Here is a 40,705-nt window from a genome sequence, read left to right as displayed (position 1 = left end):
GGCCGGCACCGCCGCCCTGCTCCGGGCGGACGAGGCCGTCCTCACCGCCCAGGCCCAGGCGCTGGCGGACCGGGCGCTCCCTCAGGAGGGGGGATTGGCCATCGACGCGGCGTTGCTGGCCGCCGCTCCAGACCCCATCGCCAGCCGGACCCTCCGGCTGCTGCTGGGACAGCTGTGGGGGGGAGACCAGAACTGTTCCGCCGTCCACCTGAACGGCCTGCTGAGGCTGTGCAGGAGCCCGGACCCCTCCGGCGAGATTTACCTGCCCCACCATACGAACGCCCGCCGGGTCTATGACAAGCTGCTCCTGGTCCCCCGCCTGGGCCCCATCCCTCTGGAGGAGGGTCCCCTGCCCCTGCCCGGAGCGCTGGACTGCGGCCCCTGGCACATCTCCTGCGGAGAGGAGACCTACAGCGGTCAGCCCCAGACCCCCTGGGACTTCTGGTTGGACAAGGCGTCCGTCCCCGCGCTGAGGATCCGTCCCCGCCGCACCGGCGACCGGCTCACCCCCCCGGGGCGGCTGGGTAAGACGGTGAAAAAGTGGATGATTGAGGAGAAGCTGCCCCGGTTCCAGCGGGAGGTCCTGCCCATCCTCGACCGGGGAGGGCAGACCGCCGCCGCCGCCGGCCTGGGACCCGACCGGGCCTTCGCCGCCCGGGAGGGGCAGGCGGCGTGGCATATTACAATTATTTCTATGGAATGACAGGTTCCTTCGTAGGGCGGGACGACCCGGCCCGCCGCTATGTCATTTCCTTAAAACGGCGCGCCGAGGTCGTCGCGCCCTACATATTTTAAAATCTGCGATTGGGAAAGGAAGAAAATTTCCATGTTAGACAACGATATTCAGGAGATATTATTTACAGAAGATCAGCTGAAAAACCGGGTGCGGGAGATTGCCCGTCAGATTGAGGCGGACTACGCCGGGCAAGAGATCATGCTCATCAGCGTACTCCGGGGCTCCTTCGTTTTTATGGCCGACCTGTGCCGGGCCATCAGCCTGCCCTGCACGCTGGACTTCATGTCGGTCTCCTCCTACGGCACCGGCACCTCCTCCAGCGGCCAGGTGCAGATCACCAAGGACCTGTCGGAGGACATCACCGGACGCAACCTGATTGTTGTGGAGGACATCCTGGACAGCGGAAACACCCTGAGCTATCTGCTGAATATCCTGGAGCACCGGCACCCCGCCTCGGTCCGGCTGTGCGCCCTGCTGGACAAGCCGGAGCGCCGGACCAAGCCGGTGGACCTGCACTACTGCGGCTTTACCATTCCCGACGCCTTCGTGGTGGGCTACGGCCTGGACTACGCGGAAAAATACCGCAATCTGCCCTACATCGGCATTCTAAAGCCGGAGGTCTACGGCGGCTGATTGATTTGGAAAGGACTTTATGCCTATGAGACGCTTTGGTCTGCGGGACATAATACTGTACCTGCTGCTGGGTCTGATGATTCTGTTCGCCTTCACCACCCTGCGGCAGATGGAGCAGCGGGACGCCCCCACCTACAGCCAGGTCCGCACCTGGTTCCTCCAGGAGCGGGTGGAGTACTTCACCCTGGAGGACAAGACCCTCACCCTGACCCTCCGGAGCGCCGACGGGGGCGAGTCCCTCCGGCTGGCCTATCAGGTGGCCGACCCCGCCCTGTTTTATAACGACATGCGGGAGATCATCAACGAGCAGCTGGCCTCCGGCGTGCTGACGGGCTATGACTATCCCCCCGGCGTGGAGGGCTCCTGGTGGTACAGCCTGATTCCCTATCTGGTGGCGGCGGCGGTGCTGTGCCTGTTCTGGTTCCTGCTCATGCGCCAGCGGGGGGCGGCGGGGGGCGGCGGGACCGCGGGTCCGGCCGCCCGGTTCAGCCATGCCCGTACCCGAACCCTGTCCGACCAGGGGAAAAAGGTCACCTTCCAGGATGTGGCGGGGGCGGAGGAGGAGAAGGAGGAGCTCCAGGAGATTGTGGAGTTCCTCCGGGACCCCCAGAAATTCACCAATTTAGGGGCCCGCATCCCCAAGGGCGTGCTGCTGGTGGGCCCTCCGGGCACCGGCAAGACCCTAATTGCCAAGGCGGTGGCCGGAGAGGCCGGAGTGCACTTTCTGTCCATCTCAGGCTCCGACTTTGTGGAGCTCTATGTGGGCGTGGGCGCGTCCCGGGTCCGGGACCTCTTTGACCAGGCCAAGAAGGACGCCCCCGCCATCGTGTTCATCGACGAGATCGACGCCGTGGGCCGTCAGCGCGGCACCGGCCTGGGGGGCGGTCACGACGAGCGGGAGCAGACACTGAATCAGCTGCTGGTGGAGATGGACGGCTTCGCCTCCGGCGATGGGGTGATCGTCCTGGCGGCCACCAACCGGCAGGACATCCTGGACCCCGCCCTTCTGCGGCCCGGCCGGTTCGACCGGCAGATCTATGTGGGCCTGCCCGACATCAAGGGGCGGGAGGATATTTTGAAGGTCCACGCCAAAGACAAGCCTCTGGCGGAGGACGTGGTCCTCAAGGACGTGGCCCGGGCCACCTCCGGCTTCACCGGGGCCGACCTGGAGAACCTGCTCAATGAGGCGGCCCTGCTGGCCGCCCGGGCGGACCGGCGCTTCCTCAACCGGCACGATCTCCACAATGCCATGCTCAAGGTCATTGCCGGCCCGGAGAAGCGCAGCCGGGTGGTCACGGAGCAGACGCGCCGGCTCACCGCCTACCACGAGGCGGGTCACGCCGTGGTCATCCACGAGCTGCCCACCGCCGACCCGGTCCACCAGATCACCATTGTCCCCCGGGGACAGGCGGGGGGCATGACCATCTCCCTGCCCCAGGAGGACGCAGCCTATCAGTCCAAAAGAGAGCTCACCGAGCAGATTGCCCGCTGTCTGGGCGGCCGGGCCGCCGAGCAGCTGGTGCTGGGGGACATCTCCACCGGCGCGGGCAGCGATATTCAGCGGGCCTCCGCCATCGCCCGAAGCATGGTTATGCGCTACGGCATGAGCGATAAGCTGGGCAGCGTCACCTTCGAGACGGGCCACGACGAGGTCTTTATCGGCCGGTCCATGGCTCAGGCCAAGAGCTACTCCGAGGAGACTGCAAACCTCATTGACCAGGAGGTCAGCGCCCTCATCGCGACGGCTTACGCCGAGTGCGAGCGTATTTTGAAGCTCCGCCGCCACGAGTTGGAGGTCACCGCCCGGTATCTTCTGGATCATGAGACCATGGAGGCTGATACCTTTTCCAAGGTCTTTGACGACCCGGACGCCGAGGAGCTTGCCCCCTATCGGGACGTTCAGCCCTGAGCTTTTGGATTTTTGCCCCAAAATAGGAATTTACCTCTTTACAAAAAGGCTCAAAGGTGCTATACTACATAGCGTCTTTGAGATGTGCGTCCGTAGTTCAATTGGATAGAGCGTCAGATTCCGGTTCTGAATGTTGGGGGTTCGAGTCCCTTCGGGCGTGCCAATGAAAAACCCGCCGAAAGCCTTGTGTTTCAAGGACTTTCGGCGGTTTTTTGTTGCGTTCAGTTTGTGCCGAACAGGGCAAAAATAAGTACTTTTCGGCACTTGGGTGCTGGTACTGCTGCTGGTACTAATCTGAGCCAAACGGGTGCGCTAATCTCTGTTAGGAGTGCGACCCGTTATTTATTTTGCTTGATGCTGTTGATCTGCTCCAGGGTTTGCTTCAGTTTATCAAAACCAAACATAGCTGCATAGGCCACGAACACGCCCAGTATGATAGCGGCCACCACCATGTACCAAATCACGGCCACGCCCATGATTTGGCAGGCGGCAAAGAACACCAGCAGCGTCACCACCATGGCCACAGCAAAGGCCAAGACATTTGTGGGCAGCTTCCCCCAGGTCAGCTTTTTCAGCACCTCCACGATGATGTTAGTTACCACCATCAAGACCAGCACTACCGGCAGCACCAGCGCCGCCGCCACAGGAATGTTTTGAATCAGATTTTCCATAGATATTTCCTCCTAAATTTTTTTGCAGTAGTCCAGGGACACCCAGCCGAGACCGGATTTCAGCTTACCCCAGAGGGTGGCACCCTTGCCGGTGGCCTCACTGACGATGGTGTAGACGCCGGGGGCGATGGCCTTCTGGACAATGGTGGCGTCGGTGTTGGGGCCCTGGCGGATGCGCAGGCCGGTGGCGGTGATACGGACCTTGTACGGGACCTTGCTCACTGGGGCATCAGGTGCCAGGGACGTACCAGAGACCCCCAGCTTGGCGTTCACCTTGGCAGCGATGTCGCCGAGCCGCTGGTAGATGTAATCCCCGGGACAGGCTTTGTTTGCGAACCAGCGATGGACGGTGAGGTTCTGCTGGTCCACTTTGCCTACCAACTTCTTATCACCCTTCCACAACAGTTTCTTGATGCCGTTCCGCCGGCAGATGTCGGCGCATAGCTCAATCAGAGCCGCCATAGCCTTATCGGTGATGGCGTAGGGGTGTTTGTTGTCGCTTGCCACCTCGATGGTGACAGCCTGATAGTCGTTGGACTTGCCCGATATGCCGTTCACCCGGATTGGGTTGCCCTTCTTGTCATACCCCCCGGAGCACCAGGATCGGTCCTTCTCCTCCACGCACAGGCCGATTCTACCATCGCAGCCAATGACGTAGTTGCAGGACGCCTGCCGCTCCTTTTTGGCGAAACCATTCAGGCCCCGCTCGACGGTCACCTGGCCAACATAGCAGTGGATGGTGATAGTATCAATGACGTGGTTCCGGTTTACGGTCCTGTTGGGAGAGATCAGTGTCACCGCCGCCAGCGGGCTGTTGGAAAATCCCATATTGCTGTCGCTTCCTTTTCTTGTATATTTGTCAAAGTATTCCTGTCCCAGTTTGGCCCGGCGCTCGCAGTTCTGCACGCTCTGGTCTGCGGGCCGCTCAAACTTCAAGAGCATGGCGTCCGACGCCTCCCTCACGGTCTTTGCCGTTTTCAGCACGGCCAGTACCGCCGGAAAACTTTCCCGCAGTTCTTTCAGGAAAAAGCCCAACTGCATTTCCGCGTCCCCGATGCTCTTACCTGCATGTTTGGCGAAAAGACGCAGGTTCTTCTTTCGCGCCGGATAGGTCCACTGGCACAGCCCATACCCGGCCCGGTCGGTGTCAAACCCCGTGTAAGTCCCGCTGTCCACCGCCGCCGTGTAGGCGGCGTCCGTATACCCCAGCTTCTTTTCATAGGAGTTCTGGAGGTTGTTGGCAATCGCGCCGCTTTCCGCCTGGATATTCCCCAGTGCCCCGCAGGCCCCGGTGGGCGTCATTCCCGCTTTCACCAGGTAATCGTACATTTCCCTTTCTGTCATTTGTAAAGCTCCTTCCGCTATCCCATACCCGGCGGTTCCGCGTCCTCCGGATCCGCTTCTGGTGTGTCTCCCTTGTCCGGCCAGCGGTTATTTTTGCTCAAATTCTCCAGCACGGACTTACCGGCGTATACCGCCACCGGCACAATGATTTCAGCAAGGGCAACCTTCGACAGCTCTTCCGCGATTTGCACCTTGTCCAGCGCGGCCAGGATGTAGCTGCACCATACCCAGGCAAAGCCGTTTATGACGCAGGCCCAAACATACCGCTTCATCGTCTCCGGCCTATCTGGTGGCAGGCCCTCCCTGATGATTTCCCGCAGTTCCTTCACCCGGCGGCGCAGGCGCCGGATCGTCACCGTACTGTATGTGATACCCAGAACGACGCCCGCCACCAGCGACCCGACGGCAATCAAGATGGTCGTCATGGCGTAAGCCTCCCTTTTCATAAATTATCTTTCTGTCATGTTTCCTCGTCATGTGCAGCCTGATTGAGGTGCTTTTCCATCTTGTTCATAGCCTCGGTGACCGGACCGTTGCAGCCCTGCTCCTTTAAGCCCTTTAGACAGGCCAGTAACCCATAGCAGATTAGGGTCTGCTCTTTGCGGATGGCTTTCAGCTCCTGATCCTGCCGTTTGTCCCGTTCGATGAATTTAATCCACCAGACGATTACACCTCCGAGGCTGGTAAAGGCGGCCAGCAGCGACGCTAAAGTAATCAGCGTGTCCGTATTAATAGTCACTTCCATGGTCAGGCCTCCTCTCCGGTGTCCAACTTGGACACCGCCTCCCGAAGCGGCTCTGGAACATCCTCAAGGGTCCTGGTGCCCCGCTGAATGCTCCGCCAGTAGCTCTTTACAACCGCCATGTTCATGCGCTCACCTCCCCGTCGTCTGGGTTGTCCTGAACATCCCGGCTGAGGCTCTGCGCCTCATACAGGGCAATTAGAGCCTCGTCCGCCTCCTCCAGCTGGCCCTCCAGCGCCTGGATGGTCTCAGCCTGGGTCTGAATGGTCTGTTCCTGCTCCTGGATCGTGGTGACCTGGCTGGTCACGTCGGCGGTCAGCTCGTCCACCTGGGCCTGGAAACCGGCCACATCCCCCAGGAACTGCTCCGCCACCTTCAGGGAGACGGTATAGCTCCGGGTGTTGGAGCTGTAGGAGATGTCCTGCGCCGTGAAGCCGTAGCCAACAGGCAGGAGACAGCTCCCCTCAATGATTGGTTGGGCCCAGTTGATGGCCTCGATCTCCTCCAGGCTGGCCCGCTCCCGCTCGAACACGGCCTCATAGTAGCCATTGGCAGAGCCCCGCAGCACCATGGCACAGGGCACTCCGCAGATATGGGCCTCGATTCCATACATACTCATGATGAATGACTCCTCTCTTTCCGGGCCGGATGGCCCTTTCTTTATTCCTGTGCAGCCCCCGGTTTGTTGCATGGGGGCGTGCAACTAAGGAACGACATAAGCCCCAGAGGCCGCACCTTGCCGGCTTTCCGGTAGCCCCGGCGGGCGGCCTCCTGTGTCCTGGCCGCTTTGACCTTTCTGGCCCTCTCTGCGGCCTCCTGGTCCTCATCAGGGCAGAGGGGACCACCTCCACCAGACCGCCCTCCTTGTCCACCACAGGGCGCAGAAGAGGGTAATAGCGCCTAACTTTCCGGGCCAGAGCTCCCTGGGACGGAATTTCCCACCAGGCCTCCGGGTCCTCCACATCGGAGAGGGCCGCCGGCCGGTCTACCGGGATTTGAGTACCGTCCGGACCTCTGGCGTACTGCCCTTCCCAAATCCTGTCCAGCACCCCCATAGTGGCCTTATGTACCAGCACAGCCCGTCACCAGCCTTTGCAGCTTCACATAGGTCTCCGGGTCCAGCCGGGCCCCGATACTGCCGTCTTTGGGGGCGGGAATGTGCCCAACTTGGACACATTGCCGTTTGAGGCGGCTGTAGGCGGACCGGACCGTCTTGGGCTTCAGGCCCAGCTCCCTGGCCACCTCCTCCGGGGAGACGCCGGCCTCCCGCCGGCGGGACAGCTCATAGTTGTACCGGCTCACGCCGCCCACCTGTTGGCCCCGGAAGCAGAAGCGGTAGTAAAAATACAGCGGCATCCCGGTCTGGAGCGCCAGGGAGAACTTGTCCGCCTGGTCCCACTCCCGAATTTCCGGCCGGGAGAGGGGCGGGCCGCCCCGGACGTCCAGCCGGCGGATGGTGTGTCCCGCCCGGGCCAGCGTCCGGCAGACTGTGCTTTTCTGGATTTCCAGCTTGTCCGCCAGCTCCGCCTGACTTTTGGGGAATTGGGAGAGGACCAACAGCATGAGCTGCCGCTGACGGTCGGTGAGGACGGGGACTTGGTCCAAATACCGCTTCCAGTCAAAGCCGCCCTTGCCGTCGGCGCAGGTGGAGATCAGCTTCTTGGCCTCCACCCACTCCTGCATCCTGGTCATGCCGTTTTTAATCACCCGGGCCACGGTGGAGTTGTCCACCCCCTGCTCCTGGGCAATCAGTTCCAGAGAGAACCCCCGGTTGTAGTAGGCGTCTATGTAGAGCCGCTGCCGGTCGGTGAGGCGCTGGGCCCCCTCGGCCAGCCAGCTTTGAAGCCGGTCCATACCTGTGCCCAACTCCACAAAGTCTCCGGCCTCCACCTGCTGCCAGCTGTGGCCTTCGATATCGCTCCAGCAGGCGCCGGACCTCTCGAAAAAGTCGAAGTTCAGAGCCCCGATGTCCAGACGCTTCCGCTGCTCCCTCCTGGCCCTGCGGGCCGCCGGCGGGTCCAGGTGGTCGATCTGCACCTGCACATCCCGGATGGCCGCCCGATAGCCGGAGATTTTCGCCTTCAGTGCCGCCCGCCGCTGAGAATCTGTCTCCGCCTTCAGCTGTACCTGGTACTCCTTCATCCGGGCCTGGAGCTTGGCCAGCTGGGCCCGGTTCTCTTCCAGGGCGCTCATCCCACCACCATCAGCTCGCCGGCGAAGGGTGCGCTTCCCTCCAGTACCAACGCCTTTGCCTCCAGGTCCCAGTGAATCCGGCTCTCCATCGCCGCCCAGGTGTTGGCGACCATAGCGCCGTCCAGGTCATACCTGGTCACAGTCCCCACGCCGGTGGCTTTTCTCCGCAGGCGCAGCCCTTGAAGGACGGCGGCCGTACACAGGTTGTCCATCCCCGTTGTAGCCCCGCCTAGGGCGGGCAGGTAGGCAGCAGTGAGTACTGCGTCCAGAGTGGCCGTCTCCGGGGCCCCCGTGGTATCCCTGTCCTGCCAGTTGAAGCCCTTTTCACTGGCCTTGGAAGCGGCGGCCTCAGCCGCAAGCAGCGTCCCCTCCAGGATGTAGCACTGTACCTGGTTCCAGGTCAGCTGAACATGGCCGTCCTCCGCCGTAGGGTAAGTGCCGGGCGCGGAGCTGTTGGCGTTCAGGGCGGCCTTGACCGCATTGGTAATGGCAGTGCGGCCCTGGGCGGCAGTCTGCTCCAGGTAGTCCAGGGCGGTCCGGTCTACCCGCTGGTGCAGGGTGCCGATGCACGCGCTCTGCCTGGGTTGGATACCGTGGACTGTCTGGGGGACACGCAAGGCCCCATTTGCCCATTCCTCCGGTTCGAAAATACGGCTGTAGAAGTGTCCATCGAATACACCGGCCTCCTCTTTTGGTACAGTAGTGGGGATGTCCAGCGTGATGGAATAGCGTCCGCCGTTCTCTGCGGCCTCTACGGTCCCCCGGGCGGCGCGGCCGTCCAACTCGGCGGTGACGGTGTAGGCCCCCGCGGCGGGCAGCGTCAGGGAGACGAAGCCAGATTCTCCGGCAGTACCGCTGATACTCTGACCTCCGCAAACAGCTACGACTTCAGCGTCTGGACTGGTCGTAACATCCAGGGTGGCGGAGAAGGGGAGCAGCGAAGCGGTGTACTGCCCGAAGTAGGGCCCGGTGACCACGGCGGAAGAATATTCCTCGCCCTCCGCATCGGTGCAGCGGATGGTGTAGGTCGTGCCGCACTGCTTCAGCTTAACCTGTACAACCAGCCCCTCGGGGACGGTCCCGGTGTAGCTCTCCCCGCCACTGGAGACGGTATAGGTCTGCCCGGCGAACACCTCCGCGAAGGTGATCCGCAGGGCGCAGCCGCCCGAATTGTTCTCCGCCGCCTGTACCGCGCTGTCCGCCGTCTGCTGGGCCTTTGCCGCTGCGGACGCCGCGTCGTCCGCTGTCTGCTGGGCCTCCTCAATCTGCTTCCGCAGGTCGGGGTGGGCGTCCTCCGTCAGATTGTGGTTGACGATCTGTTTTTGAGAGGCGGTGAGAAGCTGGGGCAGAAGGGTGGAGATACAGTAATCCTTGATGTCGTCAATGGTCATCACCACGCCGGGCAGAGTGTCATCCAGCTCCACCTTTACCGACGGGGCCAGACGGATGGAGATCGGGTAGCGGCGCACATCCAGATACCCCTCCTCCCAGGGGGCGATATACTGGGGGTAGTCGGCCAGGCAGCCGTAGTAGATGGCGGTCTTCTCCTCCCCGTCCCAGGCCTGGATCAGAAACTCCCGAATGGTCATGCCGTCGGGCAGGTCCTTGTTCAGGTCGGACCGGACCTCCACCGTCATGTTGACCGTGGCCCCGTTTCGGATCGGCTCGCTGCACGTCCCGACGCCCACCGGCTCCACCAGCTGCGTCATGTCCCCGATATACACGTCATCCGAAACGATACCGGAGCCGACCAGCACACCGGCAATGCGCAGATGGTCCTCGGTGAGGGCCAGCTTGGTAAACAGCTCCAGGCCCTGCTTGGTGGGAGCACCGCCGTACTTGCGGGGCTTTTCCGCTTCCAGTGGGGTCAATCCAGTTTGATTTTCATTCATTGCGATTCCTCCCTGTTCAGTTCCGGCAGTGCTGTTATGGTCAGGCTGCTTTTCAGCAGGCCCCGGGCCGCCAGGGGCCGCTCATGGAATGCCGGCGGCCGCTCCGGGGGCCGGATGATGGAGATAAGGCCCTGTATTCCGGAGGAGACCGGAACCACAGTGTCCTGATACAGCGGGTCCCGGACCGGCAGCTCCGTACTGGAGAGGCACAGGCCCAGCCCGGCCCCCACCAGGATCGGGTCCGTGTCCAGCTCAGTGACGGTTATGGTGCCGTCCCACCAGCTGGACAGGCGCTTCACACCGGCCAGTATCCTGCGAAAGCTGACCAGGCTCTCCTGCGTGACCGGCCGGCCGGTCATCTCTATATAGGCCCGGAAGTGGTGGGGCTCCCCGCCGTATTCATACCACTCCTCAATGCGGCCCTCGGAAAAGATGATCTCCAGAATCCGGTCCGCCGCCGCAGGAGTCCCCAGGCTGGTATAGAAGGCCATTGTCCCCTCAATCAGCGCCCGCTTTACCTCGACCGGAAAGCTCTGGTCGTAGGCAGGAGTACGCAGCTCCAGAGCCAGCACGTCCAGAATCTCCTCCGAAAGCTCACTCACAGCGGCATAGACCCTTGTTCGATCCGCCCAGGCGCACAGCCGCTCCACCTGCCGCCCCAAGGCGTAGGCGAAGGCCTGTGTCTCCAGCTGGTTGGAGAGATTTTCGGGCAGGATGTCGGAAACCGGCTGCCTCGCAGATCAATCATCCTCCAGCCCTCCATAGCGGACCTGGGAATCTCCCTCCAGGCTGGCCACTCCGGTCCGGGCAACCGGGGTAAAGGCGGGGGCAGAGAGCTCCACACGCTTGGCCCCCGCCGCCATGACCCGCTCCGCCAGCTTGGACGGGTTGATGTCCCGGCCTATGGACCTCTGCCAGGTAATGTAGGCGTCCACAGCGGCATTGACCGCCCTCTGGATGGCCACTGCCCGGTTACTGTCGCTGCGGTTGATGTAGTAGACCAGGTCGATGGAGTACGGCACATCCGCCGGCGCAGAAACCGTCACCAGGTCGGTCATGGGCCGAATCTGACGGTCCCTCAAATAATTCTGGAGCCCTGTCACCATCTCGGGCCCGGGCGCGGAGCCGTCGTCCAGCAGGAAATACACCTCCACAGAGCCTGCGGCCTGGTCGCTGGTCACCACCACATCACCCACATTGGCGTTGTAGGTCTTGGCGTGATAGAGATAGCCGGCCTCCGGGCCCGCCGTGGAATAGGACCCGGGGAACAGATAGATCCGCTCCACCAGCTCCTGGTCGCTCTCCGTATCCGCGCCGCCCTCTGAAGCTGTGATGTTGGACACGTTGGCGACATAGGGCAGCGGGTCTACAATTTCAGCCAAAGCTCCCACAGCGAGATCGTTCCCGGTCGAGCCCGGCACAACGCAGACCGCCGGCACGTCCACACTGCGCTCCCCGGCAGGAATTTCAGCATACTGTGTGGTCTGGAAATACAGCAGCTCCCGGGTGGCGGCACGTGTGCCGCTGGGGATCCCGATAGTGGTATCACGGACGGCGGAAGCGGTAAATCGGAGCGTGGTCACGGCGGAGGCGGCTGGCCGGCGGGTCAGGCCCTTAAAAGCGGCCAGGTGGTCCAGAAATTCACCATAGCTGTATTTCAAGAGATTCTGCTTGCCCGCCCGGTCGATATACTGCATCGCCTGGTAGAGCTGGGCGGCGGCGGCATAGAGCTCCATACGGTGGGGGCTGGCCTGGGCCAGGCTCACCGTGTTTCCGGTGGCCTGGGTCATGTACCGCTCATAATCCGCCACCATCTCCTTGCAAAGAGCATCGACACTCAGTCCGTCGATAAAGCTGACCTCGGGCAGCTGGTCCATCTGAAGGTTGTCAGGCACGGGTAATCACCACCTTTGGCTTGAAATGTCCCTGCCCGGCCGGGAGCCATATCACTTCCTGGACCCGTACCTGGGGGATGAACTCGGAAATCTTTTTGGCTGCCTCTGCGGTATAGAGGCTTTTTACCACTCCCGGAGGCTTATCCACAAAATCCTGCATGATTCCAAGCCCGCGCTCCAGCGGCATGGTCCCCTATATGGTGGACAGCAGCAGGGTGATCTGCCGGTCCAGGTCGGCCAGCCAATTATCGGAAAAGGTAAACTCTAATTGAAAATCAAAAAACAGGGAGTTTGTCATGTGTACTCCTCCAGTGTGAGGGTCAGGTTGGCCCGGGCCAGCTCGCCTCCGTTGTAGAGCGTATTCCATGCCTCGCTGGATCCGGTGATGCGGAAGGGATTCTTGCTCACCGGCTTGCAGTCGATAATCAGGTACTCCACCTGGCCCCGCTCTACCATATTGGCCACCCGTTCCAGCATCTGTCTGGGCCGGACCCCCAGGGATGAAGACAGGGTGATGGTGAGGGAGACCGTCTGGTTTCCAGGCCCCAAAAATTCCGGCTTGGGCTTGACGCCCATTACCTCGTGGTCAGTCCAGCGGCTGGAGACCTCCCGGGTCATCCCGCTAAAGGTCAGCACCCGGTTGTCGCTGACCTCGAAAACCAGTACGGTTCCAAATGTACCAATCAAGTCAGCTCAACCTCCTATCCGCACATCCGGGCTTCCGCCGGTGATCGCTCCGCTCCCGCTGTGGGGCGCAAGGGCATCACCAAGGCGTGTGGTGGGCAGCCCATTGATTCGGACCGACCTGCTTCCCGCGGCCACGGCGCCCGAGCTGGAGCCACAACAGGAATCCCGCTCCGTGGTATAGTCAACACACTTGAAAATCGGTAAAGTTCGGCGGCCAAAATGGCACAGGGCGGCGTTGTCGTCTTTGGCGGGCGTCAGCCCGCCTGCATCCTCCGCCTTGCCCCGCGCCATTTTTCCTCCCCTCCTTTTTACCTCTTCTCAAGTGCGTCGACTATAACGCTGGTCACAATGGCGGCGGACCGGCCGTTGGTCCGTACATTGGAAGAACAGCCCCCGCTGATCTCCCCGGAAAAGGGCAGCGGCGGGTGCGGAGAGACATGTCCTGAATGCTCCCCTGCGGTTGTGCCGTCCACTGTATCCAGGAGCCGCGCCGCGTTTGGCATAAGACCGCCCTCCTTAATTCAGATCAATGGTTTTTCCGTTGATGACGATGGCGCTGCCGGCGGTGATGTTTATGGAGCCGTCACAGTGCAGCGTCAGTTCCTTGGCCTTGCCGTCGTAACGGAGCATGGCCGCCCCAGGTGTACGGTCCATGTCCAGGCGGTACAGCTTTTCCGCACCCTCCGGGGGCCTGTTCTTCTCGCTCCAGGGACGGCCCAGGACTACCCCCGCAGCCATGCCGTTGGACAGGTGGAGGACCAATACCTGGTCCCCCACCTCGGGCGCTGTATAGGCCCCAGTGAATGCGGTGGACAGGAGGGGGATCATCTGGGTCACCGCGTCGTCCTGGTCTGGATAGACAACCCGCACCAGACCTGTGGAATGGTCAACATCTGATATTTTTCCAACCCGGGTATCGTTACGCATGTTCTCCTCCTCACTCCACCCGGGACAGCTCCAGGTCCATCGTGTAGCCGCCGCCGATGTGATGAATAATGCTGTCAATGAAATATTTACCGCCCAGCCAACCCAGCTCCTCCACCATGACGCACTGAGAGGCCACCAGGCTGGCAGTGCCCCGCATGGACAGGGAGAGCTTCGTTGACCCATGATTGGCCTGGTGGATGGCCGCCCACAGCTTCCGCTCCGCGTCCGCCCGGCTGTCCACCCGTCCGGACTTCTTCAGAATGCGTGGGCCGCTGCCCACCTGCACCTTGACCTCTTTCTCTGTAGAGGGGTCTGTGTAAGCGTATTCCCCGCCAGTGTAGGTCCCTGTGAGTTGGGACGACCAACTCCAGGACAGGAGCATGTCGGGGGTCAGCGTGGCCACTGGGGGCCGGGCCTTGTACGCTTCCCGGTCATAGACCACGATCTTCTGCGCGTACACCTTCATGGCCAGGCCATATGTCTCACACAGCCCCATGTAAAAATCGCAGTCCGTTTTCTCTGACTGTTCCTCGCTCTTGATGATGATGGGGCCTCCGTCCACATCCCAGGCCAGGGAGATTCCCGCCCGGGCGGCGATCTCTTTGCCAATCTCCTCCACGGTGATGTTCTCCCAGGTTCGGGTCCGCTGGGTCTCCCGGAAGGCGCTGTCCGCAGGGACAGATACCCCGGCAATGTTCCCTGTCACCGGCCAGCCGGAGAAATCGAACTTGTCCAGCACGAAGGAGCCGCAGGGGAGGGAGCGGTTATCTCCCGCCCGGTCCCAGTCGGTCAGGCAGATTACGGCGGACAGGGTGTCCCCCACCTGGGGGAGCCACGGCCCGATCCACTGCCGGTCCCGGTCATGGAGGGAGAGGTCAAAGCTGTCAGCCTCCCCGCTGGCCGGGTCGGTGTAGGTTGCTGAAGTCTGATACTGACCCAGCGTCCCGGCGGCGGCCGCCCCGTTCCAGGCGATTTCTACAGCTGCTTTTCTCGTGTTCATGTGGTTTCCTCCAGGCGGGCACATCAGGACCGGAGACATCCTCCGGCGGTTCCGGCGTCTGGAGCACCACGCCTGCCCGGAACACAAAAGTGTCAAGATGGGGGTGGTTGTGCTCCATCAGCCAGCCGGCGTACTTCACGTCTCCATAGACCCGATGGGCAATGGCGTCCCAGGCGTCCCCCTGCCGGGTGGTGTAGGTGTCAGGCATGGTCCGCCCCTCCTCAAAAATTTTTATGTTTTTTCAATTTCACCTTGACTGTCGTACGCATTATGCGTATAATAAAAGCATAGGGAGGAAACATTATGACAGCACAGGAAATAGAAAAGGAAGTCAAGGCAGACGGCTGGTACTATCACAAAACAAAAGGCTCACACAAGCATTTCAAACATCCGACAAAACCCGGAAAAGTCACAATTCCACAACACAAAGGTGATATTCACCCGAAAACGATTGAAACGATTCGGAAACAGGCGGGGCTGAAATAAGCCCCGCCCTCCGAGGCAATATAGATTGATTGGAGGTATTTCTGTGAAACTTGTATATCCTGCTATCTTTTCCCCTTGGGATGATGGTGACGGCTACACCGTAGAGGTCCCTGATCTTCCCGGCTGCGTCACAGAGGGGACCACCCTGGCCGACGCCATTCTAATGGCCCAGGACGCCGCCAGCGGATGGGTTCTTGACGAACTGGAGGAAGGACGGCCCGCACCGGCGGCCAGCGCCATGGCAGATATTCATGCAGGTGCCGGCGGACTTGTCAGCCTCGTTTCCCTGGATATGGACGCCTATGCCGAAAAATATGGTGATACCGCTGTGCGTAAAAACTGCACGATTCCCGCATGGCTGAATACTTTTGCAGAGGCGCAGCACATCAATTTTTCCAAAGTGCTTACCGATGGATTGACCGCCCTTTATCAGGCCACCACCTAAATCTCCTCCCTGCGCCGCCCCGTGACAGGGGCGGTACTTTTTTTACCGTGTAGCCACGCTCAGATTCTTGCGGCGCTCCTCCGCCTTCAGCTGGTCATACAGGCGCTTGAACTCCGCAAAACTCAGCCGCCCGGCCTCCACGGCCTCCTCCCGGGTCGTCGGACCATAGAAATTGAATACCGGGGCAAAGGTGATGACGTCACTGCCGGCAGTGGGCGGGTTTTGACCGCCTGCCGGGGGCGGTGCATCGTTTGCTGCGGGGTGCGGCGGCTCTGGGAGGGGCCAGCCGCCGCCGCCCCGGCCCGGTCCATGCGGGTCCGGTTTGTTGTTCCTGATCCAGTCTTCCACCAGCTTGGCCAGCTGGGCCAGGGGTGCTTCCTCCAGGCTGCTCTCCAGGCTGTTCTCCTGGTTCCCCATGGGCGAACTCTCCGGTGTGTTGGCCACGCCCTGGAGCAGGGCGGCCAGCTTGGACAGCGGGAGAATCGCTTCCGGCTCCCCGCCCTCGCCCGCCTCCAGGATGGTGGGGGCGGTAACAATACCGCCAGTGGCCAGCATGGGAATCTCGGGCAGATTGATGGAAAAACTCTTGCCGCCCACCACGGGCACCCAGTCCGGGATAGTGAAGCCGCAGGAGTTGATGGCCCCAATCACGGAGTTAACCGCGCCGATCACGGCGTTGATGGGCACTTTCGCGATATTGGCCAGACCTCCGAACAGATTTCCGAATATATCGCATACGCCCTGCCAGGCAAGTTCCCAATTCCCGGTGAATACGCCGGTAATAAAATTGAGCAGCCCGGTAAATATGCCGATGACATTTTCTATGATGGGCGCCGCGATTTGTACGGCGCTTTCCAGGCCGTTGATCAGCGCCAGACCCGTAACCTGAAAAGCAGGGCCCAGGACACCGGCCAGCAGAGAGGCTAGGTCCATCAGACTGGCGCCCAAGGGCTGGAGCTTGACCCACAGGGACGTTACAGCAGCCCGAAATTTTTCACTGTGGTTCCACAGATAGATGAACCCTGCCGCCAGAGCTGCGGCCCCGCCAGCAATCAGGGCCAGCTTCACATTGCCTATGCTCATCACCCTGGATAGCAGGCCCCCACTCTGAGAGGCCGCATTGAAGATGGTGGAGAGGTTTTTTACTGCCCCGACAGCGGCACTTGCAACCTGCAGCCCTTTAAAGGCCCCTGCTGCGGTCATCACTGCGCCGCCGACGGCGAGGATAATATCCCGGTTCTCCCACAGCGCCTTGCCTGCGTTGATCACAATCGGCGTGATTTCTTCCAGCTTGTTGGATACGACCGGCAATACATTGTTCGCCAGGTACTCCAGGCCCTCCTTGGCGTATGGGACCAGCTGTTCTCCAACACGCACCAGCGCGGCCTCCGCCTTGCGCTTTACCCCCTCCAGGGCGGTGCCCAGGTCGTTGTATTTTACCGAGTTGATTTGCTCCAGCGCATCCATTGTGTCATAGGCCCCGGCTGAGGCGCTTGCCATGGCCTCCATGGCCTCGGTACCCAGGTCCTCCCACATGGTCCCGAACAGAGATACGCCCAGCGCGTCCCGCGCCACCTGGTCCTCCATGTCCATCAGGGTGTTTAACACATCGAAAAATGCCTGATTTGCCCCGTCCCCACCTGCGGCAAATGTGCCCATCATTGCGGATGCGTTATAGCCCAGGGCCTCAAAGGCGGCCACTGTGCTGTCGGAGCCATCAATCGCCCGGATGGAGAACTCCTTCACCGCGTCACCCACCTTGTCCAGGTTCCACGCGGTGCTGTCCGCGCCGGACTGCAGGAGCTGGAACATACCGTCAGCGGTAAATCCCAGCTTTGAAAACTGGCTGGAATATTCGTTGATGGTATCAATCAGTTCCCCGGAATAATCAAGGCCGTTTTGTGCGCCTGCTGCGATCAGGCCGAAAGCCTCCTCTGCTGACCCTCCGAAGTTTTTTCGGATTGCTGCCGCGGCGCGGGTGCTTTCCGCTACGTCATACTCGAACGCGTCCCGCAGAGCAATCGCAGCTTCTGTCGCTCCCGCAATCTCCTGGGCTGGGATGTCCTTGATATTCCGATTGACCAACGCAACCGCATTGGCAGCGTCCTCGATACTCTCGCCAAAATTGTTTTGGTAAACGCTTTCCATTGCGCCTTGCAGATTGACCAGTTCTTCCCCCATAGCCCCGGTGGCCGCAGCCAGGCTGTTGGCCGCTTTTTCGTGTTCTGTGTAAGCGGAAGTGGCGGCAGTTGCGATCCCGGTTGCGGCTGTCCCAAGCCCGGCCAGGGCCGTGGTGGCTACTTGACCCGCTTTTTTCGCTGCCTCACCCAGAGTGCTCAGATTTTCACTTGCAGCGGCACACGCCTTTTTCAGCGAACTGTTATCGCCAGCGATTTTCAGCAGCATTTCATAGGTCTTACTTCTTGCCACGGCCCCGCTTCACTCCCTCCCAAATGGTTTTTGCCATATCGGCGTACTCGTTCACATCGTCCATCTGCATGGAGAGAAAAAACTCCGGGCTGCTATGGAACTGCAGGGCAAGGGCGGCACACCCCTTACGGACGGTCTCCGGCGTTATTCCTCCCCATCCGCGTTGAACAAAAAACCCACGACCAGTCCCTTCAGCGCAATAGCGTCCTTGGCCGGCATACGCTCAAAGAACTCCAGCGGAAGTTTTGTCATCAGATGGCCTATGGTGGCGGCGTATTCCGTTGCCATTTCCAATGTCGCCGGATTCAGCCCTCTGTGCTTCTTGGATGTAATCTTAGCGGCCTGCGCCAGGTCGCCCGCCGTGGCATTTTCCAGGCCGGACAGGTCCAGTTCCTCATAGGTCCTGCCCTCGAATACATAGGGCTTGCTCAGCTTCAGCACTAGGCTCTCTCCAACGGCCTCCTGGAGCGATTCCTGATCAGGGACGGGGTTCAATTTTTCTTCTTTCATAATCAGCACATCTCCTTAATTTCAGCCAGCATGTCTTTTCCGCGAATCTTGAATACCTCGTTCAGCTTGTCCAGCTCCACCATGGGCTCGCCGTCCAGCTCAATGAGGATATACAGCAGGGTCAGGGTGATCTTGACCTCCATCCCGCTGCCGGCCTTGAATTTGCCGAGTTCAAACTTGGACATCCGCCCCCGGACCACCACCCGAACGGAGTGGAATACAATATCCCCCTCGCTGTTAGTGGACTGGGCGGAGCCCCGGATCGTCAGACGGACCGCTTTCCGCTGGTCCAGCATGTCCACGGCGGCCCGGTCCAGGACCCGGAATGGAATCTCCATCTCTTGGTTAGAGAAGTAACCCACGGTGGGGTCATCAAACTCGCCCAGGACCCCGGCGCCGCTTACCGTCTCGCTGGAGGACTCAAAGCCGGGGAGGGGGAGCTCATCCCCCATGCCCAGAATCCTCTCACCCTCGTTGTACACGTTGTACTTATTGATTTTGGTCGGAATTTCATTCATGGTCAGTCACCTCCAAGGGCCGACTCCAGAGCGTCCACGTCGTACTCGCGGATGTTCTCAATAAATTCGGCGGGGATATAGGGGGCCAGGAACGTGTGGACCGTCAGGTGGCCGTTCAACAGATTGGTCACCGGGTTTTCCTCGCTACGGAACTCCAGCCGGTAGCCGGCGCAGTAGCCCCGGGCCACATAGCCATTGCCCACAATGTTCTGGCTGTCCACGATGGATTGGATCAGCCGCTTGTTCCCCGGCTTGTCCACCTTTTGCAGATAGGTGCGGATAAAGTTGTTGCCGTCCCAGTCGAAGAACCGGCGCACCCTCAGCCAGCGGTCCTTGGGGTCGGTGGTGGAGGGATAGGCGGCGGTGCTGTTGCCCCAGGCCTTGAAGCCGTTGGCGTTGATTGCCGTGATGACCCCGTTGGCATTGAGGACGTCGTTGGCCTGCTGCTGATCCAGCACCACAGGCGTGCCGTCCGCCAGCACCGTAGCGGTGATGCGCAGGTCCTGGTTGGACGCGTTCTCCGGCACGTCGCTGTTCTGAGCGTCTGTGTAGGCCTGGAGCGCGGCAAACATGGCGGAGTAGTAATACACCTTGTCGCCCACTGCAACCAAGGGCCAGAGCGCACCGGCGTGATTGCTGGTGGCCCCCAACTTCTCCTTGGCCTCCTTGACCTGGGTATAGACCTTTGCTCCGTTCTCTCCCTCTGTGGGGATGTCCAGCAGGCAGGTGCAGTTATACACCCCGTTGATACTCTCCGTCTTGGCCTGGAGCGCCGCGGCCACCACGGGGAACTGGCTCCAGCCGGGAGCCAGCAGCAGGCCGGGGGTCATGCCCAGTTTGGGATAGATCTGCCGGACCAGCTCCAGACCGGTCTCTTTCCCGGTCTGCGCGTCCACTCCACCCACGACGTCCGCCTGGGTGGCGCCGGCCGGGTCGAGGCTCTTACTGGACACAGACAGCTGGGCCGCGCCCTTTGCCTCCTCGGACAGGAGGGTAATCAGCACACTGCCGTCCTTGGCATGGGCGGCTATGTAGTCGGTGTCCCGCTTCAGGGTGTTCTCCCCGTCCTGGACCACGAGCGTGTCCAGCAGCACATAGTCCGCCCGGTACACCGCCTGGCCGTCCGATACGGAGCAGTCCTCGGCCGCATTCTCCTTGGTGTGGGCGGGGTTGCCGGGGTCCAGCACGTTTACCAGGATGATGGGCGCCACGTTGAACACCCGGAAACAGGCGTCCATCGACTGGCACAGGGTAAATGCCTTGAAATCGTCGAAGTACCCCAGCGCCTGCTGGCACTCCGCGAAGGAGTAGCACAGCACAGGGGCGTTGACCGCCGCAGCGGGGTCCTTGGTCAGATGAATGGGCGCGGTCCCGAAGATGACCTGAAGCCCGGCGCTGCCCTGGATGGGCGAGGTCAGGCTGGTGTCCACCTCGGAATTGTAAACGCCATGGGGATATGCCATATTACATTTCCTCCCTTAACGAATCTCCTGCGCTTTGCAGTACAGGGTGTAATACCGCCCGGCTCTGGCCTGGAGCTGCCGCCGCACCCCCGGGAGCTGGTCCAACGGGACCACCAGGGCTTTCAGCACCGGGCTGGCCTGGACCGCCTCTAGCAGCGGGGACGACAGGCCGTTGGAGTAGGTCGTGAACTGGACCGCTTTTCCGGGGATGGTGGGGCCGCAGTAGGCCACGGGGTCAGGGGCGCAGGCGGCCTTTCTGGGCGGCTTTGCGGCCGATGTGTTCCCCTTGCGGGGAGTGGGGACTTTGCTCATGGTTCTGGCACCTCCTTGAAGATGGCTGGCGCGGCAAGCTTCAGCGCCATGCCGGCGAAATAATAGGGGTGGGTATCATCTTCCGGTGTCACCCACTTAATGGGGTATTGCACCTCGTACCGGCGGCCTACAATACCGTTTTGGCCGTAGTGGGTCAGGATGGCGTTGACGATGTGGAGCGCGTCCCGGAAGCCCTGGCGGTTCGGGTTCGGGTCATAGACGCATATCACCAGAACGAGCTCCACCTGCTGGCGTGTGTCCTGGTCCGGCAGCTCCCCGCCGGGTATTCGAACAATCACATAGGGCTCCGGTACATCCTCCGGGGGCTGCTCCTCCAGCTGCTCCGGTACCAGGTCCGGGTCCTCCTCGGGGTCCAGCACTGGCTCCGGCTCGATGTCCGCTCCCGCCCGGATCGGCAGGTCCTGGGGGAAAACCTGGATCCGCCGCTCCACGCCTGCGGAATTTTTTAAGGTCTCTCCCTGGAAAAGCTGTTTCAGGTCCGCTACTACGGCGTCCTGCAAAAATTCTTGGGTCACGGGGTATGTCTCCTTCTTGACTTGTAAATTTTTGTTCCTTATAATGACTTGTAAGCCCATAGCCGCAACTGAATGTGTTGAGAAAATATCCAACATTAAGGAGGGCAAAATGAAAATAGGCGGAATTATTCTTGTAATCTTTGGCCTGCTCTGCTTACCGCAAGGGATAATCTTTATAATTCCTGGCATATTCCTTGTGCGGAGAGCGAAAAAGAAAAAATCATCTGACCCTGAACTGGATACCGCAGATACAGCGGCGGATTCCCCCCAACAGGATGAGGCTCCTCCCTCAAGACGTCCATCTATTCCCCAAGTTTCCATCCCCCAGATTTGAGTGGTACTATTGGAACCTCTTTTGGATCATGGGATATATCAATTCATGGGGCCGACGGTCAAGATGTACGTTTTGATAGAGCGCTATTTCAGAATATTTTAATCCGGTCCTATGATTCAATAACCGGTATGGCTGAAATGCTGGGGACTCATGGAGATATCTACCAAACCGATTTGGATCATTGTTCTTGTGAGGATTTTCAACGGCGTGGCTTACCTTGTAAGCATATTTATAAGTTGGCCCTCTCCCGTGGCTATTCCGCAGACACTTTTTTCTCAGCTCGGTCCGATGTAGTATGGTACGCAGATGGTTGCAAAGTGTATCATGTAAATCCCGAATGCCGTGGGCTGCGAAACAGGTACTCCCGCCGGTCCACAGTATCTATGGCAGAATACAGTGGCCTACGACCTTGTAAGTCCTGTTGTAAAGATCAATAGTGCCCGTACACAGCGGCCCGCTGGGGCCGCTTTTTTACGCCCTGCCCAAAACCTTGGCAATCCGCTTATCAATCTCGGCGTGCAGGGTTTCATAGGTCAGCTGTTCCGCCTGTGCTCTCACCGCCTCGCTGCGCAGCATGTGGGGGATGGCGGGGGACAGCAGCTTCTTTACCGGCAGGCGGCTCTTGCCCCTCCGCTGCACTATAGCGGTGTGGCCGCTGGCAAACCTGGTGACAAATGCTTTCAGATCATCCATCTCCAGCAGCTTCAGGCTGCCAGAGGACAGGATTTTAGCCTCTGCCGCCCCCGTTTGTGTGTTGGGCCGGGTCATAAAAGACATGATGTCCTGCATGGGTCCCCTGGAGCGGATAGTAGCGGACAGATTTGCTGAACTGGCCGTCAGGACCTTGGGGCCGTCCTGGGCCGCATCCCGCAGGGCCTTGGTATTTTTAATGGCATACTCACCCTTGACGTCCGTTAGCATCTGCTTACGTACCTTGCGGGCTGTAGAGTTCAGCGCGTTTCTCAGGATATTGGGGGCCGCAATCTGGTCCGGCAGGCTGTTCAGCTGCTGGATAATCCTTTGCAGCTCCTCCTCCACATCAATGTGAATCAGCGACTCATTTCCGCTCACGTCTTTGCCGCCTCCAGTTCAATGGCCAGGATCCCGGCCTCCGCTGTGCAGTCACGCACCCGATAGGCCACCCGGTCCAGGGTCAGTACGGACTTGATGGCTGGGCGCGGCCCAAAATCTGCCTGGGCCACATAGATCAGGCGGCGGCTTTTGTAAAGCCCGTCTGAATGGCCACCCTGCTTGGCCTTGTCCCGCTCCAGCAGCTCGTTTTCATCCACCAGCACCGCCATTTTTTTGCCGTTGACGGTGTGGAGGTCCGCAAACTCCAGCCGGTCCAGGAAGATGTCAGAGACGTCTGACGCAATACAGTCCTTGAAGCTGGGAGCGGCCATCACTGGCCACCCCCGGTATCGTCAGGGGAATCGGTGGAAACCTGGACCTCTGCCGCAGCAAGGATGGCGGCCCGCTCAGCATTGGTTCGGGCATTGGAAATATCCACGCCCATATCCTCAGCCAGCTTTTCCAGGTCTGCCTTTTTCCACTTCTCCAGGTCCTCCACATCCAAGCGGCCGGTCCGCCGGGCGGGGGCTTCGCCGCCCTGCCCGGTTTTGCCCTCTCCCGCTGTGTCCGGGCGGCTATCGGGGCCAAACAGGGCGCGGAGCTGCTCCGTCAGGCTGGAGACGCCCACAAACTCCCCGGCGCCGTCCTCGATATCCACGCCCATGGACCGGATAACCTCCGCTGCCAAGTCGTTCACCTTGGAGCGCCGGGCGGCCTCCTGGACGACGGCGCTGACAAAGCCCTCCATGTCCGTATCCGTCCACACGGCGCTGTCGGCTCTCAGCCATGCCTCCACCATCTGGGGGGTTTCAGTGGGGACGGCCTCTCCGCACTTGTAGGTCCGGCCCATGTACTGGATTGGGCGGCGGGCAATCAGTTTTTTCATATCTGAGCCCTCCAATCAGCCCAACAGCTTGACCATCACAGTGGCGGCCGTGGCGGCAGCGGGCGAGGCGGCATAGCCGGCGGGCGTGTTTCCGTCCGCCGTGGCGGTGATGGCCTCCGCTACGGAATCGTAGTAGACGGCGGCACCCTGGGCAAGCTCCTCCCCCTCCGCCTTGGCCATGGAAAATACGCCCACCACATGGACGTTGCCCAACTCATTGGCAGGGATATCCGACGCGGCCACGCCGATCCGTGTACCCAGGGCCACGACCTGGCCCGCCTTTGTATCCTCAGTGGGGGTATAGCCCAGGGTCTCTCCCCTCTGGAAATAAACTGCTCTCATATCTGCTCCTCCTTATCCGTTCAGCTTCACGCCGTTGTTCCGTAGCAGGCCCCGGAAGTCCACCGCGTTGATACCCCAGTCCAGCCAGATGTCCCAGAGGAAGCCCAGGTGGCCGGCCTTTTCGCTCCGGCGGAAAGTGGGGGTGGTGACGCCGTTGAGGTAATCCACCTGCACGCCCTTCACCAGGCGGGGGGTCCGAGGCCATGAACCAGGGGCAGGCTTTGTCACCCGCCAGCACGTTCAGCGTGCCCTCCTCGACCACTTGAATCTTGCTCCGGTACTGGCTGTTCAGCACGTTCACCGTGTGGCTGCCAATGCCCTCCACATCAATCTCCGCGGTGCCCAGAATCTGGTTGACCCACATACCCATCCCCACGGGCACGATAACCTTGGAGGGCTCTACCATGATGCTCTCGCCAAACTGGTCGATTTGCTTGCCCATCAGCTGGATCATCTGCTCCAGCACAGAGATACTGGGGGCGGAGCCCGTGGCGATCAGGTTTCTGTGGACCGCATCAAACAGGGCCGCACCATCAAATACAGCGGGATTCTCATAGATCAGCTCATAGACCTGGCGGTTGATTTTCCGCTTGGCCTTGCGGGCGTACTGGGCGGGCATACTGGCCAGGAACCCAATATCATCGTTGATAAAGGCCTCCCGGGTCATGGTGAACGTGGTGCCGTAGGTGTCCAGCTTCCGGGTGGGCAGCATCTCGGTCTGGAGACTGCTGTGCTTCAGCTCTCCGCCCTCGCCAACCTTGGAGAAGTCACCGCCGCCCAGGGCGTACTCGTGCTCCTTGCTGGGCTTGAAGTCGGTCAGCGTCCCCCGGCTGGTCCAGAGCTCAAAGGTACAGGGGACCAGCGCATACTGCTGCACGATGGATTTCTTGATGGCGTTGTCCAGGATCGCCGGGAAGTCCGCAGTAGGGCTGAAGAACTGACGCACCGCCGTATCCCACAGGTCGGCCCTGGAGCGGCGCAGCAGCTCGGTTGTTGTACCCTCGCCCGAACGGGCCATGCTCTCAATGAGAAGGTCCCGCATGGACATACCCCGCAGCGCCTCGGCGCCCTGGGCGGGCTTCTCGACCTCCACACCGGCCTGCATCAGCATGGCATCCCGGGCGGCGTCCCGGAAATTGTCCTGGCCGGAGTCTCTGGCCCCAACCACAACCGGAGCCCCATGCTTCAGCAGGTGATCCACAGCGGCCGCCCGAACCTGATCTACAGAATCGCCGTTCTTGACGTATGTATCCGGCTCCATGCCAGCCTGACGGCACAGCGCAATAATATCGCTGACCCGCTGCCGTTCCGCCGCCTGAGCCTGCCGGACCCCATCCGCAGGAATTGTGCCCAAGTTGGGCACATTGGCCCCATCAGGAGAGGAGATGTCGCGCTGGCCGCCCGCAGGCTTCCCGCCGTCTTGGCCGTCCGGCTCCGCGTCGATCTGACGCTGGAGCGCGTCAAATTCCGCCTGCTCCTCCGCAGTCAGGCCCCGCCCGGCGGCGCGGGCGGCGCTTACAATCTCCTGCTGCCGCTTGATCCACTTTGCTTTGTCTTTCATGCTCTTACCTCCATCTTGTTTTGATTGATCTGGATTTGCCTCTCATACAGGGACAGGTCCGCAGGACCACCATCCGCACGCCCCACGCCTACGGTGGCGTCTGCCGGCACTGAAACGATAGACGCTTCCATGGGCGTCCATTTTCGGGCTATCATGCAGGGGCCAGTGAATCGCCTGTCCACGGACACAGCCCCGGCCTTCACCTCCTCCCAGGCGTCCACAGTATAGCGCACAGACGTGGTCTTCAGGGTGCCCGACTTGACCTTGCTGAAAATCTTCTCTGCTTCGGCATCGCTGTCAAACTCAATTTCAGCCATGCTGCGGCCGTTCTCCACCCAGGCCTGGAGCACCTTTCCAATCACCTGGTCCCTGTTGTGGTTGAACAGGACCACGCCCACTGTGTTCAGACGGGACAGATTTACCGCGCCTTCGGCATGGTCCAGAATTTCCATGCCGAAATACCGCCGGTACGGCTCCTCACTGGAGAAACTAATTGTCCGCCGACGGCTTTCCTGTGTCTCCGGGTTTTCCGCCTCCCTGGCCAGAACTTCCCCCATGCTCCGGGTTCCCCGGTTCTTTTCCGGCTCCAGGGCTGCCTTGCTTGGCTGCTGCCGCTCCAACTCCAAAAATAACACCTCCCATATCGACTCCGACCTCATGGCCGTATTTCAGGACCTCCGCAATCTCACTTACCGCTTCTTTCCAGTCCTTGCCCCGCTCGGCACAGAGGTCCTGGAATGTTTTTTGACCGCTTTGCAGTGCAATTTTATCCGCGTTGGCTTCCTTGACCGGGTCAATCCACTTTTTCGGCGTCTTGATCCAAGTATGGCTCAAATATTCCTCCCTGCGCTCCCAGAAGTCAGGAACGGCGAACAGCCCGGTCAGGCAACCGGAAATCACAAAATGCTCATATGCCTCAGACATGAACGCAGTAAGAAGCTCGATTTCCTCGGTGTATGTGTTTTCGTCCTCCTGGGCGTTCTGCCGGGCGGAGGAATAGGTCGCGCCATTCATGTCCCGGCTGACTGCCTCATAGGACAGGCCCTGTCCTGAGCCGATCAGACCCTGCTGGGTCTTCAGGAACGCGGTGGCGTCGGTCGCTGCGCTTTTGGGGTCCACTACCTCTACATCATCCCCGGCCCCCAGCTCCAGGATCATACCGGGGGTCATCTTTTTGGCGGAGTAGTCCACCTGTCCATCCGGGCCCCGGGATGATGCGCTGCGGCCGGTCCCCCCGGTGGGCAGCGTCTTTTTAATTACCAGGCCCACCAGGGCCGCAATGCGCTCCTTGATGGATACGGCGGTAATAAATTCGTTGGTGTCCCGTACTCTGGTGATGGTGGGGGTCAGATCGGACATCTCCCGAAGCTGGCTGGGCCGGTGTTTGTTCTTATAAAAGAAGATGTTTTTTGCCTCGATGAACATTGGGTCCATAACCTGGTAGCCATCCAGGTCATACTGCCGGAACCAGTAGCCCACTGGACGGCGGTACTGGTTGTACTCAATGCCGCCCACCACCCGGTTGCCCCGGTGTCGCGGGGAAGACTGGGTAATGTCCAGCTCGTCCACCTCCAGGCACTGGAGCTTGAAGGGAACCAACCCGCCGGGAGTGTAGCAGAAATGAATGAGGATCCCGCCGTCGTACTTTTTCCGCTCTACCATCATGCGCAGGATACTGTTAAAGGACTGTTCTCCGGTCACATCGCAGTTTCGGGCTTTGCACCATCGCTTCCAGGCCCGCTCAATCTGGTTGTCCAGGCTGTCATCACCCGTCATGGCCCGGAGGGTGTAGCCACGCCCGACGACATTGCGCTTATAGGCGTGTACCACAGCCTGGGCAATATCGCTGTTGCGCTCCAGGTCGCGGGCCCGGGCCCGGACCACATCCCGGCTGTACCGGTCTGTCAGCTCCGCACTCTCGTTCACCACGCGCCACCCAGCATTGATACGACCGGAGCTGGCGGCATCGTAGCTCCGGGCCTCCTCATAGGCCTGCCGCCACATCGTCCGCTCATAGGCCCAGCGGGGGGATACCGCGGCAGCAAAACTATCTAAAAATCCCGTGCGGCTCACTTCCTTTCTGCTGCGCCTGTCCCGGCGGCTTCATCCTCGAACACCTGCACAAGCGCCCTGTGGAAATTCGGGTCATAGTCAAATATGATCCGAATTTTTTGGTTTTCGTCCAATGCCTGCGGCAACAGAGCGAGATTTTGCAGCACACCAGGCTGGACCGGCCACATACCCCGTTTGTTTGCCAGAGCGGTGTAGCCGTAATGCTCCGCCACTTCTTTAGAAAACGGCATTTTGGAAACGTCCATGAACTCCATATCCCGCTCCTTTACCGTCCATCGAAATAGGCCACATAGGTCCGCCCCAGCAGGCAGCCGCTGTCCTCGTTGGCCAACTGGGCCTCCAGGTCGTCCCGCATAGATTTCAGCATGGCCAGGTCCGCCCTGGTCAGCGACCGGCTGCCGATTTTGTAACTTTGGCCGCCGCACAGCACCTTGGTAATGGCGGTATTGACTTGGGCCAGCATTTCAGCCGGCGTCATGTTTGTTTCGTCCATATTGGCCCCCTAAATCCAGTCTTCATGAGTCCCGATCCAGTTCTCCTCCGGGGCAGTTTCCGTCTGCTGTACCGGCTGGACGGGCCTTTCTGCCTGTTGGTCCGCCTGCCCCGGATTCTGAAGGGCCAGGGACCGGACCTCCATCACGTCTGCCGCCGCTGCGGCATACACCTCACAGTCCAGGTAATGGTTATCCCTGTGAGAGTGTTTCGGTACCCAGCGGTAAGAAACCTTGCCGTTCTTCCGCTCGGTGATTTTATGCTCCGCCGTCACCTGCTCGGCATACTCCAGATCGCAGTCCTTATGGACCATCCAGGAGCCGGTCCCGTTGGGCCGGCGCATACGGGCGGAAATCATGTCCTTGTACTTGCCGCCGTCCACCAGCACCAGCTGCATTCCGTTGGCCCGGCTGCCCGCCTTGTTCACGGTAGATATCCGGTAGTAGCCCTGTAACGACACGGAGGAACCCTTGCAGGCCCGCACCCAGTCGCCATTGATCAGGCAGAAATCATACACCGCGTCGGTCTGGTCGCTGCTGTCTATCAGGGCCAGCTCCACCATGACCTTTTCGCCGGACGGCATCAGAAAACGGGTGTTCATAACCCGCTCCACCTCGGTCATGGAGAGGGCCTGGCCGTGGGCGACGTTCTGGCTGGTCATAAAGTCGCCCCAGGCCCGGATCACCCAGTACACGCAGTTTTCCTGTACGTCAATCCCGCCGGTCAGCAGCTTAGTCCATTCCGGCAGCTCCCAGGCGGGTATCTCCGTCTGACGCTCCAGAACCAGGTCCGCATTGGTTTTCAGCTTGGTATCCTCCCAGGGCTCCGCCAGCCAGGAGTTTACAAAATTCTGTAACAGCTCCGGGTCGTCCTTGGAGTCCATAAACGCCTGGGCGATGTCAGAAAAGCGGGTAAAGGGTGAGTACATGGTGGACATCCAGTAGACGACGCTCTTGGGCGTCTCCGTTCTCTTCCGCACAAACTGCCAGCGGCCCGCCTCCAGCATCCGGCCCTTGTCCCGGTCGGTGATCACGCCCTCGCACACCTGGCACACATATCTGGCCATGCTTGCCCGCGCCGTACTGTCGGGAACATCGTCCTTGCTAGGCCACTTGAGTTGGGCAAATTGCAGCTCGATGTATGTGCCGCAGTGAGGGCATGGGACAAAGTAGTGCTTTTCCGCCTCCGCCCCCTCTTTGGCCCGCCAGATATGGCCGGTTTTCAGGGTGGGAGTGGAGGTGATGAAGATTTTCCGGTTGAGGGTGTACGACTTGGTGCGCTCGATGGCCAGCGAGACCGGGTCTGACTCTTTTTTGCTGGCCCCGGGGTATTTGTCCACCTCATCCAGGAACAGATACCGGATATTGGTGCTGGACAAGTCTGCGGGGCTGTTCGCTCCATTCAGATACACGGTCATAGCGCCGAATTTCAACTGGAGCTTCTTGCTGTCTGTCTTCTGGTACAATGCCGCCAGAGGCTTACAGCGCCGGATCATAGGGTCCAGCTTGGCATCCACGGTCCGCTCCGCAAGGTCGTCTGACGGATACACAACCATGGTGGGGCCGGGGTCCTGGTCAATCAAGCTGCCCAGCATGTTCTCCATGGCCGAGGTGCCGCCCACCTGGGTGGGCTTGACGAAGATGATCTTCTCCACCGACTCGGAGTTGAACGCATCCATGATCTCCGTCAGGTAGGGCGTCACCCGGTTGCGCCAGGGGCCAGGGATAGAGTTCCCGTCAGGGAGAATCCGGTTTTGCTCCGCCCACTGGGACACAGGCAGCCGCTTCCGGGGACGCAGTGCCGCCACTGCCGGCATGATCCAGCCCGGCACCTCATAGGGCTTTGCGCGATACCGTTTCACCGCCTGGCCCCCTCTCCCGGCGCCAGCATAGCGGCGTCCGCGAACAGGGCCAGCATGTCCTCCAGTTCCTTGCGTGTGCTTTTCTCGATGGCCCGGGCGGTGGCAGCGTCAGTATAACCGGCCACTGTCCCCGCCACACGGCTGGGGATATTCAGGGCGAAGTGCTTGAACGTGTCCATGAACTCCGTCAACTGCTGCGCGGCGGAGGCGGTCTCGATGTAGCGGCCCTCTGCAATGTCGGCCTTGATACTGGCCAGCTGACCCTGGCTCTCCTTCAGCTTGACCTCAGCCTCCAGCTTCCGCAGAACCAGCTCCTTGGGCTGCTCCTGCTCCCCGGCTTTCTGCTTGACATGGGCAATATACTGCTGGACCGCCTTGCAGGTGCGGTATTTCTGCACCTTGCGCCCAGGCGGCGTCTCTTTCGTCAGCACGCCCGAGCGGGTCAGATTCTGTATCTGCCGGTCAGACAGGCCCACCAGCATTCCAATGGCCGCAGCGTCCGCCCAGTCCGGGATGATGGTCAGGATAGCCGGGGCCTGCTCCGTTCCAGGCTTGCGCGAGCCCTTTTTTGGCGCCATACACTCACCCACCTTCTGCGGCCAACTGGATTTCGCATTTTTTGTGCTGTTTTTTTGGTTTTATACCCCTAAAGGGGTATGCTTTGATATTTTTTTGCAAAGTCGGAAATGAAATCACCGAAAATTTTTTATTTTTCTGGACAAAAACACCGCGCCTTCCCTGCCCCGCGCTGCGTTTTCTCCCAGGGAGGACCCGCAGACCGGAGCGCCGGTCGCACGGACCGGCTGTGCAGCGCTACGCATGGGGGTCTGAAAGCCTGGCTGACCCACGGTTCTCGCCAGGCCCGGCCCGCGTTGTCTTCCGCCGGGCTATCACCTCCGGGCAAAACAAAACCAAGGCCAATGACCACACGTTCCCCGTGTCAGTCACTGGCCTTGGCTCTCAAAGCACGCGCCCCTGTTGACGTCGATCAGTATTTCGTTTTTGCAGACCCGGCAGTAGGCAATCATCCTGCTGCCCTCGGTGTCTGGCCGGACCTTCATCAGCCGCTTGTTCTTGCGGCATCTCGGGCAGGTCAGCCAGCCATCACTTACCGTTAACATTTTACCATGTTTGGATTCACCTTGCAAGGTTTTCCGCTCCTTTTCCCATAAGTTAATATAATTCTCAAGGCTGAAAAAATATTAAAAAAGGTTATGGCCGCTTCCGTCGGCACCGGCGTTTGGCCTTGGGCCTGGGACCGATGGTAGTCTCCCATCCAGCGGCCAGGTACTTGATATATCGGTAATGGCCATAAGCAGTTGCGACGTCGCCAGTGTCCATAAGAGGCAGGGGAGAGTTTGGGGGTATGCTCAACGGTGTGTCGTTGGGAACCCGGAAGCACTCCCGCTCCGGCTTGCGCAGATTCCGGGAGCCAGACCACAGCCGCAGCCCCACCTTGTCCCGCTGCTCCTTGCACAGATACCAGGCCAGGGTCTCAAAATTTTTATCCCGGTCAATGCGCAGCTGCTTGAACTCCACACCGCCCTGGCCCCACAGATGGCGAATCAGATTGTAATCATCACCGGTGGCATTGATCAAAGCGTGATGGTGCCAGCGGCCGTCTCCATGTTTGTGCTCGGTGACGTAGAGATAGCACAGCTCCTGGTTCTTTTCTTTCCGGGCTTTCCGCAGACGTTTCCAGAAGGCCTGCATGATCTTTCGGGCCTCCGCTCCGTTTCGCGGCAGATGGGCGTCATCATAGGTGAGGGTCACATACAGGTCCCTGATACCAAAGTTGGCGGCAATCAGCAACTCCAGCTTCTGATAGGCGTATTTTAGATTCATTCGCCGCTGAGCCTCTGATGACATTTCCTTTTTCCCGGCCCGGACGCCATTGCTGTCCCTGGGGTTGGGCGCGGGGTAGACGCACTCGACGACTAGTGGCCCGGCGACGATGACTTTCTTAAACTTTGCCATGAGGTCTGCCTCCTGTTGTCCAACAGACCGTAGCCCTCATGGCCTTCGTCCTTTAACCTTGTATTTTCATCTGCTCCGGCAGCACTTCCACTACGGAGACCACCCGGGTGTCACCGTACCGCTCCGCCTCCATAGCCAGAGCTTCCTTGACGCCAATGGCCTGCCCTGGCGGGGCGTCCACTTCGGTGATGATCCTCAGCATGAGGCAGTCTCCAACGAATCCAACGCCCTGGCAATCTTTCGCCACTCAGACAGCTCCATTTTGGGAGCGCAGTCGCCAGCAATATCCCGGAGGGTATCTGCCGATATGCGGGCTTCCTTCCTGTGGGCGGTCTTTTCAGAAACCTTGTCCAGGCAGCCCCGCCCGTTGGCACTTCGATAGTCCTTCAGCCGCCGAACGATTGCCCGCTTCTCTGCGACCTCCGACTGGTCTGCTGCCGGAGGATCTGGATTTGTGATTCGTTCCTCCGCTCCCGTTGTCAAATCGGATTGTTCTGCTTCCAAAAGCTCCTGTCCCCTTGCCGCCACCAATACCCCGCCCAACGTGGGCAACTCAATCACCTCAAGCGTGACATCCTCCGGCAGCACCAATAGACCACCAGGCACCAGAGATTCCAGGACAAAATCCCGTAGGGCACGCAGATTCTCCAACTTTGTTTCTGGTACCCGGACCAGTAAAATGTTGTTTGCGGTTTGCATGTTACCCCTCCTATCATTCAAATTTGCCATCCGCCGGGTCCAGCAGCCAGTCCAGCCAGCACGCCCGGCAGATAGAAGTGCCGCTACAATGTTCCTTTGCGTCAGGACAGGCCCGGGTCAGCATATCGGCCATTTCCTCCACGCTGGCCAGCCGGAGTTTTTCGGCCCGGGTGCCGCAGAGGGGATGCTCCAGACGCATGAGCTTTGCCAGCGCCCCATACACCGGGGGCGAGGGGGTGGACAGGTCCACCCCCTCGATCCCCCACTCCCCGCTGGGCTTGCGATAGGTCAGGGGTTTGGACATGGCACTGTCCCCCCCCCCGCCAGCTCCCGGAGAACATCCAGGGGCAGCCGCTCCGTCCCGTCCTCGGCAAAAAAGATGTCCTCATACATTTTCAGCCGCTCCCGCAGATGGCTGGCCTGGACGGCGAAGCAGTAGGCCAGGCCGATGGGACAGTCCGGAAAGTCCATCATCATGCAGTCGCAGATTTCCTCGTCGATCTCCTGGGGCGTTTCGGCGGAAAACTCTCCGCACCCGTGGAGAATACACTGGGCCTTGGCCCATTGCGTGAGGGGGACGCTCCCCTCATTGCCATCATGCCTGATATGCGCCCAGCCGTCCTGGCTGAACACAAAATTAAGCATGGTCTCAAAATTCCCGTCCGGGGTTTCAGTGGTCAGTCGTTTCATTCTTGACTCCTTTCGTTGCCGCCAGCAGGTCTTTTCCCTCCTGAAGCCAGCTGAGAAGCATGATCGTCTCGGTGGGCAGGCCCTCTTTGATGGGCTGCCCGCAGCAGGGGCAGGGGTCGCCGGGTTTCAGTATCCGCATTGTCATTCCTCCCTGGTGCCCAACTTGGGCACATTTCTCTCAATCGCCTTTTGTGCCCAAGTTGGGCACAATCAGCTGATTGCACTCTGCTTTCCAAATCGGGCAGTAGACTTTTCGGCCGCCCTCACAGAATTTGACGGCCATATAACTGTGAAGCTGTTCCCGAACAGCGGCGCATAGGATGTTGGAACCACTGCCATAATTCAGTTCCCCCTGATAGCAGGGACACCCGCCCTCCGCAAGAAACTTTTTGGATGGCCGTTCCAGAAAAACGCCGGGAGTCCGGGGGGAAACTTCTGGCTCCGCAGTCAGAGCAGCAAAGTCATTTTTGTTTTTAACCAGCGGTGCCGCCTGGTCAATTTCAGCACAACGGAGACTATATGGGGAAAAGTTGAGCAATTTGCTCTCGTAGGGCGGCGGGAGAGGGACATTCTGGATGTAGTACCTGACTGGTGTGCTGCCGTCATCCATGAAGCCATAACGGGGCTGCTCTTTCCATGTGGGCCAGCTGAAGGTGCTTTCTTCTCCGGAATACTGGCAGGTGTATCCACCATCCCAAACGGACTGGATCGTAAACTCCAGGTACTCTGGCCTATGGTTCCATTGGCCGCCTTCCAGCTCAGAATCTATGTAGGGGTGCATCCGCAGTTCCCGGATCACCGTTCCAGCCAGCAGACCAATGTTGCTGTTCAGGTAACCGGCTGGAGTATGAAAAATCGTTCCCATATCTCACTCCACCGGCGGCAACCGCATCCAGCGGACAGCTTCCATGTCGATCCTCGCGCCTACATCCCCCGAATTAACACGGAAAGTAAAGTGACCATCAACATAAAAACAATTTTGACGGACAACGGTTCCATATCCCAAATCAAAATCAGCTACCACTTCACAATCCTCTGCCGGGAAAGTCCCGCTGGGCATCCAGCCGCAGATCACCAGCTGCCCCTCTGCCTTCTCCGGTGCAGCCACCTCGCAACTCTCGCCGCTGCCGGGGGGCGGTATCTCTATCCAGGAGGTGTATCGCAGCCCAGTCAGCTCTTTCCAGGTTCCAGGCACCTGGAATACACTTCCGTTCCATATTGCGGCCCGGTACACAGGTCCCGCATTGGTCAGCTCATAAGTAAGGATCAGTTTGTCTACTGGCGGGGTGCGGCCCCGGCTCTCCCAGCGAATCCGGCGGGCTCCTCCGGTGCCGCCACCTGGTCCAGGACCTCTGAAATATCATCCCAGGAATCCGCCGAAGCGGTTTCCGCTTCCAAGGCTTCTACGGGATCCTCTGGCTCCTCTTGGACCAAAACCGGGCGAATATCATCGGTCAGGCCCATCAGGAAGTCTGTGGAGCAGTTCAGAAGCTTGGCCAGTTCCGCCAGATGGTCGTTGTTGCATCTGCCAGGGACCAGCCGAGGGCCATGCCAGCCAGCCGGATCATCAAATTCGCCGTCGGCCCACTGCCGGATGGTTGATATCAGAAGACCATCGTAGTAACTCCAGTTGATTTTGGCGTCGTCCGGCACACCGGCAGCGTCAATGGCCCGCAGAAGTCTCCTTGCATAGCCCTGGGTCTCTTTCTGAAATATCCGGCCATTCCTCTGTTGACGCTTATGCTCCTCCTCTTTTTTCTTGTCGCTGACCTCTTTCCGCTGGGCCTTGGCCTTGCTGCACATCCGCTCGCAGGCGGAATAGCTGGCCTTTGCCTGATCGCATTCCAGACAACAGGTATTTCCGCCGCAAAAACCCGCCCAACCTGGGGCTTCGCAGTCCCGGCGCAAGAACGTGTCACCGCGCTTACAGGTCTTACCATCGGGACAGGTCAGCTGCGGCTCCTAGCGCCAACCCTCGTTGTATTTGCTCAGTACCTTTTCAACTTTGTCCCCTCTAGGAATCTTGTCGGACAAGGCGGTAAAAATGCGGAGTTGGAAGTCTCCAGGCAGTCGGGCCAGGGCGTAGGCCGTCTGCTCTGGCAGCTTGTCCTTCTCAAACAGGATCATGTACTCCGGGATCAGATTCTCCCGGATGACTTTGAGCCGGGACAGCTTGGGTGCGGAGATTTTACAAGCCTGGGCCACATGGTCCCGCATACGACCTGGGAACTCAAAGCCCTCCTCCTTCAGCTGGTACAGCAACATTTCCACCCGCTCCGCCTGTTTGGCCAGTTCAGCAGAGGAGAGCACCCGGGTGTCACTGTTGCCGTATATGAGCCGCAGCTCCTGGAGGGCGGCGGAGCCTGTGACATGCTCCCGGATACAGGGGACTTCCCGCAGGTCCTCGCGACCCTCCTTGATCAGCAGCTTCAGTGCCGCCTGGCGGCGGTGGCCTGACACAACGACTACTTTCTCCGGGTCCGTTTCCGAGGTGCGCACCCGAAGGGGTTGCTGGAGGCCCACCACAGCAATGTTGGAGGCCAACTCCTCTAGCTGAACCAGATTGTAGAAATTGCCGGGATCGCTCTCAATCTGGCCGATGTCGATGTACTCGATCTGCTCCCGTCCGTCGGCGGTGTCCAACTTGGGCACATCTTTCAGCAGGTTAGCCAGGTCAAAGCCCTTTTTGTCGGCCATATTCAGCTCCTCCTCTCCATGTACTCCCGGACAAACTCACGGTAATCAATCCCTGCGGCGCTTCTGGGGCTGGTGAGCAGCAGCGGCTCCTGGGCAAAGGTCATCGCGTCCACCTTGTTGGTGCGCCGGATGTGGGGATACATCGGCAGGCCGCTGTCTCTCAGCGTTTTCTCCGCCTCCACGATCAGGGGGCTGTTGTACCACATGGTGGGCAGACAGCCGGACAGCCGCAGGGATGGGTTGATTTTCCGCATGTTGGTGATTTGCCGCATGAGATTCCCCATCCCCCGCAGGGCAAAAGCGTCCAGCTTGATGGGGATAACCACGTCGTCCGCCGCGATCAGCGCCGCGGTGCTGGCCGCATTGAACGCCGGCGGGCAGTCCACGATACAGTAATCGTACTGGTCCTTGGCGGCCAGCTGCTGGACCATTTCCCGCAGCACCAGCGCCCGCACGCCCTGGAGCTCCACTTTGGTCAGGTCCAGGTCCATCAGTTCATCCGACCCGCACAGCAGGTCTACCCCGAGGAAATTACTGCTCTGGATACTGGCCACGGCGAACAGGCCCTCGTCGGCCTCGTGGCGGAGCACATCCGCCAGGTTGCCTTTGTTCGGGTCGCCGCCAAAAAATTCTGTGGCGTTGCACTGGCTGTCAGCGTCCACCAGGAGTATTCGCTTTCGGTAACCTCTGGCCAGGATGGCCGCCATGTTTACCGCAGTGGCCGTCTTGGCTACTCCGCCCTTTAAGTTGAGTATCACGGTTGTCCTCATTGTACTCGTCCTCTCGTTTTATGTGTTCGGCGCTGCGCCGATGTGGTCGTACTCCTCCTCCCAGGGCAACGGTTCACCACCAGGGAGCTCGTAAAATGTTTGCTGCTTGTACTCAGGCTCTCTTCGCTTCGCCACTGGCCGGTCTGTAGTCAACTCTGGCAGGAATTTCTGCGTGGGGCCGTTGAAGGTGATACCCCACTGTCCCAGCAGACCCAGCTTGTTTTTGGCTAAGGTTAGGTGGCGGGGGGTCTTGCTGTCAGTTTCGTCCTCGCGCCACACGAACAGAATCACGTTGGCATCCTGCTCAATCTGGCCGCTCTCCTTCAGGTCGGCCATGAGGGGCGCTTCCCGCTTGCCCTTCTGCGCGGGGCGGGAAAGTTGGGCCAGAGCCACCACCACGACCCCACTGTTGCGGGCCATGTCAGCCAGCGACCGGGAGATATCGGCTACCTCGTCCTGGCGCGTGCCCCGGCCCCGGAGCGAGGAGCGGATCATCTGGAGATAATCGACGTAGATGACATCAAACTTTTTGGCGTGGGTCCGGGTGATGATGTCGTTCACGGTCATGCCGGCGGCGTCGATGATGGTGAGCCTGCGCTTTACAATCTCGTCGTTCACGTCGGCCAGAAGCCTGTAGTCCCGCTCGTTCAGCTTTCTCCGCAGGATATTTCGCAGGGGTACACCTGAAATGGAGGCCTTGAGACGGGAAAACAGGGTGTTCCGGTCATCCTCCAGGGTGAAATAGCCCACGTTTTTTGTCTCTGCCTGGGCGTATGCCATGTGGAGGGCCAAGGCGGTCTTGCCGTCTGAGGGCCGTCCGCCCAGCACCACCAGTATACCAGGGGAGACGTCCAGGCCTTCGTCAAGTAGGGGAAAGCCCCAGGGGAGATAATCTGGCGTGCGCTCCAGAAAGTCGTTGAACTCCACGGCGGCCTTGGCCATGTCCGCCTCGTCGTCCCGGCCCCGGTTGGACAGCAGGTCCAGGCCCTGCTGATATAGGCGGACCGATTCCTCCTGGGTAAGACTGGCTGCGATCTCTCTGCCAATGCTGTGAGATTTGGTCATTCGGGTGTTTTCTTTGACCACTTCGATGTACTCCGCCACGTTGGCGGCGGTGGGTGTCAGATCCATCAGCTGAATTGCGTAGGCGTTCAGCTCCTTGTCTCCCGGCGCCGCAGCCTGACAGACAAGAACCGAGTCTATCGGCTGATTTGCGACAAACCGGGCCTTGAACGACCGAAACAGCCGCTGGTCTGCCTCCAAGAGAAAGTCGTCCTCGGTAAGCCCAGCCATCACCAGGCCAACAACCCGGGGGTCAATGAGCATGGAGCCGATGACCGACTGCTCCGCCCAAATGTTTCGGCCGTATGCCGCTACCTCAGCGGAATCCACAGTCTCCACCTCCCTCCCGGGCCGGAGCGGGCATAGCTGCCCGGTCCGGCTGAGCTTCGTCCTCCCAGCGCCGGCCGTTAATCCAGGAGGCGGGGTAGGGAATGCCTTGGCCATCCTCCTCCCGAATCTTCCGCTGCCACTCAGGGCTGGCCAGTTGGCGCTGGAGGGCATGGCCCATCACCGCCAGCAGCCTGTCATCCGGATGCAGTGAGTCCCAAGCTCGTATCGCTGCCTGTTTGGACTTCTTGACGGGGTACATCCGCCAGAAGCCCTCAAACCGCTCCGGCTTCCAATCGGGCGCCGCTTTTGCCGATCGGCCCCGCTTTGGCTTTCCTGAGCCCGCCGCCCCCTGGGGGGCTTTGGGGGGATTATCTGTTAGGCTGTTATCTGGGTTTATATCTGGTAATGGTGTCCCCGTTTGATGAAATGATTGTCCCCGTTCCGTGTTTTGCATTTCACCGTTTGGTGAAATGCATCCAGCCGTTTCTGTGGCGCACTCTGCGAAATAGGCCATCGCTTTGTCGGAGAGGGAATACCAGCTTGTCCTGTCCCGCTTGTCTTGGTTGAAGCAGCCTGTTAGAAGCAGGCTGTTCTTCTTGCAGGCGGAAATGATACGCTCGATCTGCCGTCTGCTCCAGTACGGGTGCGCCTCACAGAAAGCGGCCAGGGAGTTGAACGTCCAGTATCTCCCCTCGTAAAAATTCTTCTCATAAGCCTTGTTATGCTTGAGCCAAAAATAGATGTTATGCAGGAAAACAGCGACGTCTACCCCATAGGCCTGAGCCAGCACAGGATTAAAATGATGGTCTGGTATATTCTTCACCCCCCATTCTTGGTGTAGCTTTTAGCACCGAACTCATTTAGCTGCCGTATGGCCTACACATACTGGATTAGCTCAAGGCCGTCCATGGCAATCCGTTTAGTCAGGTGGAGGCCAGAATCAATGACCTTGTGAGATTCGACGCCCAGCGAGGCCGCAACCGAATCCAGGCCCTCATGGATCAGGATGTGTCCTTGCCCTAACGGTTTTACGACGGCCATAGCCTGGATGACCTTAACGTCGTCCGGCATTGCGTCTAAGACATCAATTATTTCAAGGAGCCGGTTTTTCAAATCCTTCGGCGTCATTTCTTCACTACCCCCTTGTCAAATCCATTTTGCTGTGTTATCATAAGCATGTCCTTATTGTGCTCTCTGAGCACGGGTCCCGTGTGGCTGTACGCGCAGTCATGCGGGATTTTTTTATTTCTCCTCGCACAAGCCAAACTGGATCACCTCCGCCATTGTGAGGTCGATCCACGTTTTATCGACCTGCAGGACCGGCCGGCCGCCCACTCCGGTGTAATATGCCGAATGGGGAGCTTTCCCCTTGTCCACCCAGCGTAGCCAGAAAGCGCGGCCATGCCGCTCGAAAACAGCCTGGTAGAGGGAGGGCACATCGTAGCCCTTGGCCCGGACCAGCTTCACCAGGCTGGACTTGGTGGCCTTGGGTAGGATTCTCTTTTCGGTATTCATCATGCCATCCTCCCTAAGTACATAGCTAATGCCAGTAAGAATGCTCCTCCCGCAAGGGTTAACAGTGCCCAGTTGAAAAGGTCCTCCAGCCAGGGGTAAGCCTCAAACAGTCTCCTCCACATGGTCACACCATCCCCCGTCCATCCACGATGGCCTTGGCCACCTGGTCGGTCTCGTAGCGGATGCCCCGGCCGATCCTTACAGCCTCCACGCCCACCGTGGCAAGCCAGGCCCGGGCGGACTTAGGGGAGCCGTACCCCAATTCTTTGGTCAGGTCCGCTATGGTCATCATCCCGCCGTAGATATCCCGGAGGATCTGGCGCTTCTCCTTGATTTCGTTGTAATGGCTGCTCATACATCGCCCTCCTTCCCCTCGCATGTGCTTCCATCGCTGCAAAACACATCCAACTCCAGACCGGATTGAATGATCTGCCGCAGGTCCGCGATGATAGCTTCAAACTCGGGCCGCTCCTGGTCGTCAATGACACCATCCTCGGCGATGGCTAAAAGCCGATCCAGACGGTTATCCTCTTGGAAACTGCGCAGGCGGTTGTATATCCGCACCGCTACCTCCAACATGCTTCTCTCCTCCAGGCGGGGCACGACGCTGTTGAACAGTACGCTGGTTTCCTGCAAATGCTGAACAGCCAGACGCTGGGCGTTGTAGCAGAACACCATTTGCAGCACCACATCTCCAGCTGGTATTCTGCGGCCGTGTAGCGATACGTTGCTACAAATAAACTAAAAGCGGGAGGAATCCTGCGAGGAGGTAAAAGTAGCGGGGAAGCAGAGACTTCCCTAACTGATATTCCGATGAGTGGAATGAAGGGGTAACGCCCGGAAACGCTCACCTGATACTACGTTGGAGGCGCGGGAGTGCAATATCCCAAGCTGACACAGCACGTTGAAGTCGGCTGAGAACTGTCCAAACAAAGTCCGAGAGGGCTGTTGTGGGTAAGCGTAAAATGTACCACCGCATATACAAGGGAATAGGAGAATGCAGATAATAGTCCCGA

The 40,705-nt window shown here is 59.7% G+C and carries 57 protein-coding genes and 1 tRNA gene; 7 read left to right on the top strand and 51 right to left on the bottom strand.

The annotated features are described in order from the left end of the window. The 4 genes from tilS to D1641_RS10410 form a co-directional block, all read left to right on the top strand. Window positions 1–703, top strand: a 703-nt coding sequence (gene tilS / locus D1641_RS10425) for a tRNA lysidine(34) synthetase TilS (RefSeq protein ID WP_160665385.1), incomplete at its 5' end; no start/stop codon positions are given. Between the two features lie 123 nt (window positions 704–826). Next, complete coding sequence (gene hpt / locus D1641_RS10420) at window positions 827–1,369, top strand: hypoxanthine phosphoribosyltransferase (RefSeq protein WP_160665383.1); 543 nt, start codon at window positions 827–829, stop codon at window positions 1,367–1,369. Between the two features lie 25 nt (window positions 1,370–1,394). Continuing rightward, window positions 1,395–3,278: an ATP-dependent zinc metalloprotease FtsH gene (ftsH, locus tag D1641_RS10415; protein WP_243149348.1), complete on the top strand. Its 1,884-nt coding sequence runs from the start codon at window positions 1,395–1,397 to the stop codon at window positions 3,276–3,278. A gap of 86 nt (window positions 3,279–3,364) precedes the next feature. Further along, a tRNA-Arg gene (locus D1641_RS10410) sits at window positions 3,365–3,441 on the top strand. Window positions 3,442–3,616: 175 nt separating this feature from the next. Here the strand turns inward: D1641_RS10410 and D1641_RS10405 are convergent. The 16 genes from D1641_RS10405 to D1641_RS10335 form a co-directional block, all read right to left on the bottom strand. Continuing rightward, a complete protein-coding gene (locus D1641_RS10405; RefSeq protein ID WP_160665381.1) occupies window positions 3,617–3,949 on the bottom strand; it encodes a hypothetical protein in 333 nt (110 codons plus the stop codon). Between the two features lie 12 nt (window positions 3,950–3,961). Then, window positions 3,962–5,293, bottom strand: a complete 1,332-nt coding sequence (locus D1641_RS10400; protein ID WP_243149347.1) for a phage tail tip lysozyme — start codon at window positions 5,291–5,293, stop codon at window positions 3,962–3,964. A 17-nt stretch (window positions 5,294–5,310) separates the two neighbouring features. Further along, complete coding sequence (locus D1641_RS10395) at window positions 5,311–5,718, bottom strand: LapA family protein (protein ID WP_160665379.1); 408 nt, start codon at window positions 5,716–5,718, stop codon at window positions 5,311–5,313. Between the two features lie 35 nt (window positions 5,719–5,753). Continuing rightward, window positions 5,754–6,038 carry a branched-chain amino acid ABC transporter permease gene (locus D1641_RS10390; protein WP_201757326.1) on the bottom strand — a complete coding sequence of 95 codons (285 nt, stop codon included), beginning with the start codon at window positions 6,036–6,038 and terminating at the stop codon, window positions 5,754–5,756. A 2-nt stretch (window positions 6,039–6,040) separates the two neighbouring features. Then, window positions 6,041–6,163 carry a CD1375 family protein gene (locus tag D1641_RS19700; protein WP_279285679.1) on the bottom strand — a complete coding sequence of 41 codons (123 nt, stop codon included), beginning with the start codon at window positions 6,161–6,163 and terminating at the stop codon, window positions 6,041–6,043. Beyond that, window positions 6,160–6,654 carry a hypothetical protein gene (locus D1641_RS10385; protein WP_160665377.1) on the bottom strand — a complete coding sequence of 165 codons (495 nt, stop codon included), beginning with the start codon at window positions 6,652–6,654 and terminating at the stop codon, window positions 6,160–6,162. Before D1641_RS10385 ends, D1641_RS19700 begins: the two co-directional genes overlap by 4 nt. Before the next feature lie 443 nt (window positions 6,655–7,097). After that, window positions 7,098–8,228: a helix-turn-helix domain-containing protein gene (locus D1641_RS10380; protein ID WP_160665375.1), complete on the bottom strand. Its 1,131-nt coding sequence runs from the start codon at window positions 8,226–8,228 to the stop codon at window positions 7,098–7,100. Beyond that, the gene (locus tag D1641_RS10375) at window positions 8,225–10,120 is read right to left on the bottom strand and encodes a hypothetical protein (protein ID WP_160665373.1); all 1,896 of its coding nucleotides are present in this window, start codon (window positions 10,118–10,120) and stop codon (window positions 8,225–8,227) included. The genes D1641_RS10380 and D1641_RS10375 overlap by 4 nt, the downstream gene beginning before the upstream one ends. Continuing rightward, a complete protein-coding gene (locus tag D1641_RS10370; protein WP_160665371.1) occupies window positions 10,117–10,770 on the bottom strand; it encodes a phage tail protein I in 654 nt (217 codons plus the stop codon). Before D1641_RS10370 ends, D1641_RS10375 begins: the two co-directional genes overlap by 4 nt. A gap of 90 nt (window positions 10,771–10,860) precedes the next feature. Continuing rightward, window positions 10,861–12,015: a baseplate J/gp47 family protein gene (locus tag D1641_RS10365; protein WP_160665369.1), complete on the bottom strand. Its 1,155-nt coding sequence runs from the start codon at window positions 12,013–12,015 to the stop codon at window positions 10,861–10,863. 294 nt (window positions 12,016–12,309) lie between these two features. Continuing rightward, window positions 12,310–12,702, bottom strand: a complete 393-nt coding sequence (locus D1641_RS10360) for a phage tail protein (protein ID WP_160665367.1) — start codon at window positions 12,700–12,702, stop codon at window positions 12,310–12,312. Window positions 12,703–12,708: 6 nt separating this feature from the next. Next, on the bottom strand, window positions 12,709–12,993 hold the full coding sequence (locus D1641_RS10355) for a hypothetical protein (protein WP_160665365.1): 285 nt from the start codon (window positions 12,991–12,993) through the stop codon (window positions 12,709–12,711). 17 nt (window positions 12,994–13,010) lie between these two features. Then, entirely contained in the window at window positions 13,011–13,205 is a 195-nt protein-coding gene (locus D1641_RS10350) for a hypothetical protein (RefSeq protein ID WP_160665363.1), read from the bottom strand. Window positions 13,206–13,218: 13 nt separating this feature from the next. Then, on the bottom strand, window positions 13,219–13,629 hold the full coding sequence (locus D1641_RS10345) for a phage baseplate assembly protein V (RefSeq protein WP_160665361.1): 411 nt from the start codon (window positions 13,627–13,629) through the stop codon (window positions 13,219–13,221). 10 nt (window positions 13,630–13,639) lie between these two features. Then, entirely contained in the window at window positions 13,640–14,629 is a 990-nt protein-coding gene (locus D1641_RS10340; protein WP_160665359.1) for a hypothetical protein, read from the bottom strand. Continuing rightward, complete coding sequence (locus D1641_RS10335) at window positions 14,514–14,837, bottom strand: tail protein X (RefSeq protein WP_160665357.1); 324 nt, start codon at window positions 14,835–14,837, stop codon at window positions 14,514–14,516. Before D1641_RS10335 ends, D1641_RS10340 begins: the two co-directional genes overlap by 116 nt. Window positions 14,838–14,932: 95 nt before the next feature. Between D1641_RS10335 and D1641_RS10330 the strand changes: the two genes are divergently transcribed. Next, complete coding sequence (locus D1641_RS10330) at window positions 14,933–15,115, top strand: type II toxin-antitoxin system HicA family toxin (protein WP_160665355.1); 183 nt, start codon at window positions 14,933–14,935, stop codon at window positions 15,113–15,115. A gap of 43 nt (window positions 15,116–15,158) precedes the next feature. Further along, window positions 15,159–15,560: a type II toxin-antitoxin system HicB family antitoxin gene (locus D1641_RS10325; protein WP_160665353.1), complete on the top strand. Its 402-nt coding sequence runs from the start codon at window positions 15,159–15,161 to the stop codon at window positions 15,558–15,560. A 42-nt stretch (window positions 15,561–15,602) separates the two neighbouring features. On the opposite strand, the gene D1641_RS10320 is transcribed toward D1641_RS10325, so the two are convergent. From D1641_RS10320 to D1641_RS10295, 6 genes are all read right to left on the bottom strand, one after another. Beyond that, window positions 15,603–17,990 (bottom strand): phage tail tape measure protein, encoded by a 2,388-nt coding sequence (locus tag D1641_RS10320; protein ID WP_160665351.1) that lies wholly within the window; start codon window positions 17,988–17,990, stop codon window positions 15,603–15,605. Between the two features lie 144 nt (window positions 17,991–18,134). Beyond that, a complete protein-coding gene (locus D1641_RS10315) occupies window positions 18,135–18,500 on the bottom strand; it encodes a phage tail assembly protein (protein ID WP_160665349.1) in 366 nt (121 codons plus the stop codon). A 2-nt stretch (window positions 18,501–18,502) separates the two neighbouring features. Then, the gene (locus D1641_RS10310) at window positions 18,503–19,018 is read right to left on the bottom strand and encodes a phage major tail tube protein (protein WP_160665347.1); all 516 of its coding nucleotides are present in this window, start codon (window positions 19,016–19,018) and stop codon (window positions 18,503–18,505) included. A gap of 2 nt (window positions 19,019–19,020) precedes the next feature. Further along, the gene (locus D1641_RS10305; RefSeq protein WP_160665345.1) at window positions 19,021–20,481 is read right to left on the bottom strand and encodes a phage tail sheath family protein; all 1,461 of its coding nucleotides are present in this window, start codon (window positions 20,479–20,481) and stop codon (window positions 19,021–19,023) included. Window positions 20,482–20,496: 15 nt separating this feature from the next. Continuing rightward, the gene (locus D1641_RS10300; RefSeq protein WP_160665343.1) at window positions 20,497–20,793 is read right to left on the bottom strand and encodes a hypothetical protein; all 297 of its coding nucleotides are present in this window, start codon (window positions 20,791–20,793) and stop codon (window positions 20,497–20,499) included. Next, window positions 20,790–21,329 (bottom strand): hypothetical protein, encoded by a 540-nt coding sequence (locus D1641_RS10295; RefSeq protein WP_160665341.1) that lies wholly within the window; start codon window positions 21,327–21,329, stop codon window positions 20,790–20,792. Before D1641_RS10295 ends, D1641_RS10300 begins: the two co-directional genes overlap by 4 nt. 109 nt (window positions 21,330–21,438) lie before the next feature. Here D1641_RS10295 and D1641_RS10290 point away from each other — a divergent pair, with 109 nt between their 5' ends. Further along, a complete protein-coding gene (locus D1641_RS10290) occupies window positions 21,439–21,663 on the top strand; it encodes a hypothetical protein (protein WP_160665339.1) in 225 nt (74 codons plus the stop codon). A gap of 471 nt (window positions 21,664–22,134) precedes the next feature. Here D1641_RS10290 and D1641_RS10280 read toward each other — a convergent pair whose 3' ends face one another. The 29 genes from D1641_RS10280 to D1641_RS10140 all read right to left on the bottom strand — a co-directional run bounded on the left by D1641_RS10280 (window position 22,135) and on the right by D1641_RS10140 (window position 40,376). Beyond that, window positions 22,135–22,734 (bottom strand): hypothetical protein, encoded by a 600-nt coding sequence (locus D1641_RS10280; RefSeq protein WP_160665335.1) that lies wholly within the window; start codon window positions 22,732–22,734, stop codon window positions 22,135–22,137. Beyond that, a complete protein-coding gene (locus D1641_RS10275; RefSeq protein ID WP_160665333.1) occupies window positions 22,731–23,066 on the bottom strand; it encodes a hypothetical protein in 336 nt (111 codons plus the stop codon). The genes D1641_RS10280 and D1641_RS10275 overlap by 4 nt, the downstream gene beginning before the upstream one ends. After that, entirely contained in the window at window positions 23,066–23,620 is a 555-nt protein-coding gene (locus D1641_RS10270) for a hypothetical protein (protein ID WP_160665331.1), read from the bottom strand. Before D1641_RS10270 ends, D1641_RS10275 begins: the two co-directional genes overlap by 1 nt. A 15-nt stretch (window positions 23,621–23,635) precedes the next feature. Then, entirely contained in the window at window positions 23,636–23,962 is a 327-nt protein-coding gene (locus D1641_RS10265) for a DUF2190 family protein (protein ID WP_160665329.1), read from the bottom strand. Next, entirely contained in the window at window positions 23,910–25,523 is a 1,614-nt protein-coding gene (locus tag D1641_RS10260; RefSeq protein ID WP_160665327.1) for a hypothetical protein, read from the bottom strand. Before D1641_RS10260 ends, D1641_RS10265 begins: the two co-directional genes overlap by 53 nt. Beyond that, complete coding sequence (locus tag D1641_RS10255) at window positions 25,520–25,975, bottom strand: HK97 family phage prohead protease (protein ID WP_347707417.1); 456 nt, start codon at window positions 25,973–25,975, stop codon at window positions 25,520–25,522. The genes D1641_RS10260 and D1641_RS10255 overlap by 4 nt, the downstream gene beginning before the upstream one ends. A 37-nt stretch (window positions 25,976–26,012) precedes the next feature. Then, window positions 26,013–27,596, bottom strand: a complete 1,584-nt coding sequence (locus D1641_RS10250) for a phage portal protein (protein WP_347707416.1) — start codon at window positions 27,594–27,596, stop codon at window positions 26,013–26,015. Further along, window positions 27,593–27,850, bottom strand: coding sequence for a hypothetical protein (locus tag D1641_RS10245; protein WP_160665323.1), 258 nt, complete (start codon window positions 27,848–27,850; stop codon window positions 27,593–27,595). The genes D1641_RS10250 and D1641_RS10245 overlap by 4 nt, the downstream gene beginning before the upstream one ends. A gap of 11 nt (window positions 27,851–27,861) precedes the next feature. Continuing rightward, on the bottom strand, window positions 27,862–28,089 hold the full coding sequence (locus D1641_RS10240) for a peptidylprolyl isomerase (RefSeq protein WP_160665321.1): 228 nt from the start codon (window positions 28,087–28,089) through the stop codon (window positions 27,862–27,864). 9 nt (window positions 28,090–28,098) lie between these two features. Further along, the gene (locus tag D1641_RS10235; protein ID WP_347707415.1) at window positions 28,099–29,949 is read right to left on the bottom strand and encodes a terminase gpA endonuclease subunit; all 1,851 of its coding nucleotides are present in this window, start codon (window positions 29,947–29,949) and stop codon (window positions 28,099–28,101) included. Next, window positions 29,946–30,527 carry a hypothetical protein gene (locus D1641_RS10230; RefSeq protein WP_160665319.1) on the bottom strand — a complete coding sequence of 194 codons (582 nt, stop codon included), beginning with the start codon at window positions 30,525–30,527 and terminating at the stop codon, window positions 29,946–29,948. Before D1641_RS10230 ends, D1641_RS10235 begins: the two co-directional genes overlap by 4 nt. Window positions 30,528–30,893: 366 nt before the next feature. Beyond that, window positions 30,894–31,070, bottom strand: coding sequence for a cysteine-rich KTR domain-containing protein (locus D1641_RS10225; protein WP_160665317.1), 177 nt, complete (start codon window positions 31,068–31,070; stop codon window positions 30,894–30,896). Window positions 31,071–31,161: 91 nt separating this feature from the next. Continuing rightward, the gene (locus D1641_RS10220; protein ID WP_160665316.1) at window positions 31,162–31,926 is read right to left on the bottom strand and encodes a hypothetical protein; all 765 of its coding nucleotides are present in this window, start codon (window positions 31,924–31,926) and stop codon (window positions 31,162–31,164) included. 52 nt (window positions 31,927–31,978) lie between these two features. Continuing rightward, on the bottom strand, window positions 31,979–32,128 hold the full coding sequence (locus tag D1641_RS10215; protein WP_160665315.1) for a hypothetical protein: 150 nt from the start codon (window positions 32,126–32,128) through the stop codon (window positions 31,979–31,981). After that, entirely contained in the window at window positions 32,122–32,625 is a 504-nt protein-coding gene (locus tag D1641_RS10210) for a DUF3408 domain-containing protein (protein ID WP_160665314.1), read from the bottom strand. The genes D1641_RS10215 and D1641_RS10210 overlap by 7 nt, the downstream gene beginning before the upstream one ends. 13 nt (window positions 32,626–32,638) lie before the next feature. After that, entirely contained in the window at window positions 32,639–32,929 is a 291-nt protein-coding gene (locus tag D1641_RS10205) for a hypothetical protein (RefSeq protein ID WP_160665313.1), read from the bottom strand. After that, window positions 32,914–33,315: a hypothetical protein gene (locus D1641_RS10200; RefSeq protein ID WP_160665312.1), complete on the bottom strand. Its 402-nt coding sequence runs from the start codon at window positions 33,313–33,315 to the stop codon at window positions 32,914–32,916. The genes D1641_RS10205 and D1641_RS10200 overlap by 16 nt, the downstream gene beginning before the upstream one ends. Beyond that, on the bottom strand, window positions 33,296–33,454 hold the full coding sequence (locus D1641_RS10195) for a hypothetical protein (protein ID WP_160665311.1): 159 nt from the start codon (window positions 33,452–33,454) through the stop codon (window positions 33,296–33,298). The genes D1641_RS10200 and D1641_RS10195 overlap by 20 nt, the downstream gene beginning before the upstream one ends. A 39-nt stretch (window positions 33,455–33,493) precedes the next feature. Next, on the bottom strand, window positions 33,494–34,180 hold the full coding sequence (locus tag D1641_RS10190) for a hypothetical protein (protein WP_160665310.1): 687 nt from the start codon (window positions 34,178–34,180) through the stop codon (window positions 33,494–33,496). Between the two features lie 3 nt (window positions 34,181–34,183). Then, entirely contained in the window at window positions 34,184–34,423 is a 240-nt protein-coding gene (locus D1641_RS10185; protein ID WP_160665309.1) for a hypothetical protein, read from the bottom strand. 167 nt (window positions 34,424–34,590) lie between these two features. Further along, on the bottom strand, window positions 34,591–35,118 hold the full coding sequence (locus D1641_RS10180; protein ID WP_160665308.1) for a hypothetical protein: 528 nt from the start codon (window positions 35,116–35,118) through the stop codon (window positions 34,591–34,593). A 159-nt stretch (window positions 35,119–35,277) separates the two neighbouring features. Next, entirely contained in the window at window positions 35,278–36,012 is a 735-nt protein-coding gene (locus D1641_RS10175; RefSeq protein WP_160665307.1) for a ParB/RepB/Spo0J family partition protein, read from the bottom strand. Window positions 36,013–36,014: 2 nt separating this feature from the next. Then, window positions 36,015–36,770: an AAA family ATPase gene (locus D1641_RS10170; protein ID WP_160665306.1), complete on the bottom strand. Its 756-nt coding sequence runs from the start codon at window positions 36,768–36,770 to the stop codon at window positions 36,015–36,017. 30 nt (window positions 36,771–36,800) lie between these two features. Next, window positions 36,801–38,174, bottom strand: a complete 1,374-nt coding sequence (locus D1641_RS10165; protein WP_160665305.1) for a DnaB-like helicase C-terminal domain-containing protein — start codon at window positions 38,172–38,174, stop codon at window positions 36,801–36,803. Beyond that, window positions 38,161–38,997 carry a hypothetical protein gene (locus D1641_RS19865; RefSeq protein WP_160665304.1) on the bottom strand — a complete coding sequence of 279 codons (837 nt, stop codon included), beginning with the start codon at window positions 38,995–38,997 and terminating at the stop codon, window positions 38,161–38,163. The genes D1641_RS10165 and D1641_RS19865 overlap by 14 nt, the downstream gene beginning before the upstream one ends. A 53-nt stretch (window positions 38,998–39,050) precedes the next feature. After that, a complete protein-coding gene (locus D1641_RS10155) occupies window positions 39,051–39,302 on the bottom strand; it encodes a hypothetical protein (protein ID WP_160665303.1) in 252 nt (83 codons plus the stop codon). Window positions 39,303–39,416: 114 nt separating this feature from the next. Continuing rightward, window positions 39,417–39,692 (bottom strand): hypothetical protein, encoded by a 276-nt coding sequence (locus D1641_RS10150; RefSeq protein WP_160665302.1) that lies wholly within the window; start codon window positions 39,690–39,692, stop codon window positions 39,417–39,419. Window positions 39,693–39,813: 121 nt separating this feature from the next. Beyond that, window positions 39,814–40,044 carry a hypothetical protein gene (locus D1641_RS10145; protein ID WP_160665301.1) on the bottom strand — a complete coding sequence of 77 codons (231 nt, stop codon included), beginning with the start codon at window positions 40,042–40,044 and terminating at the stop codon, window positions 39,814–39,816. Then, a complete protein-coding gene (locus D1641_RS10140; RefSeq protein ID WP_160665300.1) occupies window positions 40,041–40,376 on the bottom strand; it encodes a hypothetical protein in 336 nt (111 codons plus the stop codon). The genes D1641_RS10145 and D1641_RS10140 overlap by 4 nt, the downstream gene beginning before the upstream one ends. Between the last annotated feature and the right edge of the window lie 329 nt (window positions 40,377–40,705).

Source organism: Colidextribacter sp. OB.20, from assembly GCF_009911595.1.
In the GTDB taxonomy this organism is placed as follows: Bacteria; Bacillota; Clostridia; order Oscillospirales; family Oscillospiraceae; genus Lawsonibacter.
Note: the sequence above shows the minus strand (reverse complement) of the source record. Positions and strands in the feature narration are given on the sequence as shown.

Excerpts from the sequence above, each read along its gene's own strand:
- D1641_RS10355 (WP_160665365.1), bottom strand. The coding sequence starts at position 12,993 with ATGGCGCGGGGCAAGGCGGAGGATGCAGGCGGGCTGACGCCCGCCAAA.
- D1641_RS10260 (WP_160665327.1), bottom strand. The coding sequence starts at position 25,523 with ATGAAAGACAAAGCAAAGTGGATCAAGCGGCAGCAGGAGATTGTAAGC.
- D1641_RS10245 (WP_160665323.1), bottom strand. The coding sequence starts at position 27,850 with ATGGAGTTCATGGACGTTTCCAAAATGCCGTTTTCTAAAGAAGTGGCG.
- D1641_RS10350 (WP_160665363.1), bottom strand. The coding sequence starts at position 13,205 with ATGCCAAACGCGGCGCGGCTCCTGGATACAGTGGACGGCACAACCGCA.
- D1641_RS10150 (WP_160665302.1), bottom strand. The coding sequence starts at position 39,692 with ATGATGAATACCGAAAAGAGAATCCTACCCAAGGCCACCAAGTCCAGC.
- D1641_RS10405 (WP_160665381.1), bottom strand. The coding sequence starts at position 3,949 with ATGGAAAATCTGATTCAAAACATTCCTGTGGCGGCGGCGCTGGTGCTG.
- D1641_RS10180 (WP_160665308.1), bottom strand. The coding sequence starts at position 35,118 with ATGTGCAGCAAGGCCAAGGCCCAGCGGAAAGAGGTCAGCGACAAGAAA.
- D1641_RS10220 (WP_160665316.1), bottom strand. The coding sequence starts at position 31,926 with ATGGCAAAGTTTAAGAAAGTCATCGTCGCCGGGCCACTAGTCGTCGAG.
- D1641_RS10375 (WP_160665373.1), bottom strand. The coding sequence starts at position 10,120 with ATGAATGAAAATCAAACTGGATTGACCCCACTGGAAGCGGAAAAGCCC.
- D1641_RS10345 (WP_160665361.1), bottom strand. The coding sequence starts at position 13,629 with ATGCGTAACGATACCCGGGTTGGAAAAATATCAGATGTTGACCATTCC.
- D1641_RS10300 (WP_160665343.1), bottom strand. The coding sequence starts at position 20,793 with ATGAGCAAAGTCCCCACTCCCCGCAAGGGGAACACATCGGCCGCAAAG.
- D1641_RS10380 (WP_160665375.1), bottom strand. The coding sequence starts at position 8,228 with ATGAGCGCCCTGGAAGAGAACCGGGCCCAGCTGGCCAAGCTCCAGGCC.
- D1641_RS10275 (WP_160665333.1), bottom strand. The coding sequence starts at position 23,066 with ATGGCCGCTCCCAGCTTCAAGGACTGTATTGCGTCAGACGTCTCTGAC.
- D1641_RS10240 (WP_160665321.1), bottom strand. The coding sequence starts at position 28,089 with ATGGACGAAACAAACATGACGCCGGCTGAAATGCTGGCCCAAGTCAAT.
- D1641_RS10340 (WP_160665359.1), bottom strand. The coding sequence starts at position 14,629 with ATGAACACGAGAAAAGCAGCTGTAGAAATCGCCTGGAACGGGGCGGCC.
- D1641_RS10230 (WP_160665319.1), bottom strand. The coding sequence starts at position 30,527 with ATGGCGCCAAAAAAGGGCTCGCGCAAGCCTGGAACGGAGCAGGCCCCG.
- D1641_RS10330 (WP_160665355.1), top strand. The coding sequence starts at position 14,933 with ATGACAGCACAGGAAATAGAAAAGGAAGTCAAGGCAGACGGCTGGTAC.
- D1641_RS19700 (WP_279285679.1), bottom strand. The coding sequence starts at position 6,163 with ATGAACATGGCGGTTGTAAAGAGCTACTGGCGGAGCATTCAGCGGGGC.
- D1641_RS10290 (WP_160665339.1), top strand. The coding sequence starts at position 21,439 with ATGAAAATAGGCGGAATTATTCTTGTAATCTTTGGCCTGCTCTGCTTA.
- D1641_RS10310 (WP_160665347.1), bottom strand. The coding sequence starts at position 19,018 with ATGAATGAAATTCCGACCAAAATCAATAAGTACAACGTGTACAACGAG.
- D1641_RS10255 (WP_347707417.1), bottom strand. The coding sequence starts at position 25,975 with ATGGAAATTCTGGACCATGCCGAAGGCGCGGTAAATCTGTCCCGTCTG.
- D1641_RS10205 (WP_160665313.1), bottom strand. The coding sequence starts at position 32,929 with ATGTCCAAACCCCTGACCTATCGCAAGCCCAGCGGGGAGTGGGGGATC.
- D1641_RS10210 (WP_160665314.1), bottom strand. The coding sequence starts at position 32,625 with ATGCAAACCGCAAACAACATTTTACTGGTCCGGGTACCAGAAACAAAG.
- D1641_RS10200 (WP_160665312.1), bottom strand. The coding sequence starts at position 33,315 with ATGAAACGACTGACCACTGAAACCCCGGACGGGAATTTTGAGACCATG.
- D1641_RS10190 (WP_160665310.1), bottom strand. The coding sequence starts at position 34,180 with ATGGGAACGATTTTTCATACTCCAGCCGGTTACCTGAACAGCAACATT.
- D1641_RS10385 (WP_160665377.1), bottom strand. The coding sequence starts at position 6,654 with ATGAGTATGTATGGAATCGAGGCCCATATCTGCGGAGTGCCCTGTGCC.
- D1641_RS10395 (WP_160665379.1), bottom strand. The coding sequence starts at position 5,718 with ATGACGACCATCTTGATTGCCGTCGGGTCGCTGGTGGCGGGCGTCGTT.
- D1641_RS10390 (WP_201757326.1), bottom strand. The coding sequence starts at position 6,038 with ATGGAAGTGACTATTAATACGGACACGCTGATTACTTTAGCGTCGCTG.
- D1641_RS10270 (WP_160665331.1), bottom strand. The coding sequence starts at position 23,620 with ATGAAAAAACTGATTGCCCGCCGCCCAATCCAGTACATGGGCCGGACC.
- D1641_RS10175 (WP_160665307.1), bottom strand. The coding sequence starts at position 36,012 with ATGGCCGACAAAAAGGGCTTTGACCTGGCTAACCTGCTGAAAGATGTG.
- D1641_RS10215 (WP_160665315.1), bottom strand. The coding sequence starts at position 32,128 with ATGCTGAGGATCATCACCGAAGTGGACGCCCCGCCAGGGCAGGCCATT.
- ftsH (WP_243149348.1), top strand. The coding sequence starts at position 1,395 with ATGAGACGCTTTGGTCTGCGGGACATAATACTGTACCTGCTGCTGGGT.
- D1641_RS10305 (WP_160665345.1), bottom strand. The coding sequence starts at position 20,481 with ATGGCATATCCCCATGGCGTTTACAATTCCGAGGTGGACACCAGCCTG.
- D1641_RS10400 (WP_243149347.1), bottom strand. The coding sequence starts at position 5,293 with ATGACAGAAAGGGAAATGTACGATTACCTGGTGAAAGCGGGAATGACG.
- hpt (WP_160665383.1), top strand. The coding sequence starts at position 827 with ATGTTAGACAACGATATTCAGGAGATATTATTTACAGAAGATCAGCTG.
- D1641_RS10315 (WP_160665349.1), bottom strand. The coding sequence starts at position 18,500 with ATGAAAGAAGAAAAATTGAACCCCGTCCCTGATCAGGAATCGCTCCAG.
- D1641_RS10225 (WP_160665317.1), bottom strand. The coding sequence starts at position 31,070 with ATGTTAACGGTAAGTGATGGCTGGCTGACCTGCCCGAGATGCCGCAAG.
- D1641_RS10195 (WP_160665311.1), bottom strand. The coding sequence starts at position 33,454 with ATGCGGATACTGAAACCCGGCGACCCCTGCCCCTGCTGCGGGCAGCCC.
- D1641_RS10145 (WP_160665301.1), bottom strand. The coding sequence starts at position 40,044 with ATGAGCAGCCATTACAACGAAATCAAGGAGAAGCGCCAGATCCTCCGG.
- D1641_RS10265 (WP_160665329.1), bottom strand. The coding sequence starts at position 23,962 with ATGAGAGCAGTTTATTTCCAGAGGGGAGAGACCCTGGGCTATACCCCC.
- D1641_RS10335 (WP_160665357.1), bottom strand. The coding sequence starts at position 14,837 with ATGCCTGACACCTACACCACCCGGCAGGGGGACGCCTGGGACGCCATT.
- D1641_RS10155 (WP_160665303.1), bottom strand. The coding sequence starts at position 39,302 with ATGACGCCGAAGGATTTGAAAAACCGGCTCCTTGAAATAATTGATGTC.